The organism is Chloracidobacterium sp. (assembly GCA_025057975.1).
GTDB lineage: Bacteria > Acidobacteriota > Blastocatellia > Chloracidobacteriales > Chloracidobacteriaceae > Chloracidobacterium.
This window is the reverse complement of the sequence record JANWUV010000018.1, coordinates 1-57671: the sequence shown is the minus strand read 5'-3', so window position 1 is coordinate 57671 and position 57671 is coordinate 1. Positions and strand designations below refer to the sequence as shown.

Sequence of the window (57671 nt, the reverse complement as noted above, 5' to 3'; positions counted from 1 at the left end):
TGTACGACATGCATGGGAACGTGTGGGAGTGGTGCGAGGATTGGTACAAGTGGGACTACTATCGGATCAGTCCTGTGGAGGATCCGCGCGGACCCGGAAGCGGGAAGTGTCGTGTCCTGCGCGGCGGGGCGTGGGACGACGACGCCAACAGCTGCCGCGCCGCCTCCCGCGCCGTCAGCACGCCCGCGTACCGGAACTACTCCCTCGGTTTGCGCGTGGCGGTCGGCGCGCCGTAAACCCCCGTGTGATTACCCTTGAGACTTTTCCCTTGAGCCGCGCGCTTTAGCGCACGGCGAAATTTTTGCTCATTGTTTGCTGTGGGTTTTCGGGGGCGTCGTGGAGGCTAGGCGATGAATGGCGAGGCTGTGTTCAGGCGGGGCGATGCGCCGCTGATGACGCGGCAAGGATGAAGCAGGAATCGGTTGGGGGCGGCGTCAAGCGTTTGGCGTGCGGCGGCTGGACGCCGCTTTGTGGCGTGGCGGCTCGACGCCACGCGCCACGCCGGAAGGGGTGGCGATGCCCTTTGTCAGTGGTCACTCAGGCTTCCAGCGCGCGACGCGGCGCGATGACGCTTTTTCAAACAAGTTCACGTGTTAGGGCGACTTTCTCTTGGCGCTCACTCATTGGCGGCGCGCGCCGCCGGCGTTACGCTTCCGGCGGCGACCCCAACTGCGCGCGCAGGCGGGTCAGCTCTTCCAGCAGGGCTTCTTTCGCTTGCCGCTCCGCTTCCCGCGCCGCGCGTTCCGCCTCGGCGCGGGCTTCGGCTTCGAGCTTGGCTCGCCGCTCGGCTTCCGCCCGCGCCTCCGCTTCCTTCAACTGCGCCTCCGCCGCCTCCCTCGCCGCCCGCTCCGCCAACAGCCGCTCGATGTCTTCCTGCAACAAATCCTCCCCAAACGCCCCGCCCAACACCTCACTCACCGCCAACACGCACCCGTCCAACTCACCCAACACCACCGCCTCTCCCTCCCGATACGTCACCTCCTGCTGATACCGCCCCGTCGCCTCCTCCGGCTCCCGGCACACCACCAGACACCGCCGCCGCCAATCCACCACCACATACACCGGTACTCCGCGCCGCGCATACTCCGCCCGCTTCTTCCCGTAGTCGTCCTGCCAGTTCTCGCTCGCCACCTCCACCACCAACACCACCGGCACGCCCAGCCGCACCACCCCGGCTTCTTCCTCACCCTCCTTCACCACCGCGTCCTCCCGCCGACACACCACCAAGTCGGGAATCCGCGCCAGGTACTCGTCAATCTGCAACCCCAGCTGCGTCACCGCGTACGGCAGTCGCCGCTCGCTGATCCAGCGCATCAGGCGCACGGCCAGACTCAAAACAATCCACTGGTGGCGTTTGTTCGGTTGGGGCATCTCGACGGGGACACCATCCACGAGTTCATAGCGTACGCCGGGTTCGCCGTAGTCTAAGAACTCTTCGAAGGTCATCAAGCGGGGCGGCGTGGCGGTCAACGGTGTGGACATCGCTTGTGTACCTCCAAGGTCGGTGTTGGGTCTGCGCCACGGGCGGCGGCGCGCGCCTGCGGGACAAGAACATATCACAGGTAGGAGTACAGGCAGGTTGTGACGGGCGCTATGTGTCGTTCCGCTCCCGTGAGCGGTTTCCGCGCCATAGAGTGATGACACGGTTCAGCCGGGGGACGCTCCGCCGACGCAGCGACCGCTCTACTCGGCGCGATTCAGATCACGGAGTCTGGCTTTGAGGCGTTCGAGTTCCTGCAAGGCGGCTTCTTTGGCTCGCCGCTCGGCTTCCCGTACGGCGCGCTCAGATTCCACGCGCGCCTCCGCTTCCTTCAACCGTGCCTCCAACGCCAACTTCGCCGCCTGCTCCGCCAACAACCGCTCCAGCTCCTCACGCCGCAAATCCTCCGCAAACACCCCAGCCAACACCTCCCGCACCGGCAACCAACACCCGCCCAGCGCCTCCAACTCTACCACCTCGCCCTCTGGATAGGTTTTCTCCTTCACGTACCGCCCCGTCGCCGCCGGATTGCCGGCCCGCGCTGTGCGTTGACACAGTCAACAAGAAAACACCGACTAGAAAGCATTAAGAGAAACAAACCCTGTTGATGACAGACATAAGAAAGCAGGACGCGGATTCTGGCGGGTGTGGCCGGCAGTCTGATGTGTGTTGTCGTGTGTACGCTGCCTCTGTTGGCGAGCAGCAAAGACGTCCGGTGACGCCACGGCCGGGTAGTGAACGAGCGAAACCAGCGCCGCCCAAAGCACCCGCGCCAGGGACGGTGCGGAAGGTCGCCTACGGCATCGAGGTGGTCTATATCCCCGCCAGCGCGTTTTGCATGGGGGCGTCGGTGGAGGAGGTCGGTTGAGGTAATGACGTTTTGGCTGGAGAAGTACGAAGTGACACAGGCGCAGTGGGAGACGGTGATGAGGAACAATCCGAGCGTCGAAAGGATTGCCCAGCATGCCCTGTGGATTTAAGTTGAGAGGATTGTTAGGCTTTCTGACGCAGCTGAATGTGCAGGGCGGGCAGAGGAAGGCTTGGTGTGTCGGCTGCCGACGGAGGCGGAGTAGGAAGAGGTTGGGGGTTGGCGTGTGAGTCCACGCTATGAATAGCGTGGGTTCAGGCGGTGAATTGCGCCGCTGATGATGCAGCGCGTCAACAAGCAAGTCTTTTACGCGGCAGCGAGTGCGGCAAGCGACAGCCTGTAAGCCAGTAAAGCTGGTGCTATGGCGCTGCACTTCCTCGAAATCTCGAAAATTTTAGTTACTGCCCGGAAAAATCCGGTACGCTTTTCTCTTTTTACAGTAATGTAACATCACCGTGTCATACCCTCTCAGAAAAACAGCCTAACTGAAAAGTAAGCTAAAGCCGCATTTTCGTCGCGGTGTGTAACCGAAACTGGTGGTAAAGATGAGCATTATGAGGTTTTGGGGAAGCCTTGTGCGCCGTCGCTTGGCTTGGGTGGTGGTTTGTTTGGGTCTTCTGTCGCTGGCAGCGCTGGCCGTTCCTCGCCCGCCGCAGGACCGCATCATGACCGACAGCGAGATCGTCGCCGCGTTACGCGCCCTGCGCAGCGAGATGCTCGATTTGTTGTCTCAGGTCGCCGGCAAGGGGGCAGCGATGACTCGCCCCAGTCGGCGGACTATGGATTTTGAGCTGTACCGAAGCACGTATGAGTCTTACAGCGCCAAGATTGAGGACTGTTACCGGCGTCTGGCTGGTTGCTACGAGCAGATCAACCGCATCTACCGCACCAATCCAAACACGCCGCTCTACAAACAGATGGTGCAGACTTACCTTGACACTAAGGGCGTGTTTGACAATCTCAAATCCACCTTTAGCACGCTAGAGCCGCCGGAGCAGACCATCACCGAAGCTGTGGTCTCAAACGATCACCGGCTCAACGAGCGCGTTTCCACATCTGTCCGTACGGCGGCTATTCCGCCGGCGCCTGCTCAGGCGGCTAAGGAAATCATTGAGTCCGATGACTCGCGCTTTATCGGCACGTTTGACGCCGTTGAAATGTTTTTGCTCGTGCGCGGCGACAGCGCCTGTTATGTGCTGTTTGGTTGGAAGGAAGTAGTGGATGACGAAAACGGCAGATCAACTGAGGAGTACCACTTGTCCGTCGTGCGTTCCGAAATGTTTCCCTTCACCCCGACGGTGCGTGCCATGACGCCGGAGCAACACCTAGAAAACGCTCTCAAGCTCAAAATCGCCATGGTTGAGGCTCAAGGTGACACCCTGACCGACCTCAAGCAGTTCTTTGCCCGCGCCAAATCCTACTCACGAACAAACTAGGGTGTTTCTACATCAGTATGAGGTTGTGCTGTTTGCGCCAGCGCCCCGATGAAGCGTCCTTAGAGAGCGGCGTCAGGCGTTTTTGATATGCGGCGGAACGCCGCCGCAATGCCAAACAGTACACCACGCTGCTTACTTGGAAAGGCGCTTGCCATTCCTGGTGGGGCTTGCGCGCTCCCACCCGTGACGTTCGCTGAGCGTGCAGCGGCTCGGTATGGCTTTCCCAACCGGAAAAGATGACCGCCACCGCCAGTTTCGTACGTTGGAAAACATGCCTATCCAGCTTAATCCTGCTTAGCTGCCAAAAGATAAAGTGATGACTACGTAAACATCTAGGGTGTTGACGGGTTTTTACGGTTTTGTTTGACTGGGGCCAAACCTGCTGCAGTTGAGGGGCGGTTACCGGTTGCACGCAAGAACCCTCATGAAAGGAGCGAGACAATGCGTAACCAGTCGTTGGGGCGTTGGTTGACTAGGTGGGGGATAGCCTCCATGATGGTCATTGGGTGGGTGTCCGTTGTCGTTGGCCCAGTCTGGAGCGCCCCTGCCATGCAGGGACAGGTGATGAGCGACACTGAAATTGTCGCCGGCCTGAAATCGCTGCGCAGCGAGATGTTTGATTTGCTAGCCCAAGTCGCCGGCAAGGGGGCGGCGACGGGACGCCCCAACCGCCGGACAATGGACTACGAAAGCTATCGGCGGACGTTTGAGGCCTACAGTAGCAAAATTGAGGACTGCTATCGGCGACTGTCAGCGTACTACGCGCAGATTGACCGCGTCTATCGGACGAATCCAAACTCGCCGCTGTACAAAGCAATGACGCAGGCGTATCTTGACGCCAAGGTTGTCTTTGACAACCTCAAGTCCACCTTCAACACAATTGAAGCGCCCGATACGCTGCGTACGGAAGCCGTTGCTATCGCCGACCGGCGTCTCAACGAGCGGATTGCGACCTCAGCCCGTACGGCGACGCTCCCACCGGCCCCGGCGGAAGCCGCCAAAGACATTATCGAGTCCGACGACTCCCGGTTTATCGGCAACTTTGACTCAGTGGAGATGTTCCTACTCGTCAAGGGTGACATGGCGTGCTATGTGATGTTTGGTTGGAAGGAGGTCGTCACAGATGACAGCGGCAAGGCCAGTGAGCAGTTCCACCTGTCCGTTGTACGCTCGGAGCTGTTTCCCTACACGCCAGCGGTGCGCGCCCTGACGCCAAATGAGCATTTGGAAAACGCTCTCAAGCTCAAGATTGCGGCCGTTGAGGCCGAGGGGGAAATGCTCAGCAACCTCAGCGAGTTCTTTGCACGGGCGAAATCCTACAGCCGCGTGAATTGACGCACCGCGTTACAGGCGGGCGTCAACGTAGCACGGGGAAGCTTCCGAGTTGGAGGCTTCCCCGTCTCGTTTTTTGACGCGCTTCGCATGGTGCGTTAGTTTCTAGCGAAAAGCTATTTACAAAACGTTGCTTTCGTGTTTCACTGTCAGCCCGCGCTGAGATTACAGCTAGCGTAGCTGTTTTTCCAAGCTTCAGGGGTATGTTTTTCCAGCCCGTACGCCCTTGTGGCGCGTTATCGCTTGAGGTTGCCATCATGACGCACGACATCAAGCCCTTCGACGCCCAGCAACGGCTTAGTTTTGCGAGGCTCAGCTGGTGGTGGAAAGTAAGACCGTTTCTTGTCCTGTTGGTCGCGGTGGCGTGTGCTGGCTTCCCACCGGCCGTACAGGCGCAAGCCCCGGTCGTCATGGCGGAGGCAGACCTGTTGGCGGCTCTGCGCAGCTTTAGGGCGGAAGCTGAAGACCTACAAAAGCAGCTTGCCGCCTCGCCACTAGGCCAGCAGGTGAGTCGGCGAGTGGTGCGCTATGAAGAGTATAGTGCGCTGCACACAAGTTGGAGCAACCGCCTGCAAGAACGGTATGGCGTTCTCAACGGGTATTACGAACAGGTCAACCGCATTTACCGGGCGAACCCGAACTCCAAGCTATACCTCGACATACGGAAGGCGTACGTGGACGCCAAGGCCGCTTTTGACGCGCTTAGCGCCGCTTTCGCCCAGTGCGCTAAACCGGAAGACACCCGTACGCCGACCGTTGTCGTGTCTGACGGGCGGCTCAGTACGCATCTGACGAAAGCCATCACGACCGTCAAGACGGAGACAACCCCAACGGTGGATATTGGTCGGGCGGATGAACTGCGCTACATCGGTAAGTTCGACGCCGTTGAGCTGTACCTGTTGGTGCACGCGACGACCGCCTGCTATGTGATGTACGGCTTGCACGAGCGCAAAACCGATGACGCCGGGCAAGTCGTGGATGAAATTGACTCGCGGGTGATTTTCTCCCGTCCCTTCCACGTCAGCGTAGTGCAAAACTTCACACCGCAGGATCACCTCGATCACGTGCTCAAGCTTGACCTGACGCCGGTGCAGGCGCAGGTGGACACGTGGCGCTTTATCACCGAATCGCTGGCACGAGCGAAGAGTTACGCACGCGGCGATTGAGAGCGCCGGACACAAACAGCGACAGCCGCCGCACCGTCGCCTTCCGGCTCTTGTGAGGCTTTGTCCAGTCAAGTAGGCTTTTCGGCTTCCAGCCTAGGTTGAGCGGCTGCTGAGTCTATTCGTCCTCGGCGTTTGTTTCGTTGACAACCTCTCGTCCAAGTTTCATCGCCACAATCGGCGCATCTCCGATTGTGGAACGCCTCGCGTCGGCTCTGCGCGACGCTGGTTTCCAAGTAGAAGCCCTGACATTGACCCGGCCGGTTGACTGGTCGGCAGTGGATGCCGTGCTTGTAGATAGCCACACAGCGGCCGGCGACCCGTCCGCTGCTTGGTGGCGCATGGCATGCGAGCGTCGGATTCCGGTCATCGTTTGCGCGGAGCAGCTCTCAGAAACGCATGTGGCGGTTTGGCTGAGAGCCGGCGCGTGGGATTGTCTGGATGTCCGGACGCCCCCGACGCTGGTCGTTCGGCGGCTGCAACAGGCGATGTCGCTGAAGCGTCAGGCGTTTGAACAGGCTGTTCAGGCGGCGTTCGTTCGTGGGCTGGCTGTATCGTCGCCGGCGCGGCTGGCGGTGATGGAAAGCGTCGGTGAGCGCTTTGTCTTTCGAATGATCAACCAAACCTTTGCCGCCGATTTTGGGCGGCCGCCGGAGCAACTCGTCGGCGTCCCGCTGGATGCGTTGGGCTTGACGGAAGCGCAGGCGGCCGATTTATCGGTTTGGCAGCGCTGGTGCCGCGAGACGCTCCGCCTTGGGCGCGGAGTGTCGTTCGTCCACCAGTCGTTGCAGTCGTCCCGATGGTTTGCGGCGGCGTTTGAGCCGCTGCGTCGGCATGGCCTCGCGGCGGATGCCGTCTCGATGTACATCGAGGACATTAGCGATCAACAGACGGCAAAACTGCGTTCGGTGGAAAGCGAGGAGCGCTTCTACCGTGTTTTTCAGGTGATTCCCATCGCCACTTCGATTCAGAGGATACCGGATGGACGCTGTCTCGATGTCAATGCGGCGTTTACCAAAATGTTCGGCTATACGCGCGCGGAGGCCATCGGGCGTACGACGTTGGAACTGGGTTTATGGGCAAAACCAGAACAGTATGAGCAGTATTACCACGAACTGGAAGCGCAGGGGCAGGTGACTGACTTTCAAGCCAGCTACCGCACGCGCGATGGTCGCGTGGGTGAGGCGCTGCTGTCGGCTGTGACGCTGGTCATTGGCGATACGCCGTGTCAGTTGGCGCTGATTCAGGATGTTACTGAAGCGCGCCAACTAACGGAGCGCCTGCGTCAGCGTGAAGAGTGGTTTCACGCCATCCTCAATGCCGCCCTCGATGGGATTATTGTTGAGGACGACCAGCGGATTGTTTACGCCAACCAAGCTGTGGCGCGACTGTATGGTGTTGAAGCGCCGGAGTCGCTCATTGGGCGGGAATTCTACATTATGTGCGCGCCGCATGAAGAGGGGCGGTTGCGCGAGTACACACAACGCCGGATGCGCGGTGAGCCAGCTCCACCAACGTATGAGTTCACGGCGCGGCGTGCGGACGGGACCACGGTAGAGATTGAAAACGCGGTGTCGGAGTTTGTTTCTGGCGGCAAGAAGTACTTGATCGCCGTCATGCGGGATGTAGGCGAACGAAAGCGCCTCCAGGCAACGCTCCAACTGGCGCAAAAGATGGAAGCCGTTGGACGGCTTGCAGGCGGCGTCGCGCACGACTTCAACAACCTGCTCAACAGTATTCTGGGCTTTTCACGCCTGGTGCGGCGGAAAGTCGCGCCAAGCGGTGACAAGGCCTTGGAGGAGTACCTCAACGCCATCGAGTCGTCGGCCGAGCGCGCTGCGCAACTGGTGTCAAAGTTGCTCGCCTTTGGGCGGCGGAAGGAAGCCTCGCGGCAGATGATTGATTTGACGGCCGTGGTGGAAGAGAGCCTGGTTCTCGTGCGCGGGTTATTACCCCCAACCATTGAGCTCGCGACTGACTTGGCGTCCAACTTGCCGCCTTTTGAGGGTGACCGCGATCAAGTTCAGCAGATTATTGTCAACCTGTGCCTGAATGCGCGCGACGCAATGCCGCAAGGGGGGACAATCACGCTCGGCACACGCATGGAGGTGTTTCCTATTTGGCGCGACGGACGAACGCTGAGTGGGCAACTCGGTGGTCGCTGCGTCTGCCTGACGGTGGCTGACACTGGCGTCGGCATGGATGAAGAAACCCGCCGGCATGTGTTCGACCCATTTTTTACAACCAAGACCATGGGGGACGGCGCAGGTTTGGGCCTGTCGGTCGTGCACGGCATCGTGACGGCGCATGGCGGCACGATTAGCGTCGAAAGCGCGCCGGGCAAGGGAACGCGCTTTGAAGTGCGCTTCCCAGCCCTGCGCGCTGGAGCGACCGGTGAAGCGCCAGTCTCCGAGCCACGGCGCATGACGCCGGAAAGTGGGTTGCCTTTCATCAGTTCGGCGTCGGCAGGGCTGATCTTGGTGGTCGAAGACAATGAGATGATCGCCCAGCTTTTTGCGGAAATCTTACAGGAAGCTGGCTACGACATTGTAACGGCCACCGACGGCCAGCAGGGCGTGGCGCGCTTCGCCGAGCAGTCGGACGCCTTTAGCTTGGTGATTTTGGACGCCACGATCCCCAAGCTGAACGGCTTGGCGTGCTTGAAAGCCATGCGTGAACACCGTTCCGACATACCGATTATTGTCGCCAGCGGCTATGGTGAAGAGGTCATAACCGATGAGCTTTCGACGCGGGCGGTGATGTTTCTCCAAAAGCCTTTTACACCGGAAGTGTTGTTGGCGGCGGTTGCACGGGCGCTCGGTCGGGAAGCGCCAGCGGCGTGACCTGTTGACAGCGTCCAACCTTGTGCTAATCCATACAGCCTGATTAACGCTATACCGCTAACGTGGGCAGCCGCCGGAGAGAACGCCGGCGCGAACCACAAAGTGACGACCTGCGAGGTCCTATGCCCATCAACGACGATGTTCCCTGCCGCCTTTCTCCGTACCGGAGCTCATCGGATATTCCAGAGGGAAGAAAACTGTCACGGAACTTTTACGCTGGGCGGGTGACTTCGCCGCCGGTGATGAACACGACGCCGCCCGCTCCGGCCGGTGGTTTTGGACGTGAGATTCCGCGCGGCCGCAAGCTTCCGGCGGGCTTTTACGCAGCCCGCCGCACATCCGCCTTCCAGCCGGAACAGTACACCAAGCCGATTCCGCGCAAGACGCCCCGCCTTACAGGGCGTCCAACGACTGACTGGTACGATCCGCGCTAGTTTCCCTTAGTCTTCCCCAAGGCTTTCCAACCGCTGGCGGACGCGCTCGGCGTCCGCCGGTGTATCCACGCCAATAGAAGAATAGGCAGTTTCCACGACGCGAATGCGTACGCCGTGCGTGAGCGCCCGGAGTTGTTCAAGTCCTTCAGCCAACTCAAGCGGCGCCGGGGGAAGCCTGGTCAGCCACAGCAACGTCTCACGGCGATACACGTACAGCCCGGTATGCTTCCGCCAGAGCGTCTGCGCCTGCGCCGGCTGACGCGGGTAGGGAATCAGCGCGCGCGAGAAATACAGCGCATGGTGTTGAGCGTCGCACACGACTTTGACGACGTTGGGGTTGGCGGCGTCGGCGGGATTGAGTCGCTCGCAGGTGGTCGCCATCAGAAGCGCCGTGTCCGCCTGTAACGGCGCGACAGCGGCGGTGATGGTTTCCGGCGCGATGAGCGGCTCATCGCCTTGCACATTGATGATGATGTCGGCGTCAATCGCTGCGGCGACCTCGGCTACTCGATCCGTCCCGCTGGCGTGGTCGGCGCGCGTCATCCACGCTTCTCCGCCAAACCCCTCGACAACGGTGGCGATTTGCCGGTCGTCCGTAGCGACAATCACCCGCGCAATGCCCGGTGTTTGCCGAACGCGCGCGTAAACACGCTGAATCATCGGTTTTCCGCACAGGTCAATCAGCGGCTTACCCGGCAGGCGGACGGCGTTATAGCGGGCTGGAATGACGGCGACGACGGATGATGCAGCCGCGTTCAACGATGCTTTCTCCGTGACGTGAGGGAGAGACTCCCACGGTCTTTTTCGGGTCGGCGCAACGGCCTCCCCTACGCTGTTGCACGCGCCAAGCGTACCGAATTTTCCGGTCTCCGGCGTGGGACGCCGCCAGACAATGAACGGCGGCGGTCCCGACACCACGGCGATTCGGGCTATGGCGATTGGGGATGCGCCGGGTCGGCGACGCTGACGCACCAGCTTTCGGCCGCACGCGCGACGCGACCGCCCAACGCCTCGGCGTCAGCGACAGGGACATTACGGATGACAACCGGCGTCGGCCCCGCCGTATCCAGTATCAGCGTCGCCAGTCCCAACCGCCGATCAAACGGCGTTTGCGTGACGACCACCGTCTGAATGTTCCGTACCGGTACGGCGTAGATGACGCGATTAGCCCAGCCGCGACGGACAAACCAGTAGTCCGGCGCGGCAAGATACCCCCACGCGCGATAGTCCAGCCAACTGACAAGGACAAGCGCCGGAAAGGAGAGCAGCGGCAGCCAGCCGTATGACCACGACCACCACCAAAACGCTGCGGCGGTTGCCAAAAGCAGCCAGATTGAGCGCCGGACGACGCCCCGCCGAAAAGCCAGCGGCGACACCGACCGCCACGCGGAGGCGTCCAGTGCGCAGCCTTCCAGAAAACACGGCAGCAGGTTTTCTACAGCGTCGCGGCGAACCAGCGGCGCCAGCAGCCCCCGGCCTTGCCATTCTTCATCTCGTTCATAAGCGACGCCGGCCACATCCACCCGTAGCGCCGCCCAGCCGAACAGTCGCTGCAACAGCGTTTGCTCAACGGTGATGACCTGAATACGCGCCGGCGAGAGGTTGCTGACGTGGCGTGTGAACAACCCGTATGTGCGCCGGAGCGATGTTCCATGCCGCGTCAGTCGAAAGTCATAGAGCCGCGCCAAGCTGAGCAGGGCGGAAAGGGCTGCGCTGGACAGAAGTAAAACGCCAATCCAAAACGTCAGCGTCAGTGTCGTTGCCAATACGCTCCGTCCGCCAAGCGCCTGCGTCACCTCGATGACCGCCCGCCAGACCGCCCGACGACCCGCTTCCGGCAACCATTCCTCGGCAAAGCGAAACAGCGCTCCCAGTGCGACAAACAGCGTAAAAACACTGTTTGAAGTCAGTCCAGCGATGAGTAACTCGCGCGGACGCAGCGCAAGCAGGGGCGTTTCCGTAGCGGCATGGGGGGTGGCAGTTGGCGCGACGGAAGCCCGCGTTCCAAACACGCTCTGACGCAGTCGCGCAATATCGGCGGTCGCAAGCACGGCGAGCGAGGCTTCCACTCCGCCCCCGGTTGACGTTTCCACGTCAGCCCGCGCCACACCCAGCCAACGCTGAACAAGGTTCTGTTCGAGACGGATTTCCTGAATGTTGGCCAGCGGAATATGCCGTTCTCGGCGGCGCACGATACCCTGTTCGATGACCAGTTCATCAGCTTCCACGCGATAGCGAAAGCTCCAGTACCGAGCGATGACCAGCAGTAGGTTCGGCACACCAAAAACCAGCACCAGCAGCGCGCCGAATGACCCAAAGCCGGAAAACACCCAGTAGAGCAGCGGGATCAGCATTTGCCGCGCAACAGCGAACAATCCGAACGCTAATGTCCAAGGATGAAGTCTCCCGGACAGGCGCAGCGGCGCAGCGAGGTCGGCCTCGGCGTTCATACGGTCATCGCTCCGGTCGCCGCCGGTCGTTCGTGGAGTTGCGCCATGAGTTGGTCGCGCAGCGCCGCCGCCGTCCCCGCCGAAAGACCCGGTAAAACGGTACTCGACTCGTGCATCCCGGCGGTATGAAAGACCAGCGTCGCCAAGCCATACGACCGCTCAAACAGTCCCTGCCGCAAATCCACGTGCTGAATGCGCGACAGCGGAACGAGTCGGCTTTCCCGAAACCAGACGCCGCGCCGCACCTCGATGACGCGGTCGGCTACGCGGTAGGCAAAGTGCCGGTACGCCAACGGCGGATACCAAATCGTTTGAACAACCGCCAGCATCGCCACGAGCGCCCACGCCGCCAGCAACACCCAGAACCATACCCCCAATGCGAAAACGATGCCGCCGACGGTGATGGCGACGAAGGCCAGCGACAGCAAAATCGCCCACTCGATACCGCTGTTCAGTCGCCACAGGGAAACCACATCAGGTTCGAGCGCGCGGAAGTTTTCCACCGGCGGCGTCGCAGAGGCAGTCGCCGGTCCGGCCGGCGACTCAGCAGGGAGCGACGGCGTCGCCGTGGGCGGCGGCAAAGTTACGGCGTCCGGCGTGGCGTCAGAAGACACAGGCGTTTTCCTCACTTTGTTACTGGAGTCTTTCCGAGACGCTGAGGGTGATGTCTGTGGAGGAAACAGCGTTTCATTGCCTATTTTGGCATCAATTGCCGCCGCCGAGAACGACGGCCTTCTCCGGGAAGTTGCTGCGGGGGCTCAACTGGGTACGACGGAAGCCAGCGGATTGTACCGACGCCAAAAAGCGTGTGCACTCCGTAACGTTTGAAACCGGAATCGAGAGCGTCGGCGCACGACGGGAACCTTTTGCCGGGTGATACGTCCACGGTCGTGAACATCCAGACAGCCCATCCCGGAGGTTGGCTTTTTATGACGCGCCGTTTATCACTATGCATGGCCGGGTTGGTGCTCAGCACCGCCACCGTCGCCGGTTTCATCCGGCACACCACTTCCCCTTCCCCCATCGCCCCGCCTACGACAACCGATCCCCCGCCAAACGTGCCACCGCCGCCGGCGTCGCCGCCGCCGGCCGACTCCGGACGCAAACTATCACCCAAGGAAGCCGCCGAATACCAGCGCGCCATCGCCGAAACCGCCGCGATGGTGAGCAATCCAACGGCAAGGTCGCTGGCGGCGAAGTACGGCCTCGACATCCTCAACATCACGTGGGAAGACACCGGGCGTTACAAAGGCTCGGCCGTCGGCCCCAACATCAGCGATATGACGATTCAGGTCGGCTTCCGTGACCCGGCGACAAATCAGTTTCGCGTCACCTGTATGCCGGTCATTCGCTATCCCAACTTCAGCGACCTCACCTGCGACCTTGATCCGCGCGACTTCACGCTGTTGGTCGGGAATCAACACGGCCAACCGCTGCGGCGGGTTTCACTCTACGACTTCTTGGCGCATCCGCGCTCATACCTGACCAATCCGGCGTCTTGGCGCGGTGAGAAGCACAGTTTGCTTGCGCCGCGCGACACGAAGGTGCTGGTCAGCGCGCAGGCTTGTTTCCTGCCGATTCCAAAGAGCGGCAAGGCGACCTTCAACCCTGTTGTCTTCAACTACCAGTCCATCAAGGGTGACCCGGCGGTCTTAACCATCCTTGCGACGCGCGAAGGTACAAGCGTGACCGTGATTGACAATGCGCGCGACGCTTTTGAGACAGGCGCGGTTTGGGGACAGCGATTGTTCTTCAACGCCAACGGTCAACGCGCCAGCCTGACAGGTGAACGGGAAAGCGACTTTGTCGCTAAAGGCGGCGACAAGACCTCTCCGTCGCCGGGCGCGCCGGGTCAAGCACGGGATGAATCAGGCCTCAACATGGTGCTGCTCATTCAAGTGCCGCTCAAGCAAAAACCTCGTCCGCGCTCGCCAATGCCAATGTGCGCCGCCGAGTTCTACAAGAGCGACGCCCCTGTTGTGGCGCGCTCCCAGAGCGACATCGAGAACGCCGTCATTGGCCACGGCGATTTAGAAGGGCCGTTTACGGAGATTGACAATCTCGCCATCGAGCGGGATGAACGTTTCCCGGTGCGCGTCACCGTACAGTTTTACAAAGCCACCTCAAACGGCGTCGCCACCGAGGCCGACATTGCCGCCATCAAGGAGCAGATTGAGCGCGTTTACAAACAGAGTGAGTATGTCGGCAGTCTCGTAACAGGCGGCGAAACTGGGCGCGTCACTGAGTATGAGGGCGTCAAGGTGCAGCCGCCCGACTGGTGGGAAGACTTCTGGCGGCGGTATGAGGCCAACATGGGCATTTCGCGTTATGAAGCCATCCGTAGGCTGCGCGAATTGCTTGGAGCCGACTTCCAACGGCAGCCGGTCTGTGAACTCTACCTGCGTGACGTGTTGCGCCGAGGCGTGGCGCGACGCAAGTAGCAAGCGTCATCCAACGTCATGGCGCAACCCGCATAGAAAACGCCCCGACGTGGCGTATTCTCGCCAGCGTCGGGGTTTTAGTCATTGCACCAGCGCGAGCTACGACTCAATCAGGCCGAAGTTGCCGTCCGGCCGGCGGTACAACACGCCAACGCGGTCTGTTTCCACGTTACGAAACACAACGAACTGATCCTTAGGTGAGAGGCAGGCGACGGCGTCGTCGGGCGTCATCGGTTTGACAGTGTAGCGGCGCGTCGGAATGATACGCGGCTTCTTCGGAACATCCACTTCGCCTTCTGCTTCAGCGCGCGCCGCCTCAGCCGCCGCCGTGACGGTTTTGACGCTGGCGCGCGTTTTCCGTTTCGTTTCTGTCTTTTCCTTGAGCTTGCCGACCTGGCGGGCTAGCTTTTCCGTCGCCTGCGCAATGGACTGATACATGTCGTCCGTCGTCGCCTTGCCCGTCAGCACTTGTTCGCCGATTGTCAGCACCAGCTCCGCCAGATTACGGTGCTTCTCGATGGCCATCGTCAGGTGCAGGCGAATGTGGTCGCGGTCATCGAGGAGTTTGGCGACCTTCCTGGTTTGCTCGCGCGCAAACTTCTTGATGGCGGGCGTAAGGGTGAAGTTCCGTACAGTAAAGTCAAGATTCATCGTTGGTGAAGAAACTCCTACAACTCAGTGATGTGTCGTTCGGCGACGCTACCGCCGTGCCATGGGACGCGGCGGCGTCGCCAGTCCGTCCAAGAGAATGTCCACAATGTCGGCGATGAGCAGATGGCCTTCGGCCTCACTACAGTAATCCACCACTGGAATGTCTTCGATGGTAATCGCCATCGCCACGCGGCCGTGCTTCGTATAGACGATGCCGATGTCGCTGCGCAAATGGTCGAGCGCGCCGGGTTTGTTGGCGATCTCAACGCCGCGCAGCCGGCGCCCGATGCCGTCCCGAAACTGCTGCCGTTTCATCACCGCCAGCATTTCCCGCGAAGCTTCCGGGCTGACCACTAGGCCGCGTTCAAGGGCTTCCAGCAATCTGACCATCTCACGCGAAGTGGCAACGCCGATGCCGTACTTTTTGTTTTCTTCAGGGTTGCTTTCGCGAAAAGCGCTTTCGCCGCCGCCGCCAATCTTGCGGAGAGAACGGATGTGGGTAAAACCCATCTTTTCCAGCCGCGCGTTAACCGCATCCGTCGTGATGCGGTCCAGCAGGATGTTCGTGGCGATGTTGTCGCTGACGACAATCATTAGCCGCATGGCGTCGCGGACGGTGATTTGCGTTCCCGGCGTCAGCTCAAACAGAACACCGCCGTCCTCGTATTCATGCCGACGGACGACGGTAAGTTTCTCATCCCAACTCAGCTTGCCTTCGGCGACTTGCGCAAAGATTTCGACCATGATCGGAACCTTGATGGTGCTGGCCGTCCGCACCTTCGCGTCAGGAGCAAGACCGAAGGTTTCACCCGTATCGAGGTTTTTCGCAAAACAGAACACCTTGCCCTTGAAAGACGCCAACCGCCGTTGGATGCGCCGGTTCATCTCAGCCGTCCGTCGCGCCGGGCGCTCCTTCGCTGCTGCAACTGGTTCAGCGGACTGGGCGGCGACGCTTGGCTGGGCGTCGCCGCCAATGAACCACAGGCAGCAGAAAAGGACGCCGAGGCCAACCCGCCCAGAGTGACGGGAAAACAAACATCGCACCATCGTTGACCGTCTACGCCGATAGGTTGAAGCGAAACGGCGCGCATCGGATCGTCCGACGCGCGCCGTCAGGCCGCAGCCGCATCCGCTGCATCAAGGTAAAGGTACTTCCGCCACTCAGGCCGCGACGCGGCGGCATGATGCAACGCCGTCAGGTCAAGGTCGTGCCACAGAGCTGCCGGATTGGACAGCAACGGCATCCGGGCCTCGTCCGGCGTCCGGTCGCCTTTGCGTTGGTTGCACTCATGGCAGCAGGCGCAGAGGTTTTCGGGAACCGACTGCCCGCCGCGTGAGCGAGGTACAATGTGATCGAGCGTCAGGTCGGCTGCCGTCCCACGCTTGTTGCAGTATTGGCAGCGATACCGGTCGCGGATCAGAATCTTCGTTCGCAGACCGCCGGATGAGCGCCGCCGTTTACGGACGTTGATGTACTCGTGCAACCGCACTACTGAGGGACAGGCGAACGTGAAGCGTACGGTTCGCAACACCCGGTCGCCGTCTTTTTCGAGGACTTCGGCCGTTCGCTGCCAGACCATCCGCAAAGCGCGCGGCAACGAGACCAAGCCCAGCGGTTCATATGAGGCGTTGAGCAGGAGGACCTTCCGTTGCGCAATGATCAAGCTCGCACTCTCCTTCTTTCCAGCCCGTCGTGCATTACCTTTGGCGCGACCTCTAGCCGGAGATAAACACACGTGGGCGTAGGGGTTGCTCAATGATGCGCGAAACACCCGCACACTGACAACCCCCATTCGGGGAGCCGTCCCCTTGGTTGTGAGGCATTCCCCTGCCTTAGCGCTTGTCGGGCAGGCGGCGGCTAGGTCTAGCAGACAGGCGACGCGACTTCGCTAAGGAGCGTTCACAGTGCCAAAGCAGAAGCTCACCGGCTGGGCAACCGGCCGTACAGCCAGGCTAGTTCGCGCAGGCGCGTTGCGGCGGCGGTCGTGAAAGCTTCCGCTGGACAGCGCCACGACCAGTTGCCGCGCTCGCTGGCGGGCAGGTTCATGCGACCCTCGCTCCCCAAGCCCAGCACGTCCTGCATTGGGACAATCGCTGTGTGCGCTACGCTCGCGTAAGCCGCCCGAATGAAGGCCCAGTGGATTTCCGTACCGTCGCTGTTGAGGTATGCCTGGCAGAAAGCGCGTTCACGCTCAATGGTTTCCGCTTCGCGAGTCGAGCCGATGCCGGGACGACTGGCGTACCAGCCAACAGTCGTATCGTTGTCGTGCGTGCCAGTATAAACCACGGCGTTCGTAACATAGTTGTGCGGCAGATCGCGGTTGTGGGGGTCGCCGCCGAAGGCGAACTGCAGAACGCGCATGCCGGGAAAGCCGAAGTCGTCGCGCAGCGCCGTCACATCGGGCGTAATCACGCCCAAATCCTCAGCGATGATCGGCAATGCACCGAAGGTTTTTTTCATCGCTGCGAACAGTTTGCGGCCCGGCGTTTTGACCCACCGGCCGACGGCGGCGGTTGGCGCTGTAGCTGGAATTTCCCAACAGGCCGCGAAGCCGCGAAAGTGGTCGAGGCGGACGACATCCACCAGCCGGAACAGGTGACGCATGCGAGCCAGCCACCAAGTAAAGCCGTCCGCCGCCATTCGCCGCCAGTTGTAGAGCGGATTGCCCCAGCGTTGTCCGGTGGCGCTGAAGTAGTCCGGCGGGACGCCGGCGACGTGCGTCGGACGGCCTTCGGCGTCGAGTTTGAACAGTTTCCGATTGGCCCAGACATCCGCCGAGTCGTAGGCGACAAAGATCGGGGCGTCGCCGATGATGCGGACGCCGCGCTTCCGGCAAGCTGCGCGGACTCGCTCCCACTGTCTAAAAAAAAGCCACTGCTGAAACTGGTGGGCGGCGGCGGCTCTGCCGAGGTCACGCATGGCGACAGCGAGGGCAGTGGGGTCACGGTCGCGCAGTGCGGCAGGCCACTCATTCCAAGGACGACCGCCGTGGGCGTCTTTGAGGGCGCGAAACTGAGCGTAGTCGTTCAGCCAAGCGGCTTCAGCCCGACAGAAGCTCTCGAAATCCGTCCGCCAAACGGTCGGAGCGCCGGTAGTGAACCGTTCAAACGCTTCGGCAAGCAGCGCCTGCTTCCACGGGATGACCGCGCCATAGTCCACTCGGTCGGTAGGAAACGCAGAACGGGTGCGCAGCCGCTCGTGGGGGATGAGTCCCATCTCGACCAGTGTTTCGGCGGAAATCAGCAGTGGATTGCCGGCGAAGGCCGACAGCCCGGCGTACGGCGAGTCGCCGTAGCCGGTTGGAACCAACGGAAGAATCTGCCAGTAGGTTTGCCCTGCCGCTGTGAGGAAATCGAGGAAGCGTTCAACAGAGCCGTCAAGGACGCCCACGCCGTCGGGGCCGGGCAGGGAAGTCGGGTGAAGCAACAGGCCGCAAGCGCGCGGCCACACATAGGTCGTCACGAAAGCGTTGTTTTGGGGAGCAAAATGCTGCCGGAGTCGGAAAGCTCTTCGCGGAGGCGAATGGGTTCAGGGGTATCGGCCGCCAAGCGAATGATTGTTTGCTCAATGGCGGTTCGCAGCTTACCGAAGAGCAAGTTGACATCAAAGAGCAAAGGCTGGTCGAGGGCGCGGTAAAGTTCAAGGCGACCGCTGCGACCGTCTTCAAACTTGAGCGGCACGGTGAGTTGTCCAAGGGCGTCGCCGTCGGACGGATGCTTTACCGACCATGTGGCGATCATCAGGTTGCCGCGCCGGGCGAAACGGAACTTATCATGCTCTTGGACATGCCAGACGTATTCGAGCGGCAGATGAAGGTCTACGCGCGCAAAGTCCGTGGCGTCAAAGCAGTCGGCAAGGTGCGTGTAGAACGCTTCAAAGCTTTCCGAGCGCATTAGCGACTCGGCGAGGTCGTGGAGCCGGATGTTGTGGGCGATGATGCTGCGTTGGTTGAGTGACCGCTGAATGACGCGCCCAATTTCTCCAAACTCGTGATAGCCCAGATGTTGGACGGCGATCCAGACGACAATCCCCAGCGTCAGCAAGATCAACCCCAGTAGGCGATTTGGGGAGTTGTAGGCTAGGAGACTAACAAGCGCGAAAAAAGCGCACAGGCCATAAAGCAGAATGGTCGTCGTGCGATGGGAGTAGCCGCGCGCCAAGAGTTGGTGATGCATGTGCCGGCGGTCGGCTTCAAAGATCGGCTTGCCAGCAAGGAAGCGCCGTCCGATGGAGAGAGCGGTTTCCATGATTGGCAGCCCAAAGGCCAATAGGGGGATGGCGACGGTGACAATCGTCGCCGACTTTTGGGCGTGCAGGAGCGCCAGTCCGGCAAGCGTGAAGCCGATGAAGAGGCTGCCGCAGTCACCCATAAAAACCGTCGCCGGGTTGAAGTTGTATTTGAGAAAGCCGGCCGTCCCGCCGGCCAGCGCGCAGAGAAAGATAGCAAGCGGGATGTTGTCGTTGGCGGCGGCGACATAAGCGAGCGTCAGCGTCGAGAAGAGCGCCGCGCCGGCCGACAGCCCATCCACGCCGTCAATGAGGTTGAAGGCGTTGCTGATGCCGACCAACCAGAGGACAGTGATGGGTAGGCCCCACATCCCCAACTCGATAACGCCGCCTGTCAGAGGATTCGGCAGCGTCGTAATGCCTTGGACGGAGAAATGAAACCAGACGGCGACGGCAACTTCGACGACGAACTTCACCCCGGCTCGCAGCCGACGAATGTCGTCCACGAGACCGAGGGTGAACATGGCGACACAGGGCAGGAGAAACCTGAAGGAGAGTGAGGCAGCTTCTTCCAGTTGTTTTCCGCGCTCAAGGAAAAATGCGGACGCAACGCCAAGCAAGAAGGCGACGAAGATAGCGACGCCCCCAACACGCGGGATGGGGACGGTATGGATGTGCCGGGCGGCGGACGGGGTATCAATGAGTGGTTCCCAGCGCCGCGCTGCGTTCCGAATGAGCGGCGTCAGGATGAACGCCGCCGCCAGAGCCGTCAGAAACACTGCGGCGTAGGTTAGCATGCGCGCAAGCTCCTTCTTAGGACAACGAGCCCGTGCGGGAAACTCAAACCAACCTGGCTGGCAGGGGATTGTTCACGCCGCTGAATGAAATGTCCAGCGTGCGGGCGACAAAGTTGAGCCCCGTACTTCACGAAGAGCAGCTAATCTCAAGGCGCTTGCCCCACGCGGGCGGCGGCTCGGCGTACCGCGCCTGCGCAGGCTGGTCATCGTAGGGCCGACGCAACACATCCAGAAGACGCTCGATTTCCGTGAAATCCCCCTCCTGCGCCCGTTCAATTGCGATTTGCGCCAAATAGTTGCGCAAAACATACTTCGGGTTAACGCTCCGCATCCGCCGGTGACGCTCCGCCGTCGGAAGCCCGTCCTGCGCCACCCGCGCGCCGTACCGCGCCAACCACGCGGCGACCGCCTCCCGGTCTGTGAAAGCGTCCTGCAACCGTGCATTCGCCGGATGCGTCGGGTCTTCCGGTACAACCTCCGCCAACCGACGGAAGGCCACCGTGTAGTCAGCGCGGTCGCGCGCTAGAAGCTCCAGCCAGTCCGCCAACAACTCGGCGTCCTCCGGCCGTCGGTCGTTCAACCCAAGCTTGGCGAACATCAAACGCTCATACTCGTCAAAGAACAGGTCGCGGAAGCCGTCAAGAATCGCCGCCAATCGCTCGCGTGGGACAAGCGTCACAAACGCCTGCGCCAGACAGCGTAGGTTCCACAGCGCAATCCCCGGCTGCCGGTCAAAAGCGTACCGCCCCGTCACATCCGAGTGATTGCAAATGAACTGCGGGTCGTAGTCGTCCAGAAAGCCGAACGGGCCATAATCGAGCGTCAGCCCCAGAATGGACATGTTGTCGGTATTGAGCACCCCATGGGCAAACCCGACGGCTTGCCACTGCGCGACAAGCCGCGCTGTCCGCGCCGTCACTTCCTGCAAAAACGCGGCGAACCGCTCCGGCGCTTCCAGTTCGCGCAGCGCAGGGAAGAACTGTTCGATGACGTAATCCGCCAGCCGCGCCACATCCGCCGGACGCCGCCGGTAAAAAAACACCTCAAATGAACCGAACCGAACATGCGTCGGCGCTAGCCGCACCAACAACGCGCCGCGCTCAATGGTCTCCCGATAGACCGGCTCATCGCTCCCGATGATGCACAGCGCGCGCGTCGTCGGAATCCCAAGCGCATGCATGGCTTCGCTGCAGAGATACTCCCGAATCGTCGAACGCAGCACGGCGCGGCCGTCACCCATGCGCGAATAGGGCGTGCGGCCGCTCCCCTTGAGTTGTACGTCCCACTTTTCGCCGCGCGCGTTGCGCACCTCGCCTAACAAGATCGCACGTCCGTCGCCAAGCTGCGGGACATAGACGCCGAACTGATGACCGGCGTAAAGTGTGGCAATCGGGTCACTGTTTGGCAGCCGCTTCTCGCCGTTGAAGTAGGCGACGAAATCAGGCCGCGCCGCCTCGGCTGGGTCGAGGTCCAGCAACGCGCCGGCTTCGGCGTTGAAGGCGACCAGTCGCGCATTGCGCAGCGGCTCCGGCGCGACGCGGCTGTAGTAGTCTTCCGGCAGCGTGACGTAGGTGTTCTCAAAAGCCAGCGTCTCCAGCGTGCGTAACAAGCAGACAGCTCCTCTCAGCAAGTTCGAGACCGGCGTTTGCCGACCGCGCGCAGCGCGTATTGAAACCGTTCGCCACACTGAAACCAACCACCTTTGCCGTATGGAAACCTTGATCCAACAACTCATCAACGGACTGGCGCTGGGTGGCATCTACGCCCTGATTGCGCTGGGCTACACGATGGTCTACGGCGTGCTGCGCCTGATTAACTTCGCCCACGGTGACGTGTACATGCTGGGGACATTCGCCGGTTACTACACGGCGCTACGGTTCGGTTTTTCGGAAGCCGAGCCGTCGTTTGGACGGGCGGCGCTGCTCCTGCTGGTCGCCATGACGGTCTGCGCTGTCGCGGGTCTCGCCATCGAGCGGTTGGCGTACCGGCCGGTACGGCAGGCGTCGCGGCTGACGGCGCTGATTACCGCCATCGGCGTCTCGTTGTTTTTGGAAAACATGGGGCAAATCGTCTTCGGGGCGAATCCCAAGTTTTTTCCGCAAATCCTGCCGCCGAAGCAGTTTCCCATCTACGGCGCGGCGGTCGTCACTACCCCCGATCTGACCATTTTGGGCGCGTCGCTTCTGCTGACCGTGGGACTACACCAACTCGTTCACCGAACATCCTTCGGACGCGCCATGCGCGCCGTCGCCCACGATCTCGACACGGCCAAACTGATGGGTATTGATACGAACCGCATCATCGCGCTGACGTTTGCGCTAGGGTCGGCGCTGGCCGCCGCCGCCGGGGTGCTTGTCGCGTTGCGGTATCCCAAATTCGACCCGCTGATCGGCGTTACGACGGGTCTCAAGGCATTTGTCGCCGCCGTGCTGGGCGGCATCGGCAACGTCACCGGGGCGGTATTGGGCGGCGTCATCATCGGTTTGGCCGAAACGCTGGCGACCGGCTATTTGCCGGCGGCGCTCAACCCATACAAGGACGCTGTCGCCTTCGCCATTTTGGTGACAGTGCTGCTGGTTCGTCCAACGGGGCTTCTTGGAACAACTGCGCCGGAAAAGGTCTAGGGGGCTTCCAAGACGCTTTGCGAGACATGTAGCTGGGATGCCTGCTTTTGGTGCGTGGCGACGTTCCGCACTGAAAACCGCGCTGCGTCAACGCCGTCGGAAATGCGTCAATGAGCCGCTTGAGTCCGGCGGCGACTGGTCTTTCGGCGCTTGGTATACTGCGCTCCACCGCATGGTGGCGAGCCATGGGGCGGACGAAGTTTGGAACTGCTGGAGGTTGTATGGACTGGAAAGCGCGCTACGCTGAGAAACTGCGCAGCCCGGAAGAGGCGGCGAGAATGGTGCAGAGTGGCGACCGTGTCTGGGTAGGGATGTTCAACAGCACGCCTGAAACGATGGCGAAAGCCCTCTACGCCCGGCACACCGAGTTGCGTGATGTCGAACTGCACCACTACGTGGCGCCGTTTGTCTGGGCCACGCCGGAAACGCACGAGGCATTCCGTGTCGTCTCTGCCTTCACTACTCCGGCTGACCGTCAGCAGGCGAACGCCGGCTTGGTGGAGTACCTACCGCTGGCGAACTTTCGCCAGTCGTGGCTGAAGGCTGCCATCGGCGGCGAGCGCGGGCTGGATGTCTGCATCGTAAAAACTTCTCCACCTGACGAGAACGGCTTCATGAGCCTCGGCGGTGCCCTTTGGGCGAACCGGACGATGATGGACATCTCCCGGCGGATCATCTGCGAGGTTGATGAGCGGCTCATCCGCACCTACGGCGAAAACTGGGTGCATATTTCCGAAACGGCCGCGCTCGTTGAGCACAACCCAGCCGACGACCGCCCGTCGCCGATGCCGCCGCATAGTCCCGAAACCGAGGCGGCTGCCGAGGTCATCTGCACGCTCATCGCCGCCGAGTTGATTCGTGACGGTGATACGCTCCAGATCGGCATTGGCGACGTCACGGCTGCGATGGCGCGCTACTTGGGTGACAAGCGCGACTTGGGTATTCAGACGGAGCTGATCCCCGGCGGCGTCATTGACCTGATGGAGCAGGGTGTGGTGACGGGTCGCTTCAAGCAGATTGCGCCCGGCAAGGTCGTGGGCACGGCCTTGGCAGCCATGTCGTCTGAGGAAGCGCGGAAGGCTCACCTGAATCCCCGCGTGGAGCTTTGGGATTTCTGCCATACGGACGATCTACGGGTTCTCGTCCGCGAGGAAAACTTCGTCGCCATCAACAACGGGCTGCATGTGGATGTGACGGGTCAGGTGACCGCTGAGACGCTCGACGGAAAGCTTTTCTCTGGGCCGGGCGGGCAGACTGTCTTCGCTGTGGCGGCGGCCTACAGCGAAGGGGGGCGTTCCATCATTGCGCTGCCGTCGAGTTCGGTGGTGGGAGGCGAACGTCGGTCGCGGATTGTCGCACAGTTGCCGCCGGGCAGCATGGTGACGGTGACGCGCGGGTACGTTGATTACGTAGTGACTGAGCAGGGCATCGCCACCTTGTGCGGGAAAACTGTCCGCCAGCGCATCGAGGAGTTAGTAAACGTCGCCCATCCGGATTTCCGCGCCGAACTGCGGAAAGAAGCGCAGCGTCTGTACAGCGTCTAAGCAGGTCAAGTGAGTTTGATTGAAAGCAACCCCAGCCGGCGAGAGAGCGTTTTGCCTGCGCGTTGATTGTTTGCAAACCACTCAGAGGTGCTGTGCAGGCGGCCTGAGCGTCGCCGGTGGACGGCGTCCCGTGCGTAGTTTTGGCGCGCACCGCTGCCAATACATCGGCGCAGCGCCGTGTCCTTGCGAAAAACGCCCGAAGCGCAATGGAATACTCTGCGAGGCCGCTTCTTCGCATTCAGGAGCGTGCAGCAGCGACGGCCGTCGGCGGTATGGCCGGACGGGTTGGCTTGAGGAAGAGCTGCGGCGCAACGCCCATCACCAACATCAAAACCACCAGCGGCGCGACGGCCAGCGTCTCGCGCCAATCCACATCCGGCGCTTCAAACAGGGATTTCGCCGGGCCGAACAGCGTACGCCGCACGGCCGTCAACAGATACACCGCCGACAGGATCATCCCGCCGGCGGCCGCGACGGCGAACCAGCGCGCTGATGTAAACGCCCCCAGCAGGGTCAGAAACTCGCCAATAAAGCCGTTGGTGAACGGTACGCCGGCTGAGGCGAGGCTTGCCGTGACCATCAAGAAGGCAAAACGCGGCATTGCGCCCGCCAAACCACCAAAATCCGCCAACGCCGTCGTCTGACGGCGGGCTTCCAGCATGGCCGCAAGCAAAAAGAGCGCACCGGTCGTCACGCCATGCGCCGCCATGTGAAACAGGGCGCCTTCGACGCCATAGGCTGTGAACGAAAATACGCCCAGCGTCACAAATCCCAAGTGGCTCAGCGACGAATAGGCGAGCAACCGCTTCAAGTCGGTTTGAACCATCGCCGCCAACGCGCCGTGCAGGATGCTCACGACCGCCAACGCCAAAATGAGCGTCGCCCATTCGCGGGCGATGTCGGGAAAGAGGCCGACGCCGAACCGAACCAGCGCGTATGTCCCCATCTTCGACATTGCGCCCGATAGCAGCGCGGCGACCGGCGTCGGCGCTTCAGCGTAGGCGTCCGCCTGCCAGGTATGCAGCGGAAACAGCGGAATCTTGACGAAAAACGCCGCCGCGAAGCCCCAGAAACACCACCGGCGCGTGTCCACCGGAATCAGATTGCGCGCCGCGACAAGCGTTTCCAAATCAAAGGTGTAGCGTCCGGTCACCGCGCCATGTCCGACGTACAGCCCGATGATGGCGGCCAGCATCAGCAAGCTGCCCGCGACGGTGTAGAGGAAAAACTTCGTCACCGCCGCCAAGCGGTTTTCCCCGCCCCACATGCCGACCAAAAAGTAGGCCGGAATAAGAACGACTTCCCAGAAGACATAAAACGTCACCAAGTCGCGCGCCAGAAAGACGCCAATCAGTCCGCTTTCAAACAACAGGAGTAGTAGGAAATATACAGGGCGGCGCGTCACAATCGTCGCGCTCGTCAACATCGCCAACGGCGTGAGCAGCGTGACGAGCAACACGAGCCACAGGCTGAGGCCGTCCACCGCCAGATGAAAACTGACGCCTAGCGTCGGAATCCACGGCGCATTGAGGAACAGCTCGGAATTGGTATGTTGCGAAATCAAGCGCAACGACAGCCCAAACGTCAGCAGAGCGGTCACAAGCGCCGTCGTCAGGGCGTACCGGCGGCCGAGTTCAATCGAAGCCGCCGACAGGCCGACCAAAACCAGCGCGCCGATGAGCGGCAGCGCTGTCAGCCATACGAGTAGGGAGCCGGAATCAAACCACGTCACACGCCTATCCTTGGACCAAGAACGAAGTAACCCAGAATCAACAGCGCCGCGATGAACATCATCACGACGTAGCCACGGGCATAGCCGGATTGCATTTCGCGCAACGTCGCGCCAAGGCCGGAAAGACTCCGCCCGACGCCGCCAACCAAGCCATCCACGATGGAAACATCCAGTCCCCGCCACAGGCCGCGCCGCGCCGTCAGCGCCAGCGGGCGGACAATCGCCGCCTCGTAGGCCTCATCCACCCAGTACTTCGCCTGTAACGCGCGCGGGGCTTCCCATAGCGGTCGCCGCCTGAAGAACAACCATCCGGCGGCAATGCCGGACAGCGCAACGACGCTTGAGACGCCCATGAGAATGAGTTCTAGTGTATGTGAAGCGGTTTCGTGGGCGAGTTCGGCCGGAGCCACCACCAGCGGTGTCAGAAACTCGCGCATCCACGGGTGCATGCCAAACGCCTCCGGCAGGCCCAGCGCACCGCCAAAGACCGACAGCAGCGCCAGCGCGACGAGCGGCGCGGTCATGACCAACGGCGACTCATGCGGCTGACCGTGCGCGACGGCCTCGCGCGGCTCGCCGTGAAAGGTCAGCGTCATCAGGCGCGTCATGTAAAACGCCGTCAGGAACGAGGTCAGTAGTCCGACCGCCCAGAGCGCTTTCGCCAAACCGCCCGGCAGCGCGGTGGACGTGAACGTTTCAAACAGGAGTGCATCCTTGCTGAAAAAGCCGGAAAGCGGCGGAAAGCCGGCAATCGCTAGCCAGCCGGCGGTCATCGTCCAGTATGTGACCGGCATGAACTTCTTCAGCCCGCCCATCCGCCGCAGATTTTGCTCCTCGTGCAGCGCGTGAATGACGCTGCCCGCACCCAAGAACAGCAGCGCCTTGAAGAAGGCGTGTGTCGTAACGTGAAACAACCCGGCGGTGAACGCTCCCGCTCCGCACGCCATGACCATCAAGCCCAACTGCGAAACTGTCGAGTAGGCCAAGACCTTCTTGATGTCGTCCTGCCCTAAAGCAATCGTCGCTGCGAGAAGCGCCGTCACTGCGCCAACCACCGCCACGATCGCAAGCGCCGTCGGCGCATGGAGAAACACGACATTCAACCGAACGAGCAAATAGACGCCCGCCGTCACCATTGTCGCGGCGTGAATGAGCGCTGAAACGGGCGTCGGGCCGGCCATGGCGTCCGGCAGCCAGACAAAGAGCGGTATCTGCGCGCTTTTGCCCGTTGCGCCCAGCAGCAGCAACAGCCCAACCGTCGTCAGCCCGCCCGCGCCGACGGCCGCCCAGCCAAGCGTTTCCACCGGCTGTTGCGCCGCCCAGCGACTGATAGCCGCAAAGTTGACGCTCCCCGCCTGCGTAAAGAGCAACATGGTCGCCAACACGATGCCGGCGTCGCCGATGCGGTTATAGACAAACGCCTTGCGCGCGGCGTCCGCCGCTTCGTCACGGGTGAAATAGTGACCAATCAGCAGGTAGGAGCAGACGCCGACGCCTTCCCAGCCGACGAACATCAGCGGCAGGTTGTCGGCTAAGACGAGCGTCAGCATCGCGGCGACAAACAGGTTCAGGGCGGCGAAAAACCGCGCGTAGCCGTTGTCCCCGTGCATGTAGCCGACGGCGAAGATGTGAATGAGCAGTCCGACGCCCGTAATGAAAAGCGCCATCACGCCCGACAACGGATCAAGAACAAGACCGAAGTCGGCGCTGAAGTTTCCGACGCTGAACCATATGCCAAGCCGCTCGGTGACGCGCCGGACGCCCTCCGCATCCGGCGCAGTGGGCAGCAGTTTGAGGAAGAAAGCTGCGAACGCGCATCCAGCCGCGACAGCGACGGACAAACAAGCGATGACGCCCGTCAGACGCTCGCCGAGGCGACGGCCAGTGAAGGTCAACAGCAGCGCGCCGACCAGCGGCGCAGCGATCATGAGAACCAGCATGCCCGTGCTTAAACCCTGTCCGCCGACCAGCGCGGACAGGGCGCAGGTCAAAGTTTCAGAAGGCTTGATTCATCCACATCAAGCGTTTCCCGGTTACGGAACAGCGCAATGACAATGGCCAGCCCAACGCCTGCTTCCGCCGCCGCCACAGCCATTACGAGGACGACGAAGAGTTGTCCCTCGATTGTTCCTTGGAAGGCCGAAAACGCGACAAACGCTAGATTCGCCGCGTTGAGCATGAGTTCTAGACACAGCAGCGTTGAAATGATGTTGTTTTTGACAAACACCCCGACCGCGCCGATGGCGAAAAGCGCCGCGCTGAGGACGAGATACCACGATAACGGAACCATAGCCGCCTCGCTCTACTTGGCCGTAGTCAGCAGCCCGATGCCGACTTCACCCGTTGACCAAACCAGACGGTAGGTGTTTCCCTCCTTTGTGATGGTCACCATCCCTTCATAGGGCGCACCGTTCGGCAGCGTGCCTTTGGTCCGATGTGTCGCCGTGAGGCCGCCGCCGCCGAAAAACTGTTCGCGTCCAATGCCGCCAGCGGCGGCAACCGTGGTCCAGCCGCCGTCACCACCGCCGTCCTTCCTAAGCGCGTAAATCATGACGCCGGCTTGCTCTCCATACCCGACGACGAGGACTTGGCCGGCGAGAATCCCAATGCCGGTGTCGCCGTTCGTCCAAGCCAACGTATAAACCTTGTCGCCGATTTTGCGAACGCCGAGCTTGCCGCGATACGTCCGCCCGTCGGGATTCACGCCGGTCGTCTCGTATGTGCCCTCGATACCGTTGGTCAGCGACTCCGGCACAGCCGTTTCAGTCAAAATGCGCCCCCGCGCCTGACCGTTCGTCCACTTGCCGCGCAGCGTGCCGCCGTCATTCCGATAGACCACGACGCCGGGGATGCGTCCTTTAGGCGCGTAGCCCACCATCAAGTACTCAGTTCGCTCCCCCGTCTGTGCTTGCACGCCGGTCGGCGCGTGCAGCAGCGTCGGCGCTAGAAACAGCAAACACAGCCAAAGCCGGTGTGCATATTGCATACCCTCACTCCTTTTCCCGCTTCGCCAAGTGCAGCGCGCCGACGACCGCTAGCAGAATCAGGACGGAAGTCAGCTCGAACGGCAGCAGGTAGCGTGTCATGAGGTTTTTGCCCACCCGCTCAACTGTCCCAGCGTCGCCGGACGGCGTGCGGTCGCCTGTCACGCCAGTGACGGCAAGCCACACCGGTACAGTGAACAGCAGCGCAAGCGGCACAGCCAGCCACGCCAGAAAGCGGTGGCGCGGCGGGCGCTCTTCGTCGGCGCGGACGTTGAGCAGCATGATGACAAAAACAAACAGCATCATAATTGCGCCAGCGTAGACGACAATCTGCGCCGCGCCGATAAACTGCGCGCCCATCAGGACATAAAGCGCCGATAGCCCAACAAAGGACGTGATCAGCGCAAAGGCCCCATACAGCGGATTGCGCAGGACAACAACCGATATGGCCCCACCTAAAACCAGCGTCGCAAAACCAATGAATAGAAGTTTTTGAAAGGTCATAGCCGCCCGGCAGTGGTCGCACGTACGGCCGCGTGGCGGCCTGCACGGCACTGTGAGTTTTCACACGCCCCGATTGGAATGTTTTTCAAACCAAAAAATCAAGGCCGGAAAACCACGCAAAGGCCGCAGTAGCCCTAGACGCCGGTTTCTAGAAGGCGTTGCGCCTGCGACGAATTGAGTCTTGGGGGCGTTTTTCAATCCCAAGCGCAGCGGCGGCCGTGCCCGTCCGCCGGAAGGCACGGCCTACGGTGAGCTGAAAGCCAGCGCGCTGCCCGTTCACAGCACCATGCACTCCAACTGTGACGGCATGAGGTCTTCCTCCAGCGCCGGGTCGAGACCGCCAAGGTTGCGCGTTCGCATGATGTCGCTTGAAAAGGCTTCAAAGTCCACGGCTTTGGGGAGTTTCGGCGTTCCGTGCAGAATGGCCCACTCGATGTCTTCAAAGTAGCCGCGATGTTTCGGGTCGTCCGAAATCAACTGAAACGCCATGCTGCGGTTGCGGATTTCGTCAGACAGCGGAATGCGGGTGATGATGTCAATGCCGGCTTCCTGCGCATACCGCTCGCCCCAACCCGAGCCGTCGTCCCGATTGATGATCATCCCAAGGACGCGCGTCGTACCGCCCTGCTCGGCGAAGTAGCGGACGGCGCTGCAGAGGTTGTTGACGACATAGAGCGCCTGATGGTCGTTGCCGCCGACGAGAATGATGTCCCGCACCATGGATTTGGCAATCGGCGTCCCAAAGCCGCCGCAGACTACGTCGCCTAAGAAGTCATAGATGACGTAGTCAAACTCCCAGTCTTCAAACCCCATCTGCGCCAGCAGATCGAAACTGAGAGTGATGCCGCGTCCGCCACAGCCGCGCCCAACTTCCGGGCCGCCCAGTTCCATGGCAAAGACGCCGTGGCGCTTGAACACCACTTCACTGACAGATGGTACAGGGTTGGCGGCCTTGGCTTCCTGACGTAGCGCCCAAGCTTCCAGCAGCGTCGGTAGCGACTTGCCGCCGAACAACAGCGCTGTGGAGTCGTGTTTGGGATCGCAGCCGATTTGCAGAACGCGATGCGACTTGCTGGCCAGATAGTAACTGAGATTCGAGGTGATGAAAGACTTGCCGCTTCCACCTTTGCCGTAAATGGCGACAACGCGACGTGCCGACATGAAGCATCCTCCGCAAGGAAGGCTTTCCGTCTTCAGCGCCGTGGGGAAAACGCTTCGAAACGTTACAACGCAAGATGGGGCGTCCGCCGGACGCCTACCATCAACCTACATCCGGCTGGGTGTCCAACCAAACGTTTTTCCGTGTTCCCCAGCAAACATTGCCCAGAAAACGGTTGTTTGAAACCGCCATCCGGCGCATACTTTCAGCCGCCCCACAAACCTTTTTCTCTGTTGACAGCTTCTTTCCTATGTCGGCTCTCCTTGTGGATGAACTGACGGACGCTGAATCCGCAGCGGCGGACGTTCTGGAAGCAACGACGGTGGAGGTGACGGAGACATTTTGGCACTGGCGGCATGGTCGCATCCGAGTCTGGGAAACCGACCCGCATCCGTCCGGCCGGGCGATTGTCCTCCTGCATGGTTACGGTGCCATGGTCGAGCACTGGCGCAAAAACATTCCGGCGCTGGCGGCGGACGCGACGGTGTACGCCCTCGACCTTTTGGGCTTCGGTCAAAGCGACATGCCGGACGTACACTACAGCGCCCGTCTCTGGGGGGAACAGGTACGCGACTTTCTCGACGCCCGCCGGTTGAGGCAAGTGACGCTGTTCGGTCATTCAATGGGTGGTCTAATCGCTGCGCAATTTGCCCACGATTATCCCGACCGGACGGCTGGGCTGGTGCTTGTAGACCCCAGCGGCTACCCGCCGCGCACGCCGTCCGACTGGCTCTTTCGTGCGCTGCGGTTCGCCGCCGAAAACCAACTTCTGCGCGATCTTTCTTACTGGCTCTTTGCCACACCCGATATTGCGCGGCAGGGACTGGTTTCAGCCTACTTCAACCCCGAAGCCGTCACGCCCGATCTGATTGAAACCTTTGTCGCCCCGCTGCGCCGGCCCGGCGCAAAGTACTCGTACCTTGCCGTGGCGCGGCACCCTAACGACTTCTTTATTAACGCGCCGAATGGCATCTCCGCACCGACGTTGTTGGTCTGGGGCGGACGCGACCGCTTGCTGCCGCCGCGCCTGCTCCAACCGTTCCGCGAACTGATTCCACACGCGGAATCGGTTGTTATCCCAGACACCGGGCATTGCCCGCAGGATGAGACGCCCGGCGCGTTCAATGCGGCGGTACGGCGGTTTTTGCACCTCAACGTCTTTACTGACCTCGGCTTCGACTGAGGGACGACCGCTTCGGACAACTTATTTTTTGGAGGGACAGTATGGATGCCTTGGCTTCGGCGTTGCCGACGGCGTCAGCCGCCAGGCCCATTGCATATGATCCGGCTCCGCGCCGGATTGGGTACGGCATGTGGCTGAGTGTGACGTTGCTGTGGTCGTCGTTCTTCTTCCTAACAACGTTGGCGGCCGTGCGGCTCGCCGCCTTGCTGTCGGCGACGAACATCAATCTAACGCATCTGGTTCCGGCTTTCGGTCTGCACATCGGCCTTGCGACCGCGTTGGCCTTCGGCATTGGCTTTCTCAACCGGCGACTTGATCCGACCGGTGAAAAGCGCGCGCGGCGCAACGCCGCGATCCAAGCCAAATACGCCGGCAAAGTGCCGACGTTTGTATCGCTTCCGGGGAGTTTGGCTTCGGCGTGTTTGTTTTACGGGACGACTGTCACTGTGATGCAGATCGCGGGCGTCAGTCTTTCTTGGCCCGTGATAGGGCTTGGCCTTGTACTCCACCTGCCAGCGGCTTTCGTTGGTGCGTTTCTCACCGGCGTCGTGCTGCGCAACCTTCAGGCCCGACGTTTACGGCGGTCGCAACCATCCTCTTGACTCTGGGCGGCGGCGTATGCGCAGAGATAGCGTTTGGCTGGCGTTGTTGCTGTGTGGGCTTGTTGTCACGGGCGGCGACCGGCCTGCTGTCGGTCGCTGCTTGTGCTCCATTCTGAATTTTTCACCCTCCGCAGAGGGGTCATGCGCTATGCCGCCTTCCCATCCCGTGTCCGCATCCGTACTTGCTCGTGACGCGCGTTACCGGCGCGACATCGCCGACCTGACGCCTAAGCTCATTGCAATTCGCCGCGACTTGCACCAGCACCCGGAGCTTTCCAACCGCGAGGAGCGCACGGCGCGGCTGGTCGCCGAACAGCTACGGGCGCTGGGGCTTGAGGTCAAAACCGGTATCGCACATCACGGCGTCATCGGCGTCCTGCGCGGCGGCCGACCAGGCAAAGTCATCGCCGTCCGCGCCGACATGGATGCGCTCCCGATTGAGGAAGTGCGCGACACGCCTTACAAGTCGCGCTATCCCGGCGTGATGCACGCCTGCGGCCATGATGTGCATACGACGGTGGCGTTGGGGGTGGCGGAAGTGCTGTCCAAGTATCGCGCCGATCTGCCTGGCGTCGTGAAGTTCATCTTCCAACCGGCGGAAGAGGGTCCGCCGCGCGGCGAGCGGGGCGGCGCGAAAATGATGCTGGAAGAAGGGGCGTTCGACGCGCCGACGCCGGACGCCATCTTTGGTTTGCACTGCATGCCGATGCTGGAAGTCGGCTCCATTGGCTACTGCGAGACGGCGGCGATGGCGAGCGCTGACCGCTTCCTGATCACCATTCGCGGTAAGAAGGTTCACGGAGCGTATCCGCACGAGGGCGTGGACGCTATTGTGGCCGCTGCAGCCGTTATTGAGCAGCTCCAAACCATTCGGAGTCGCCGGATTGACACGCAAGCGCCCTTGGTGCTCTCCATCGGCAGCATCCACGGTGGCAACCGCTTCAACATTCTGGCGGATGAAGTGCGGATGGAGGGCACGGTGCGGACGCTCGACCCGGACGTTCACGCGCGTGTTGAACCACTGATGCGGCAGATTCTCAAGGGCGTGACGGAAAGCCACGGCGCGAGCTACGAGTTGGACTATGAGCGGATTGTGCCCGTCACCGTCAACAACCCGCAGCTTGTGAGGCAGATGCTCCCAACCATCCGGCGCATTGTGGGCGACACGCGCGTGCTCGCCATGCGTCCCCAGATGGGCGCGGAGGATTTCTCGTACTTTGCCAATCGCGTACCGGCTTTCTTTTACTTTCTTGGCGTGGGCAACAAGGCGAAGGGGTTGACGGCGATGCTGCATACGCCGGAGTTTGATGTGGACGAGCAGTGCCTGCCAGTCGGCGTTGAAGTCATGGCGGCGATGGTGACCGACTGGCTTGAAACGGCGGCGCAGCAACCATAGCTAAGGCTTGGACGGCGGCAAGGCAAAGTGTTCTCCTGACCGACCAACAGAAGGCTGGTTGTGACGCATCTTGCACGGCGACGCCCACCGCAAGTAGCCGGTGAGGTAAAACCTTGAGCGAGAGTTTGACGCCTATGAACACCTTCCTTCGTTCCCTTGTCGCCTTTTTGAGCCTGTTTTTGGCGCTGACGCTTTTGTCTTCTCCGCCGGCCGCCGGTCGGCAGCGTTTCAACAGCCGGCTTGAGAACCTAGCCTTTCAACTTGTTCAACAGGCGCGCAACGCCGCCGACCGCTTTGAACGCGACTACCGGCGCGGCTTCACCAACAGTCGGCGCGACATTCAACGCCTCTATCAGGCGCGGATGTTCGTTGCCGGAGCCGAACTGCTCGCCCAGATGACGCGCGAGGGCCGCCCGGAAGCGGAACTCTACGATGCGATTGACTTTCTCCGCAGCCAAGCCAACTTTGAAACCGGGTGGAGCGGCATCCGCAGTACGCTGGATGACCTCAACCGCGAGTTGCGGTTCAGCGGTGGTCCCGGACGCGATCCGAACGACGGACGCCAAGGCGGGCGCTGGAATCCGGGCGGATGGGATGATAGCCGCGTCACCGGCCGTATGCGGTGGTTCGGACGGGTGGACAATGAGATTTATGTGTACGTCCGGGACAATGAAGCCCGAACGGAACTCATCGCCGGGCAGCCGACGCTCAACGAACGCTTCACCTTCACCAGCCCCTTGCCCCGTCGCCCGGTGACGGTCAGCGTTACGCGCCTCCGCGGGCGCGGCCGGGTTGAAGTCTTTCAGCAGCCGTCGGAGAACAACGATTTTACGGCGGTTATTCGCATCGTTGACCGCGCCGGCGGCGCTACCGACATGGAGTTTGAGTTGGTTTGGTAGCCCCCTCCCCAAGCGCGACGACAGGGGAGCGGTTGTTTGACGTAGCGGGCTTGCTGTGATGGGCTTGACGCTGTGCGGCGATGCGCCGCGAGTGTCAGCACTTTCCGCCTCCCTGCGGTCTTCCAATCAACCTGACGCCGGAATCGCTACTCCGTGATGTCGAACGACTCAACCATTTACCAGCCCGATGTCGGCGCGGTGCGGCTCTTGTCGCGGACGTTTTTCCACCGGGGGCGCGTGTTTGATACCTCCCACGACGCAATCCAACTCGCTTCGGGCGCGCGGCTGGAGATGGATGTTATCCATCACCTCGGCGGCGCGGCCGTCCTGCCGCTGTTCGACAATGACGACGTACTGCTCATTCGCCAGTACCGCCATCCAGCAGGACAGGTTCTACTGGAAGCGCCGGCTGGTCGGCTCGAACTTGGCGAAGACCCGGAAGCCGCTGCACGCCGCGAACTGGTGGAAGAAACCGGCTACCAAGCTGCTCAGTTGACTTTCATCACCAAGTTTTACGCGCTGCCCGGATACAGTACCGAAGTGTTGTACTGCTTTCTCGCCGCCGGATTGACGCCGGGGCCGCAACGTTTGGACGCCGATGAGGACATCCGCATCGTCCGCTTGCCCTTCACCGAGGCGCTTCGGTTGGTTCATACCGGCGCTATCATGGACGCCAAAACGATGATTACCATCTTGCTCGTGGACGTGATGCGTCATAACGGCGCTTTGCCCGACGGTCGGTGACATTACCTGACAAATTGCGTTCAAGACGGCGGCGAAGTTTGCCGACGAAATGGGCGAACCGCTACCCTTGCGCATTAGTGACGCTCGTCAGTAAACGCTTGATTGTCGGCGCATTGCTCGAACTGGCGCTTACCAACGATGTACAGCCTGCAATTCGAAACGATTTACCCAATCGTTGAACTCAAGCCTAAGAAGGGTGTGACCGTCACTGAAGTTGACCCGGACGGCCTTGGCGCGGCCATCGGGTTGCGGCCGGGCGACCGCATCCTGGCGGTCAATGGCCGCAAGGTGCGTGATTATCTTGATTTCCAGTTTTACACTGGCTCTGAAGACCACGTTGAGCTGACCATTGTTCAGTCCGACGGTGTGACGCGGCAGGCTTCAGTCGATATCGGCGAGGGTGACATCTGGGGGCTGGATTTTGAGGCGTTCAAGCCTCGGCAGTGCGGCAATGAATGTCTGTTCTGCTTCTGTGAGCAAAATCCGCCGGACGCGCGGCCGTCGTTGTTCTTTCGGGACGAAGACATTCGCCTGTCGTTCCTGCACGGCAACTACACGACGATGACGACGCTGACGGAGGAGGAATTCAACCGGATTGTTGAGCAGCGTCTGTCGCCGCAGTATGTCTCGGTTCACGCCACTGATCCTGAGGTACGTCGGTATTTGCTTGGGCGCAAACAGGCGGATGACATTCTCGGCACGATGCGGCGGCTGCTGGCGCACGGCATCGAGCTTCACGCGCAGGTTGTGTTGTGTCCGACCATCAACGACGGCGAGGTGCTGCGCCGGACAATTTACGATCTGGCGGCGTTACACCCGGAAGGCGTCAGTTCAGTCGCCGTCGTCCCAGTCGGCCTTACGAAACACCACCGCAAGCGCCATTTGCTGGTCGCGCCGACGGATGAATGGGAAGCGTCGGTGATTGAAATGGTCACACCGATTCAGCGCGAGCTAAAGCGCCGTTATGGGACAAGCTTTGTCTTCCTAGGCGACGAGTTTTACATCCGCGCCGGCGTTCCAATCCCCTCAGCGCGGCACTACGGCGACTATCCACAGATTGAAGACGGCGTTGGGATGGTGCGGCGGTTTATGGACACCTTTCAGCGAGCCGTCCGGCGTGCGCAAAAGCGGCCGCCAACCGGGCGCTTCCCGGAAACAACGGTGGCGACCGGCGCGCTGTTTGCGCCGCAGCTAACCCGTATGGCGGAACAGCTCAACGAGCGGTTTGGAACACGGCTGCATGTCGTCGGTGTGCCGAACGAATACTTTGGTCACGAAGTCAATGTCGCCGGGTTGGTTGCTGGCGGCGATCTGATTGCGGCGCGCGACCGCTTCCGAGGCCAGCGTCTGTTGATTCCGAATGAAATGGTTATGGGCGAGCGGTGTCTGTTTATTGACAGCATGCCACTGGCGGAGGTTAGCAACCGATTGGGGATGGAGGTCCACTTAGCGGGTGTGACCGGCAAGGATTTTGTAGCCGCCGCCCTGCAAACCGCCGCCTAGTCTCCGCCGCCGACCGTCCAGACTACGGCCGACGCTTCCAGCCGGCTTGGGTGTTCACCGCCGCGAGTGAGACCGTTGCGGCCCGGCTGGACAATTGGTAAGAAGCCGTCGGTAGCGCCCCAGCATCGTATAGAGGAGCGACGCCGCTGACGATCCCCGGCTCGCCGAGGCTTCTCCAGGGGTGAGAGCCGTTCGTTCGATTGCGCAACATGCTACAGAACATCCGCGCCTATCTTGACTACCAGCCGATTGATCCGTTGGTGAATTTCGTTGACGCTAACGCCGAGCGCATCATTCGGTCGTACTATTTCACCTCCGAACTATCACGGCTGACGGCGCGGCTCATTGAGGGCATTGCTTCGCTCAAAACCCCGGAGGCGGCGCGACTGATTACCGGCGCGCGCGGGACAGGCAAAAGCCATACGCTGGCGGTGGTGCGCGCTCTAGCCTGTACGCCGAAAACCCGGCACATCGTGGCGCACAACCCGCCGCTCGCCAACGCTGTCAAGCGTTTGGAAGGGACGACCTTCTTGCCGGTGTACATCTCTGGCAAATCGCTGGTGGACGGCTCAACCGATTTCGCCACCCTGCTGCGTGACGCCTTGGCGCGTATTCCCGAATCGCCTATCGCCTTCGATGACGCTCAGTGGTTTCCGGCGATTGAAGGCCAGCAGATTTGTGAACTGTTAGCCAGCCGGTTGTTTCCAGGCATGGCCTTCCTGTTTGTCATTGACGATCTCTCCGACGCGCTACGCGCTCACCGCCGGGCGCTGGTTCAGGACACGCTTGATTGGCTAACAAAGCTGGCTGAGAAGTCACGCAGTCTCCCGTTTGCTCTTCTGGTGGCGTTGGACAGCGACGTGACGGCGCCGCATACAGGACCGGCGGCGCGGCTGACGGCCGACTACCAGACCGACACGCTCACTCTCGACAATCTACGCCGCATCACCGATCAGGCCGTTTTTCGCAAAACGCCGCAGCAGCGCGCCGAACTCACGGCGTTGTACCAAGAAACGCTCAAGTCACTCCCGCGCTTTCATTGGAGCGAGGAAGAGTTCTGCAGTCTCTATCCGGTTCATCCAGCCGTTTTGGAAGTCGCGCCGGGGCTGTCAACCTACTGTGAAAGCTTTTCACTGTTCAGCTTTATCAACGCCGTCATCGGTGGGGCGCTGCGGCGGCGGCCAATGCAGCTTATTTCGCTCGACGACCTCTTTGACAAGTATGATTTTGAGCTGAAACGCCATCCGACGTTATCCCGCGCCGTCGCCGTCTATGAGTACCTCTCAACCATGCGGCTGCCGTCCCTGAGCTTCGAGCAGCGTATTCCGGCTAAGCTCCTGCTCAAGGGCTTGTTTCTTTACTCGCTGGTTGGGCGTCCTGTCAGCGCTGATGAACTCACCAACGCGATGATGCTGGGTGAGATTGGCTACAACCAAGCGGCGCTACTGTTGGACGACCTTCAGGCGCACAGCGAAGGCCAAATCATCAAGGAAACTGCTGGCGGCGTCTGCCGTTACAGCCTGACCGTCGTTGAGCAGTTTGACCCGGAAGCGCGGCTGAAGACGGCGCTGGCGGAAACGCCGGACGACGATACATTTGACGCGCTTCTCGTCACACTTGGCGGCGGTGCCGCGTTTTATGACTTCCCCTTCACTTTAGACGCCCTGTTGCTGAGCGGCGCGAAGACCTACCGTGATGAAACCGTCGTCCTGTGGCGTAATACGGGACGGCGCGGTATTGTCAGTTTCGGCGCTCCGCCGGAAATTTTCACCAATCCGCCGGTCGGCATCGAACGTAGCGGCGATCCCTTTACGCCGGTCAACATCGTCATTCCCACTGACGACGAAGCGGGAGCCGACGCTAAACCCTCTATCGTTTATCACTGGGCGGATGAACTCTGCGAATATGATTGGCAGCTGTGCATTGAGAGCAGCCGGTCGCCGATGGACATCAGCGCCGGCGCGACCACGCCCAGTTTGTTGTACTGGCGTCCGTCGCCGCTGAGCGCAACGGATTTGGAAACCCTCAAGTCGCTCTGGATTGCCTACACACGCGGTGAAGAAGTGTTTGGCGATGAGCTTGCGGAGCGCGTCGCCGTGCTGGAAGCCCAGACGCGCGCCATGTTCCTGCGGCATTATGTCGAGGAAGGTGAACTGCTGGCGGCAAACGGCGAACGTTATGCGCTCCGCCAACTGTTTCCTGACGGCCTCCCGCGCACCTTTAGCGATTTTCTTGGTACGGTGATTCGCAAGCCGCTTGACATCCGCTTTCCGGCGCATCCGGTCTTTTCCGCGCCGTTGACGGAACGTGAGACCAAGCGCTTAGTGCTCGGCCTGCTTGGCGGACTTAATCCGACCGACCCCACGGTACAGGAGATGGCGCGTCATTTCGCCGCGCCGTTTCAGATTGTCGTGCAACGCGACGGTCTTTACCAGTTGGCGATGGATCGGGATGAGGCGCTGGGCGAACCGTGCATCAGTGAAGTGCTGCGTTTGGTGGAAGCCGCTGGTTCGGAGCCGGTGCCCGTCCAGGTCGTCTATCAGACCTTGCGGCGCGAACCCTACGGTTTGCTCGAACCAGCCCAACAAATTGTGATGATGGCGCTGGTCGCCGGCTGGCGCATCGAACTCGTGGATGTCTCAGGATTGCGTATCTTTACGGCGGCGGAACTGACGCAGGATGTCAGCTTCCGGCAGTACGGTTCAATCCGGCGTACGGCGGCAATTACCTACGCTTCAGAAACCCTCTCAGAATGGTGTCGGCTGTTGACGGAGCGGTTTGATCTCCCCGACTTGGCCGACGACCGTAAGCAGGTGCGGGAAAGTCTGGCGCAATGGTATCAAAAGTGGCTCAACTACCGGCTGGCGGAGCGGTTTGAAAACCTGCCGCCGGAGATGCTCACCACGCGCACGTGGCAGTTGATCATCACCTGCAAGCGCTATTTTGAAACTACGGCGGCGGCCGTCGAGGCGGTTTTGTTCGAGCGCATTTCACTTGAAATGGGACTGGCGCGGATTGTGGATATCTTCGCCGCCAACCCAACAATCTATCAACGCGCCGTCATTGACTTGCGTGTGCTCGTCGAGTTTCTCGATTGGCTGCCCTTCTACGTAACGGCTAAGGCCTACACCCTCAGCGCGTTGCCTGTGACGGACGCCGACGCGCGAAACGCGCGCCGCGAGCTGGGCGCGTTCTTTGAGCACCCGCACCGGCTGCTTGATGCGGACAAGCGGCTTCGTTTTGAGCAGGTTTTTGAGCGATTCAAGAAACACTACATTGAAGACTGCGTAGCGCATGATGAGCAGGCGACGAAAAACCTCGACCTGTCAGCGCTAACGGCGTTTTTAGCCAGCCCGACTTGGCGGCTCTTCGAGAACTTGTCCCGGCTGGTGATCGCCGATGGAACCTACGCCGCCCGCGCGCGACGCATTCTAGCCGACATTGAACTGCGGCGGCGTAGTATGCATCTCCGGACTTTTTTGGAGCACCAGCCATTGGTTAGCGGTCTGATCCAGCGGCGAAGAATGCCTCCCTTATCCCACCAAGTCGAGCGGCTGAGGGAGACGGTTCAGCAAGGTATTCAGCATTTCCGACAGTGCATCGCACAGAACCGCGCCGTAATCCAGCACCACTTACGCGCGCTTGGCTTGCCGGATGTGGAAGAGCGGATGGTGACGGCGGCGTTGGCGGCGTTGACTTCCACTGCCTCCCAGACGGACTTTTCAATTGCGCCGGAGGTCATTGATCACATCAATGCAGCGTTGACGGCTGCGCATCCGGCTTCTCCTGTTATCCGCCGCCTACCGCTGGCGCCGGGTGTCACCGTCACCAAGGCCGATTTGGCGGCGCGGTTGACGGCGTGGCTGGAAGAATTACCGGAAGACGCGCCGGTCACACTTGAGGTTGAGGAAGGGTTCCGATGATGACGTCGCCGCTCCGAGAGCGAGCAGAGGGTCTGCGCCCTCGATGGCTAGTGCGCGCCAGCTTGCGCACGGTGGTTTTATCGTGGCTGCTGCTCTTAGGCTGCCTTGGTGCAGGCCCTTGCGGCTACCGACGATTGGACGCGGGAGGCGCGCTGCCGCCCGACGTTAAGACGTTAGCCGTCCAACCTTTCACTAACCAGACCCTACGCTATCGGATTGAGCAACGATTTACCAACGCTGTGATTGAGGAGATTTTACGGCGGCGATTGCCGGTGACCTTGATCAACGACCCGGAAAAGGCTGATGCAGTACTTTCCGGTGACATCAAGGCTGTCACGACGGGACAGGCACTGGTGGACGATCGCGGCACGGTACGGCTCTTTCAGATCGCCGTCCGTTGCGGCGTGACGCTGCGCGACCAAACGCGCAATCACATCTTGTTTGACAATCCTAATCTTGAGTTTCGCGGCGAGTACGAGTTTTCGTCTGACCCGCGTTCATTCTTCAATGAAGAAGACCCGGCGGTGGAGCGTCTAGCCCGCGATTTCGCCCGCAGCGTGGTGACGACAATGCTGGAGCGGTTTTAGCCCGCCTGCTGTGAAAGTGGAGCGGAAACACTTGCCCTTGTGCGGGCGGGGTTCTCGCTAGCGGACGGCGCGGGCCATGTTCAAAAAGTCCCCCAGAAACTGCGCCACTTCCAGCTTCTCTGTCGGCGTCGCCTCAGCGGTAACCTCGACGTGACCAACAGCCCGGCTGATGAGAACACGACAACGTCCGCCAAGGCCGCGCGCCAGCCACTGCGTCTCAGACGGCGGGACAACGGCGTCGTTTGTGCCGTGAACAAGAAAAACCGGGCAACGAATGCGCCCCAGCACATAATGCGGAGAGACCTCGCGCATGGCCGCCGTCCGCCGTTCAATCTGACGCAGAAGCGGCGGGGTGACTTCGGTGTAATCGCCGTCAAAGAGTTTTTCAACTCGCTCTCGGCCAACAAGCGACATCCGCGCCGCCGCCAAGCGTGCTTGTTCGGGCTGTCCCCATAGCCAGAAGCGGAGCGCGGCGCGTCCGGTTTCCACGTCGGAAGGTGGAAGAATCGTCGTCGCATGCTCGTAGGCCAGCAGCAGCACGCCGTATGGATCGGCCCGCAACTTGATCGTTTCGCCGTTCGGCGCAAGGATTTCATTGGTCAGCAGAAAGCGCGTTACCCGCTGAAGGTCGTCATGCGCCCCGACAGCCAAGACGTACCCAATCTCTGGCGCAAACCGCCTGTCAGCCGCCGCCACCAGGCACAGACCGCCAGCAAACGACAGTCCCATGACGCCGACCCGGCGTCCCGTTTGACGACGCAGCGCCTTGGCCGACCAGCCGATGATTTCTACGGCGCTTTTTTCGATGCGGTAGTCGGCAAGGGACTGCACGTTCGGCGTCAGAACCACCATCCCGGTCGCCGCCAAGGTTTGAGCGAAGTTTTTCAAACGCACTTCATCGGCGCCGTCTCGGTGGACGCCGTGCACCATCACCAGGGCTGGAGCGTCAGACAAACCCTCCGGGCGATACAGCCAAGCGTGGGTGGGACCGCGCGGCGTCGGCACAGTTTGCGCCGCACAGGTCACGCGATGTTTGGCGAACAGGGATAAGCCTTGGTGGGCTGGTTTAGAAGCCGCCGCGCAAGCAGCCGGTGCACAAAAAGTCAGTACGCCGACGCCCCAAGGCAGGCTCAGCAAGCAGAGCCACGCCGCCCAACCAACTGACTTTCCAAACAGGCGGCTACTGCGTCCTTGGACGGTCATCGAAGATTAGTCGACGGGGCAAGGCTACCGATGAGGCCTGTTTCAAGCTTGTCAGGCGTGATGACAACCCGCTTGACCGTGATTCCGTCTCGTGACGGCAGCTGGAGCGGTCGCCCGTTCACGGTGACGGAAACAGCCGGAAGCGCGCCCAACGAGAGAATGATTTTTTCTTTTGCGCGGTAGATCCGTACGTCATCCGGCAGCAGGATGAACTCTTCCGGCTTGCCATCATCAACTTGGAGCCGCGTCCAACACTTACCGGTTGCACGCAGCTCTAATGTCAGCCCATCCGCCGCCGTGGACGGCGGTGGTGCGGCAGGGGGCGGCGCAGCCGGCGGCGACGGGGCGGATGGCGGCGCAGACGTAGCAGCGGTCGCCGAAGGCGGCGGTGCCGTTGGGGAGGGCGGCGGCGTCGCCGGCCTAGTCTTGAAGGCAGCGAATAGGTCGCCGAATACACGCCACCAACCAGGAAAGGCGTAGAGTGTGCCAGCAGTGACCACGGCGGCGACCGCTAGGCTCAGCGTCAGTAGGAGAGCGTTGCCGGTCTTCGGCGGCGACATCTCCGGCGCACGATTCACTTCTTCATCGGTTGGAATGCGTGAGCTACCCGACTGCCGTTCGTAAAGCTGAATCGCGCGGGTTTCATCGTAGTCAATAGCTCTCGCCAACTGTCGAATAAAAGAGCGGTTATACAACTCGCCCGGCAACTCACGGTAGTCGTCGCGTTCAATTGCGTGTAAGAAACGCACGGGAATGTTGGTCGCCTTGGATATCTCTTCAAGTGACTTGCCGCGAGTCTCACGCTGCTGCTTGAGTTCCTGCCCCAGCGTTGCCATGACGCCTCTCCCGCTTCGTTTTTTCGGCGCAAGGGCGCGACTTGCTTGCTCCTGTCATTCAGGCTGTGAAAGACTGCCGCCGAAATTCCCGCCGTTGTGATGGTAGTCATCCGCTTTGACGGCTGTCAAATCAGGGAGCGCCGCCAAAAGTCGGACTCCAAATGGCGACTCTTCAAGGATGTTATGGGATGACGCGCAAACCCCTCAGCGTTGGCGGCCGTCGCCGATTTTTGCAGAGTTTAACCGGGTTGATCGGTATTGTTTGTGTCGGCTGCCAAAGTAAACCGCCGTCCGCCGAACAAGCTTCAGGGCGACCGAAATCGCAAGCGTCACCGCCGGCGCCGCCGTCCTGTCCGATTTGTGGTATGCCGGTGTTGGTTGAAGAAAGTGAAAACCGTTTTGAGGCGACGGCGCCGAATCGGCCGCCTGTTCACTTGTGTTCCGCCGTTTGCGCGGTAGTGTATACCGACCGTCATCCTGAAGTGACTCGTCTGGATGTGTTTGACTACCAACGCCGCACGTTAGTCCCAGCAACGACAGCGTTTCACCTGTATGAGTCAAAGCTGGAGGTACGCGCCGCCATGCCTCCGGTGACGGCTTCGTTCGCTGTCCGCGCCGACGCTGAAGCGGCGCGCATGAAGTACGGCGGCCGTTTGTTGACGTGGGAAGAACTGAAACGCGCGATTCGCCGGACGAAGTACTACAAAACAGCGCCTTGAACCAGCGTCCGTTTATGAAACTCATTTTGGCTTCGGCCTCGCCGCGTCGAGCCGAGTTGCTGGCTGCGGCTGGCTACGCCTTTGAAATTTACCCAACCAACACGGATGAGACTCCCCAGCCGTCGGAGACGCCGGAAGCGTATGTCCAACGGCTTGCCCTAGCGAAAGCGAGGGCAGTGGTTTGTTCAGAACCGGCGGTGATTCTTGGCGCGGACACCACGGTTGTCCTTGATGGAGACCTGCTGGGCAAACCGGCGGACGCCGCCGACGCGGCGCGCATGCTGCGTCGGCTTAGCGGACGCCAGCATGAAGTGGTGACGGGCGTTGCGGTTCGTCGCGTGCCGGATGACGTATACCGGCTCACATACGAGCGCACCCTCGTGACTTTCGACGACCTGTCGGAAGACTGGATCGCCAACTATATCGCTTCCGGTGAGCCTTTCGGCAAGGCCGGCGCGTATGCGATTCAGGGCCGCGCTGGCGCACGAATCACCCGGATCGAAGGCAACTATCAGAACGTCGTCGGTTTGCCGGTCAGCACGGTGATCCGGTTGCTAAGCGAACTTGGCAGCACAGCGACGGGCAAGCGCGCCGATGATTGAGCGACGTAGCCTCAGTGTCGGCGTCTCGCTGCCGTGAAAGAGTGGTGAAGCGGCGCTTTCTATGGAGCGCTTGCCGTGAAGCGGACAATCACCAACGTCACGTCGTCTTCAGCCGCGCCGTCACCGAGAAACATCCGCAACTCGGCAAGAATGGCGTCCTGCAGGGCGACGGCCGAGCAGTTCCCAGATCGGGCAATCAACTTTTCCAGACGTTCAAACCCGAACGCCGCGCCGCTGGCGTTGCGCGCTTCGACCAGACCATCCGTGTAAAACACCAGCGCATCGCCTGCCTGGTAGGTCAACCGTTTGGTCGGGTATCGGCCGTCAAGACGGACGCCAAGGGGATAGGCGCTCTGCTCAATAGCTTCAACGACGCCGGTCGCCGCATGGTAGTGATAAGGAAAAGGATGACCGGCGTTCGCCATTTCAAACGTCTGCGCAGCGGCGTCAATGACCACGTACGTCATTGTCATCAAGTTCCGTTTGCCGCCGGAAACCGCGATGAGGCGGTTCATGGCGGCTATCACCGCCGACGGGTGTGGGTCATTGCCGACTTGGTTGTACAACCCGCCTTTGGCCAGCGCCATCAACAGACCGGAAGACACGCCATGGCCGGTGACATCGCCGATGGCGACGGCCAACCGCCGGCCGCCGAGAACGAAAAAGTCATAGTAGTCGCCGCCGACATCCCGTGCTGGCAGAGAAACACCAGCGACATCCAGTCCCGGTACGTCCGGCGACGCGCTGGGGAGCAGTCGCTGTTGGATGTCGCGCGCAATCTCCAACTCGCGGCGCAACGTCGCTTCCGCCGTCAGACGACGCACCAGTTGCGCGTTGTCCAAGCGCAGCGCCACTGATTCCGCAACGGTCATCAGGAGGGACTTGTCTTCGCCGGTGTACGGCTCGCCGGAAAGCTTCGGCCCTAGACTGAAAACACCCAGCAGGTTGTCGCCGGAAACCAGCGGTACGAGGAGATGCGAATCTAGTCGCCGCAGCGTCGGGTGTTTGGCGTAGGGGATGCCTTCGCTGGATTCCGGGTCCAGCTCAAACGGCTCCGGCTCACGGCGGAGTTTGGCGAGCAGCGGCGACGTGGTCGGAAACGACAGTTCGGACTCCACCACCCCCGATGTGTTTGGTCCAAAACGGCATGCGAAGCCGCGTAAAGCCTGCACGTCCCCGTTAGCGATGACGTTGGACGCCCCATTGAGCAGACTCGGATGGAGGAGAAAGCCAATCGTTTTGACGTGCAGCGCCGAATCCACCGTCGTCGCCACGCGACGCAGCATCTCTTCGATGTTGGTCGCCTCCCGAACCGAGGCGGCAAGGTCGCTGAGCACCCGCTGCACTTGGTAGGCTTCACGAAAGAACCGGCGGTCAATGGCGGATTGAAGGCGTGGGTTGATATAGACGGCGACGCCGAAAAACACGCCGCTCATCACCAACATCCAGGCCCCCAACACCGGCGGCGTCAGCCGGTTGCCGGCGGCGGCGTAGCCCCACAGCACGACCGGATACATCAAGTAACGCGCAATGAAGTAAAACACGAGGTACTCCAGAACCATCACGCCCCGCGAGACGAACAGATACCGGACGCTGCTGCGCAGGATTTGTTGAACGCCCAGCACCCGATGCTTGACGACGACGTACGCAAACGAGAGCGGGAAGAGTGGAAACAGCGCAATCGGCAGGACGTAGAGCCACGGATAATCTTCGGCGCTGAGTTTGAAGGTGTTGACCGCCAGCAGAAGCAGTAAAACCGGAATCACGCCGACCGCCGAGCCGAGCGTGAAGACTTTCAACCGGCGCACTTGTTCGGGCGTCTGCGTTCGGTTTCGCTCAAGGTAGCCAAGGAACGGCGACGCTAGCCCAAGCCACAGCAGGACAAAGCGCACGGACGGGACGACGCCGACCAGCGGCAGTTCGGAAAACCGGCGGGCGACTTCAAAGGACAACATCCGCGCCGTGAACTGGGCGATCCCAACCAGTCCCAACACAAGCGCGGCCGAGCCGTAGAGGGACTGCGCCAGCCGGACTGGTTTGGTGAAGCGGCTTGGGCTGGGAAACGCCAGAAAGAACCGTAGGCAAAGGTAGCCGACGGCGTTGACGCCGACCGTCTGAAGCAATCCGGCGGGTATCGTCAGCCACGAAGCCAGCAGGACATGCTGGGCACCGCCGAACAGTGTCGCCAAGGAGATGAAAAAGAGTCCGCCTGTCCGCGCCGTAGCGTCCTCCCACCGCAGCCAACAGATCGCCAGTCCGACGCCGGCGCACAGTACGACAATCAGGGCTGTTTCGACGACGAAGAAAAACTCGAAGGAAAGCCAGCCGGTCGCAGGCGGCGTGAGGGTGATGGTGACCGGAGATGCGCGTCCGTCGGCCTTTCTAACGAGCAGCGGGAGCGTTTTAGTTCGTTCCGCCTGCCGCCGGAGACGGGCGTAGTCGCCGAAGCTGTAAAACGGCCGTCCGTCCGGTCGCAGGAGTTCGTCGCCGGGTTCAATGCCGGCCGCCTGCGCCGCACCGCCATGCTCAACCGTGCGGACGATGGGCTGCATTTCCTCCAGCGTGAGGCCGACCGACCAACTCCGCAGCTCAACGACGCCGGCGGCGAGCCGGACGACGACGTAGAAAACCGTCAGAACCGTCAGCAGCCGGAGAAAAAACAGCGAAGGTGCGCGCTCAGTCATGGAAAGCGCCGTCCGAAAGGCTGGGTAGGTTATCTTTCTTGCACGTCGTTCCGTATAACCCTACAATGATAGCCCTTGCTGTGGGCTGGGGCTACGGCTTCGGTTTGGCCGTTGGTCGTCCTTCAACACTTGTTTACATAAGAGGTTGAGGCGCTTATGCGAAACCGGTGGTTGACGGTCGCTTGGGCGGCGGCGTTGTGTATCCTGTCATTCGGCATGTTCAATGCGCTGGCGCAGCAGCCGTCTTCCACATCGCGCCCGGATGAAACGCCCGTCGTCAAAACAACGACCAACCTCGTCACGCTCAATGTGAGCGTCACTGACCCGCAAGGGCGTTTTGTGACCGGCCTCGACGCCGAACATTTCGAAGTTTACGAGGACAACGTCAAGCAAAACATCGAGTTCTTCAGCGACGAGGATGCACCAGTCTCCATCGGCATCATCTTTGACATGTCGGGCAGCATGCGCGGGCGGCTCAACAAGTCGAATGTTGCGCTGCGGAAATTTCTAGACGCCTGCCATGACGAGGACGAATACTTCCTTGTCGGTTTCAACAACCAAGCAAAGCTGTTGGTGGATTACACGCCGAATCCCGAAAAGATTACTGGCGCGGTCATGCTAGCTGAGGCGCGCGGTCAGACGGCGCTCTACGACGCTGTATATATCGGCGTTGAAAAGCTCAAGGAAGGTCGCCATGGTCGCCGGGCGCTGATTATCATCAGCGACGGACAAGACAACAGCAGCCGCTACACCTTTCGGGAACTGCGGCAACTGGTGCGCGAGGCTGATGTCCAGATTTATGCTATTGGCATTGCCACGGCGTTCAATGATACCTCGCTCGACCTCCAAGGGCGCGCTATTCTGGATGAAATCACACGGCTGACGGGCGGACGGGCGTTTTTCCCGAACAGCCAAGCCGAGTTGCAGGAAATCATTACACGGATTGCCGTTGAACTGCGTCACCAGTACGGCATTGGCTACACACCGACCAACTTGGCGTCTGTGCCCGCCGGCGGCAAATCAAATGAAAAGCAGCGGTGGCGCAAACTCAAAGTCAAGCTCAATCCGCCGAAAGGTCTTCCCAATTTGACGGTCAACGCCCGCGAGGGCTACTACGCCACATTCGCCACGGAATGAGCTGCGTGACAAGCCGCCGCGCAGCCTAAACCCCCACCGAATCTTCAACTGAGTCAGGTTCTATGTCGTTCAAAGCCAAGTTTGTTCTGGTCGCGCTCTCAACGGCGCTCGCCGTCTATGCCGTCGTCGGCGGTTTACTAGCTCGGCGCACCAGCGTTGTAGCCAAGGGCAACCCCTATATCCAACTCAAGATTTTCAACGAAGTCGTCAAGCATATCGCCAACGACTATGTAGACGAGCCGGACCTCGACAAAGTGCGCGTCGGCGCATTACGCGGGCTAGCGGAAGGGTTGGACCCGTACTGCGCCTACCTTTCGCCGGAACAGGTAAAGCGATTCAAGCCGGAAACGCTGACGGCTGTGCCGTTCGGTATGGTGGTCTCGAAGTATGCAGGTTTTGCCTACGTGGTAGCCGTGGCACCGGGGTCGCCGGCGGCTCAGGCGGGCATCAAGACCGGCGACTTCCTAGAATACGTGAACACGACAGCCACCCGTGACGTCAGCCTTTACGAAGTCATGGAAATGCTGACTAGCGTTCCCGACGGCGGCGCAATCGAGGTGACGGTTTTGCGTCCGGGCCTTTCAAAGGGTGAGAAGCACACGCTCCGTCCCGGCCCGTTTCAATCGCCGGTGGTTTCACGGATGGAAACGCCCGACACCGGCTACCTCAAGGTTGGTTTGCTTGTCAAAGGCAAAACCGAGCAAGTCATCGCGGCGATACGCCAGTTGCAACAGCGCGGCGCCCAAAAGCTGGTGCTTGACTTGCGGGAGTCCGCCCACGGCGAGTTGTCCGAAGGCGTGGCGCTGGCGAGCGTTTTTGTCCCCTCCGGCGTCCTAGCGCGAACGCTTGGCGCAAACAACACCGTCACGACACTGACGGCGCAGCCGGGGAGTCTGACCTTTGAAGGGAAACTTGTCGTTTTGGCGGATCGCTCGACCGCTGGTCCGGCGGAGCTAGTGGCCGCCGCGATTCGCGACAACCAGCGTGGGGAAGTCGTTGGCGAGAAGACGTTCGGCGTCGGCTCGGAACAAAGGTTGTTCCCGCTGCGGGACGGCTCGGCGCTGCTGCTGACGACAGTTCGCTACGCTCCGGCTGTTGGGAAGTCGCTGATGGAGGAATCGGTCAAGCCGTCGGTGGAAGTTAAAGTCGCCGCCGCTGAGCCGGTTGTGCCAGACTTGGACGCCGACGCTCCGCCGCCGACGGAAGCGCCGGAGGAACCAAAGAAAGTCGCCCCACCGATGGAAGACGTGATCCTCAAACGCGCCCTGGAGGTGCTCAAAGGCGAGACCAAGCAAGCACACCGCGCCGCGCCGAAAGCTGTACTCCCCAAAGCGGCCTGAGTTTTTCCCAAAACGTCACCTCGTGTCGTTGGAAGCCGCCGCATGAAGTTGGATGCGACACGCCGCCCCCGCGCCGACATGCAGGCGTATCTGGCCGCGGCCTTGGCCGGCTGCTATGAAGGCGAACCGACCATCTCGCCTATCGAGGGCGGCCGGACGGCCGCCGAGCGCCAACTCAATCGTTTTGACGCACGTCGGTATGGTTCGCGCAACCACGTCACACGCGGCCATGTTTCGCGATTATCACCTTACATCCGGCACGGCGTCCTAACGTTGCGCGAAGTGCGCGACACTGTTTTCGCCCGTTTTGGGCGGGCTGGTGAAAGCATCTACAAGTTCGTTTTTGAGCTTGCTTGGCATCAGTTCTGGCAGGAGGTGTACGCCGAACTGGGCGACGGAATTTACACCGACATTGAAGACTACAAGTTTTCACCCCCGGTCTGGCGGGAGACGCTGCCGGAGGACATTGCGCGCGCCGAAACCGGCTTGGTGTGCATGGATGAATCGCTCCGTGAGCTTTACACCACGGGCTACATGCACAACCATGCCCGCATGTGGTTCGCCGCTTACCTCATTCACCACCGGAAAGTTCACTGGACGGTCGGCGAGCGATTGTTTTTCGCGCATCTGCTGGATGGCAATCCCCCACCGAATGCGCTTTCTTGGCAGTGGGTGGCGTCAACCTTCTCCAGCAAACCGTACTACTTCAATCGGCAAAATGTTGAGAAATACACCGACGGTGAGTGGTGTCGCCGGTGTACAGCGCAGTGTCCGTTTGATCGAACCTACGATGAGTTGGCAGCTGAGTTATTTGGGGAGACGTAGCGGGCTTTGACGCCGAATCAGCTACGCGCGTTAATAACCAAGGATGCCGAGTGAAGGTTTTGGTGGATGTTTTTCAAACAGGGTGCGACGCACGCGGTTGGCCGGCGTGCTGCTGATTGCCTTAGCGTGGATCGTTGTGCCGGGATGCGGCCATACGCCTCGTGACGAGGCTGGCAAGCTCAAGGTCGGTTTGGTGTTCGACATCGGCGGCAAGGATGACAAATCGTTCAACGCCGCCGCATGGGAAGGAGCGAAACGCGCCAAACAGGAACTGCCGATTGTCCTGCGGTACGCCGAGCCAGGCGAGCCGAACAACCTTGAACCCTGTATGCGGGCGTTTGCCGAACGTGGCTACGACCTCATCATCGGCGTCGGTTTTGCCCAAGGGCCGGTTCTGGCGGCGGTGGCCAAGGAGTACCCCAACCTGCGCTTTGCCATTGTGGATGCGGTAGTGGATTTACCGAACGTCGCCTCGCTGGTCTTCAAGGAACACGAGGGCAGTTTCTTAGTCGGTATGATGGCGGCGCGGGCGAGTAAAACCGGCAAAATCGGCTTTGTCGGCGGTATGGACATCCCGCTCATTCGCAAGTTTGCGACCGGCTATGAAGAAGGCGCGCGTTACGTCAACCCGAACATCGTTGTTTTGAAGAACTTTGTCGGCATCACGGACGCTGCTTGGAACAATCCGGGCAAGGGCAAGGAACTGGCCAAGGCCCAGTATGAAGCCGGGGCCGATGTCGTCTTTCAGGCGGCTGGCAACTCCGGCATTGGTGTTTTTGACGCGGCGGAAGAAAACCGGAAGCTGGCGATTGGCGTGGACGCCAACCAGAACTGGGTCAAACCGGGTTTTGTGCTGACCAGTATGGTCAAGCGCGTGGATGTCGCGGTGTACACCATCATCAAGCAGGCGCTGGAACGGCGATTTCGCGCCGGGCTGCATGCTTACGGGTTGGAAAACGACGGCATCGGATACGCGCTTGACGAGTACAATCGTCCGCTTGTTTCTGAAGCCATGCTGCGCGAAGTTGAGGCGGCGCGGGAAAAAATCATCCGGGGTGAACTGCGCGTCACCGACTACATGGCGAACCTGAAATGACGCCGACCAGCGATGTACTCATCATCGGCGGCGGCGTCATCGGGCTGGCCATTGCGCGTGCGCTGGCGCGCGATGGTCTGCGTGTGACGGTGTTTGAACGCAACGCCCAGCCGGGCGGTGAAGCGTCGTGGGCGGCGGCCGGAATGCTGGCACCGCAGGCCGAAGCGGATGCGCCGGGGCCGCTCTTTGACCTCTGCCTCAGAAGTCGGGCGCTATATCCCGCTTTCGTCGCGGCGCTGTGGGAAGAAACTCGCATTGACGCCGAACTCTGTCCCGCCGGGACGCTCCTGTTAGCCGAGGAGGAGCACGAGGTCGCCGCCTTGCAAGCCAAGCTCGCTTGGCAAACGGCTGCAGGTTGTCATGCCGAATGGTTGTCTCCTGAGGATGTACAAGCGCTCGAACCCCTGCTGAAGAGCGTCGGGGCGCTTTATCTGCCGGATGACTGGCAGGTTGAAAACCGCCGTTTGACGCAGGCGTTGATCGCCTCGGCGACGGCCGCGCAGGTACGGATTGTGTGTCAGTGCGAGGGAATCGCACTGCTGGTTGAGCATGGGCGCGTTGCGGGAGTGGAGATGCGCGATGAACGCTGGTCGGCGCCGGTGGTCGTCAACGCCGCCGGGAGTTGGGCGGCGCGGATGTCGCCGGCGTTGCTGCGTCTGCCGGCGCGCGTGGTGCGCCCGATTCGCGGGCAAATGCTGGCCTTGCAGATGCCGTTGTTGACGCGGCTTCGGCATGTTGTGCGGACGCCGCGCGTCTATCTTGTGCCGCGTCGGGACGGCCGGCTCATCGTCGGCGCGACGGTTGAGGATGTCGGTTATGAAAAGCAGGTGACGGCTGGCGGTGTTTTGGCGCTGTTGGCGGGCGCGACGGCGGCGGCGCCGTCTCTGGCACAGGCGGCGCTGGTTGAAACCTGGGCTGGCTTGCGCCCTTTGGCGGCGGACGACTTGCCGCTGATTGGCGGAACAGACATTGAAGGGCTGTTGTGCGCCACTGGCCACTATCGGAACGGCATTCTGCTAACGCCGATTACGGCGGAAATCGTCCGCTGTCTGGTGCGAGGGTTGCCGCCGCCCTGCGACATCGCTCCGTTTTCGCCCAAACGGTTTTACGCGCCGGACGTGCTATGCTCGTCCAACTAAACGCAATCGAGAAACAGTCTGCATGAAAGACATCTATGAAAAGGCTCTGGAAGCCGCCCATTTTCTTCGTTCGAAGCTGCCGGAGATACCTGAAATTCTGGTGGTGCTCGGCTCCGGCTTAGGTGCGTTTGCGGATGTGCTGGAGCGCCCCGTCACCGTGGATTACCGGCTCATCCCGCACCTACCGACCTCAACAGTGGTCGGCCACTACGGGCGGCAGGTGTGCGGCTACCTCGGCGACCGGTGTATTGCGGCAATGCAGGGGCGGTTTCACTTCTACGAAGGCTACACTTTGCAACAGGCAACGTTTTATCTGCGTATCGCCAAGTTGCTCGGCATCGAGAAGCTGATTCTGACCAACGCCGCCGGCGGGATTGACCCATCGCTGAAGCCGGGTGACCTGATGCTGATCGAAGATCACATCAACTTGATGGCGGCCAACCCGCTGCAGGGCCTCAACGACGAACGGTTCGGCCCACGTTTTCCCGATATGACCAACGCCTATGACCCAGCCTATCGCGCAATTGCGCAGGAGGAAGCCGCACGGTTAGGTATTCCGCTCAAGTCCGGCGTCTATGCCGCGTTGCTGGGCCCAAGCTACGAGACGCCGGCGGAAATTCGCATGATTCGGAGCTTTGGCGCGCATGCCGTGGGGATGTCCACCGTCCCCGAAACCATTGTGGCGCGACACATGGGCATGCGCGTTTTGGGTATTTCCTGCATCACCAACTCGGCGGCCGGCATACTGAATCAGCCCATCAACCACGATGAGGTTCTCGAAATTGGCCGACAGGTGACGGCGCACTTCGTACCGCTGTTAAAGGCTATCATCGCGCGGATGTAAGCCGTATCTGGCGTGCAAACCTCTGTGAAGAAAAGCAGCTTCCATGGCGGAACTGACAATTCACTTCGGCGATAATCTGCCGGTTTTGCAGGGGCTTCCATCCAACTCGATTGATTTGATCTACATTGATCCGCCGTTCAACACCGGCAAGGTTCAGCAACGGACGCAACTGGCGACCGTCCGTGACGAAAATGGCGACCGGACGGGTTTCCAAGGCCGGCGATACAGAACCATCAAGCTTGGCACAAAGGCTTACCCCGACATCTTTGACGATTATTTGGCGTTTCTTGAGCCGCGCCTGCAGGAAGCGCGGCGCGTTCTCAAAGCCGACGGCAGTCTTTTTGTTCACCTTGACTACCGCGAAGTTCACTACGTCAAGGTGCTGTTGGATGTTATTTTCGGGCGCGCGTCGTTTATGAATGAAATTATCTGGGCGTACGATTATGGCGCGCGCTCAAAAACCAAGTGGCCGGCCAAGCACGACAACATTCTGTGGTATGCCAAGGACCCGGAGCATTACCAGTTTCATCTTGAGGTCTGCGATCGAATTCCCTACATGGCTCCGGGACTTGTCGGGCCGGAAAAAGCCGCCAGAGGGAAAACGCCGACGGATGTTTGGTGGCATACGATTGTCAGTCCGAATGGGCGTGAGAAGACCGGCTATCCAACCCAGAAGCCGCGGGGCATTCTGGACCGGATTGTGAAGGTTCACTCCCGTCCGGGCGACCTGCTGTTGGATTTTTTCGCCGGCAGTGGGTCATTCGGCGAATCGGCCGTGAGACTCGGACGCCGGTGCATCCTTGTGGATCATCATGAGGAGGCCCTGCGAGTGATGGAGAAGCGCTTCGCCGAGTTTCAAGTTGCGTGGGTTAACTGGACGCCAAGCCGTTCTTGTCTATCGCGCGCCGAAGATGGCCGTTCCGACGCGGATGAGCGTCGCGCCTTCCTCGATGGCGACCTCAAAATCGTGGCTCATCCCCATGGACAACTCCGATAACGCATCGTCCGGGAAGCGGTCGCGCAACTCGTCGCGTAATGCGCGCAGTTGACGGAAATACGGACGTACATCCTCCGGGTTTGGGCGGAAGGGTGGAATCGTCATCAAGCCCCGGATGCGCAGGTTCGGCAGTTCGCGGACGGTGGCGTACACCATCGGCAAGTCGGCGGGGGCAAGGCCGGATTTGGTCGGTTCGTCGCCCAGTTTGACCTGAAGCAAGACAGGCTGAATCCGCCCACGTTCACGCGCTAGTCGGTCGAGCCGCTGCGCCAACGGGATTGAGTCCACCGTGTGAATTAGGTGGAAGTGTTCAACCGCCGGCTTGGCCTTGTTGCTTTGCAGATGACCGATTAAGTGCCACCGCAGCGTCGGCGGACTGTAGGGAATTTTTGTGAGGGCCTCTTGGACGCGATTTTCGCCAATGTCTAGGATGCCGCAATCCGCCGCCGCCTGAATCGCTGTCACCGGTTGGGTTTTTGAGACGGCGATGAGCGTAATCTGCTCCGGCGCGCGGCCGGCGCGCGCGCTCGCCGCCGCGATGCGCTCCCGAACCGCCGCTACGTTGTCGGCAATGGACGGCATGGTGACACGCCTATTCGCTGGCAAGGCCGCGCTCAATTTTTTCCTGATAGGCGGCCGTGTAACGCGCCCACGGTATTGCTTCCAGCCGCTTGCGCGGGATTTCCTCGCCGGAGCCTTGGCAGATGCCATACGTGCCGTCGGCGATGCGTTCAAGGGCGTCTTCAACGTCTTGAAGCAGTTGTCGGTATTGATCGGATTGGCGCGCAACCAATTCCCGATTGGCGTAGGCTACGGCGGCGTCCAGCGGGTCCTTGACTTCTTCACCGGCGTCCTCCTCGTGGGTTGTCAGGTTGAGCGCCGCGCGCAACTCACGGCGCTTGGCCAAAAGTTTTTCTTTTTGTTGGGCTAAGAAATCAGCATCCATCAGCGCGTTTTCTCCGGGTGTCAACACTGGGTCAAGCTTTCCAGCAAAGCTTTTTGGACGCGCAAGCGTAGTGAGGTCGTCCGAAAGTGTCAATTTATGTCAGAATCATTGTCTACACCGCCTCTTGCCGCAGGTCACCGCCGTGTCATCTGAAACTGAATCCTCTCTGTTCACTGGCCTGTCTGAGAACGATGAGAAGGCCCTTGCCCCGCCGCCGTCACAACGGACACTGGCGGTTGACTGGGGCAGGAAACGTACTGGCTTGGCCGTTTGTGATGAGTTGGGATTGACCGTACGCCCACTGGCGGTATGGCCGACCGGCTCGCGCAAGTCCCTTGTGGCGCGGACGGCGGCGCTCATCGCCGAAGAGCGGATTGTGCGCTGTGTGGTTGGGTTGTCCTACCGGTTAGACGGCTCGCCCAATCAGGCGACGCCGCACATTTTGGCCTTTGTTGAGGCGTTGCGCCGTGCGACGCCGGTGGAAGTCGTCACTTGGAACGAGCGATTAACTTCGGTGGCCGCTGAAGATTGGCTGCGCGAGCAAGGCATTCCGCGCCGGCGGTGGGTGGAACGGCAGGATGCGGTTGCAGCGGCCATTTTGCTTCAGGATTTTCTGGCAAGTCGGACAGCTGCGCCGCTGTTCGCCCATGAGCGTTGAGCGCGGATTGTTGCTTTAAACGGCGCAGCGAGTACCGCCGTCGCCGCCGTTCAAGACTGAACTCCGAGGAGCCTTACCTTGGCGGGCGTATTTCCCGTTAGTGACGCTGCAACCGTATCCATCTCAAAGCGGGACGGTGAAAATGGTAAAACATATCGCCTTTATCTGTGTTGAGAACTCGTGTCGCAGTCAGTTGGCGGAAGCCTTGGCGCGAATACACAATCCGGGCGGCTTTGAAGTTCACAGCGCCGGATCGCATCCGTCCGGCAAGGTGAATGAGAAGGCCGTCGCAGCCATGGCTGAACTTGGGTATGACCTGACCCGACATACCTCAAAGTCGCTTGAAGAACTGCCGGATGTTGCATTCGCCGCCGTCATTACCATGGGATGCGGCGACGCCTGCCCTCACCTGCGTGGCGACATTCAGGAAGATTGGGGCATTCCTGACCCGAAGCACCTGCCGCAAGACGAATTCAACCGTGTTCGGGATGAGATTGAGGAGAAGGTAAAGTCTCTTTTCAACCGACTTATATCTTGAAAAGCTGTCCCCTGTGCTTTCGTATTGTCTATTGTTCCGAATTCGGTTTTCATCCTTCACGTCCATGTTCCGTAAGGTGAGGCATGCGTTATTTCAACACCGCCGGGCCGTGCAACCCGCAAGACCACTATATGTTGCCGCCGGTGGAGCGTCTGCCGGGGCTGCGCCGGTTGATTGACCAGAAGGCATACTTTGTCCTGCACGCGCCGCATCAGGTGGGCAAAACGATGCTGGTGCTGACGCTGGCGCAGCAGCTGACGGCGGAAGGGCGGTACGCGGCGGTGCTGCTGTCGCTCGAAGTCGGCGCGCCGTTCAAAGACGACCCCGGCGCAGCCGAGAACGCCGTCCTTGGCGCGTGGCAAGTCGGCTGTCGGGCTTGGCTGCCGGCGGAACTGCGGATGCCGGCACCGGACCTGACCATTCCGGCGGGGCAACGGATTTTGGCGGCGCTGACGGCGTGGGCGCAGCAGTGTCCGCGCCCGCTGGTAGTGTTTTTGGACGGGATTGACGCCCTGCAGATGACGCTTTGGTGTCGGTGTTGCGGCAGTTGCGAGCTGGGTATCCGAGTCGTCCGCAGAGTTTTCCGTGGTCGTTGGCGTT

At 60.8% G+C, this 57671-nt stretch carries 51 protein-coding genes and 1 pseudogene (1 of these 52 running past the window's edge); 30 read left to right on the top strand and 22 right to left on the bottom strand.

Annotation, left to right across the window (positions count from 1 at the left end):
• A protein-coding gene (locus tag NZ585_13945) for an SUMF1/EgtB/PvdO family nonheme iron enzyme (GenBank protein ID MCS7081136.1) crosses the window boundary here: on the top strand, positions 1 to 236 show its final stretch. The gene continues 928 nt to the left of window position 1, outside the view; the window shows 236 of its 1164 coding nt (coding positions 929–1164); its start codon lies beyond the left edge, outside the window; it ends in the stop codon at positions 234 to 236.
• Between the two features lie 409 nt (positions 237 to 645).
• Here NZ585_13945 and NZ585_13940 read toward each other — a convergent pair whose 3' ends face one another.
• Both NZ585_13940 and NZ585_13935 read right to left on the bottom strand, forming a co-directional pair.
• Entirely contained in the window at positions 646 to 1482 is an 837-nt protein-coding gene (locus NZ585_13940; protein MCS7081135.1) for a Uma2 family endonuclease, read from the bottom strand.
• A 201-nt stretch (positions 1483 to 1683) separates the two neighbouring features.
• Positions 1684 to 1986 carry a hypothetical protein gene (locus NZ585_13935; GenBank protein MCS7081134.1) on the bottom strand — a complete coding sequence of 101 codons (303 nt, stop codon included), beginning with the start codon at positions 1984 to 1986 and terminating at the stop codon, positions 1684 to 1686.
• Positions 1987 to 2195: 209 nt separating this feature from the next.
• Here NZ585_13935 and NZ585_13930 point away from each other — a divergent pair, with 209 nt between their 5' ends.
• The 6 genes from NZ585_13930 to NZ585_13905 all read left to right on the top strand — a co-directional run bounded on the left by NZ585_13930 (position 2196) and on the right by NZ585_13905 (position 9556).
• On the top strand, positions 2196 to 2348 hold the full coding sequence (locus tag NZ585_13930) for a hypothetical protein (GenBank protein MCS7081133.1): 153 nt from the start codon (positions 2196 to 2198) through the stop codon (positions 2346 to 2348).
• Positions 2349 to 2902: 554 nt separating this feature from the next.
• A complete protein-coding gene (locus tag NZ585_13925) occupies positions 2903 to 3784 on the top strand; it encodes a hypothetical protein (protein MCS7081132.1) in 882 nt (293 codons plus the stop codon).
• A gap of 441 nt (positions 3785 to 4225) precedes the next feature.
• Positions 4226 to 5119, top strand: coding sequence for a hypothetical protein (locus NZ585_13920; GenBank protein MCS7081131.1), 894 nt, complete (start codon positions 4226 to 4228; stop codon positions 5117 to 5119).
• A gap of 254 nt (positions 5120 to 5373) precedes the next feature.
• Positions 5374 to 6282: a hypothetical protein gene (locus NZ585_13915; GenBank protein MCS7081130.1), complete on the top strand. Its 909-nt coding sequence runs from the start codon at positions 5374 to 5376 to the stop codon at positions 6280 to 6282.
• A 140-nt stretch (positions 6283 to 6422) separates the two neighbouring features.
• Positions 6423 to 9122: a PAS domain S-box protein gene (locus NZ585_13910; protein ID MCS7081129.1), complete on the top strand. Its 2700-nt coding sequence runs from the start codon at positions 6423 to 6425 to the stop codon at positions 9120 to 9122.
• A gap of 122 nt (positions 9123 to 9244) precedes the next feature.
• Positions 9245 to 9556 carry a hypothetical protein gene (locus tag NZ585_13905; protein ID MCS7081128.1) on the top strand — a complete coding sequence of 104 codons (312 nt, stop codon included), beginning with the start codon at positions 9245 to 9247 and terminating at the stop codon, positions 9554 to 9556.
• Positions 9557 to 9562: 6 nt separating this feature from the next.
• Here the strand turns inward: NZ585_13905 and kdsB are convergent, their stop codons facing one another.
• The 3 genes from kdsB to NZ585_13890 form a co-directional block, all read right to left on the bottom strand.
• Complete coding sequence (gene kdsB, locus NZ585_13900; protein MCS7081127.1) at positions 9563 to 10315, bottom strand: 3-deoxy-manno-octulosonate cytidylyltransferase; 753 nt, start codon at positions 10313 to 10315, stop codon at positions 9563 to 9565.
• Between the two features lie 170 nt (positions 10316 to 10485).
• Positions 10486 to 12006, bottom strand: coding sequence for a PH domain-containing protein (locus NZ585_13895; protein ID MCS7081126.1), 1521 nt, complete (start codon positions 12004 to 12006; stop codon positions 10486 to 10488).
• The gene (locus NZ585_13890; GenBank protein MCS7081125.1) at positions 12003 to 12620 is read right to left on the bottom strand and encodes a PH domain-containing protein; all 618 of its coding nucleotides are present in this window, start codon (positions 12618 to 12620) and stop codon (positions 12003 to 12005) included. Before NZ585_13890 ends, NZ585_13895 begins: the two co-directional genes overlap by 4 nt.
• A 315-nt stretch (positions 12621 to 12935) precedes the next feature.
• Between NZ585_13890 and NZ585_13885 the strand changes: the two genes are divergently transcribed.
• Complete coding sequence (locus NZ585_13885) at positions 12936 to 14447, top strand: hypothetical protein (protein ID MCS7081124.1); 1512 nt, start codon at positions 12936 to 12938, stop codon at positions 14445 to 14447.
• Between the two features lie 99 nt (positions 14448 to 14546).
• On the opposite strand, the gene raiA is transcribed toward NZ585_13885, so the two are convergent.
• The 6 genes from raiA to NZ585_13855 form a co-directional block, all read right to left on the bottom strand.
• Positions 14547 to 15098 (bottom strand): ribosome-associated translation inhibitor RaiA, encoded by a 552-nt coding sequence (raiA, locus tag NZ585_13880; GenBank protein MCS7081123.1) that lies wholly within the window; start codon positions 15096 to 15098, stop codon positions 14547 to 14549.
• Positions 15099 to 15146: 48 nt separating this feature from the next.
• Positions 15147 to 16145 (bottom strand): class A beta-lactamase-related serine hydrolase, encoded by a 999-nt coding sequence (locus NZ585_13875; GenBank protein MCS7081122.1) that lies wholly within the window; start codon positions 16143 to 16145, stop codon positions 15147 to 15149.
• Between the two features lie 65 nt (positions 16146 to 16210).
• On the bottom strand, positions 16211 to 16891 hold the full coding sequence (locus NZ585_13870) for an HNH endonuclease (protein ID MCS7081121.1): 681 nt from the start codon (positions 16889 to 16891) through the stop codon (positions 16211 to 16213).
• A 128-nt stretch (positions 16892 to 17019) separates the two neighbouring features.
• Positions 17020 to 18561, bottom strand: a complete 1542-nt coding sequence (malQ, locus tag NZ585_13865) for a 4-alpha-glucanotransferase (GenBank protein MCS7081120.1) — start codon at positions 18559 to 18561, stop codon at positions 17020 to 17022.
• Positions 18558 to 20123: an undecaprenyl/decaprenyl-phosphate alpha-N-acetylglucosaminyl 1-phosphate transferase gene (locus NZ585_13860; GenBank protein MCS7081119.1), complete on the bottom strand. Its 1566-nt coding sequence runs from the start codon at positions 20121 to 20123 to the stop codon at positions 18558 to 18560. The genes malQ and NZ585_13860 overlap by 4 nt, the downstream gene beginning before the upstream one ends.
• Positions 20124 to 20250: 127 nt before the next feature.
• On the bottom strand, positions 20251 to 21732 hold the full coding sequence (locus NZ585_13855) for a YdiU family protein (GenBank protein ID MCS7081118.1): 1482 nt from the start codon (positions 21730 to 21732) through the stop codon (positions 20251 to 20253).
• A gap of 100 nt (positions 21733 to 21832) precedes the next feature.
• On the opposite strand from NZ585_13855, the gene NZ585_13850 reads away from it, so the two are divergent.
• Positions 21833 to 22747 carry a branched-chain amino acid ABC transporter permease gene (locus tag NZ585_13850; GenBank protein ID MCS7081117.1) on the top strand — a complete coding sequence of 305 codons (915 nt, stop codon included), beginning with the start codon at positions 21833 to 21835 and terminating at the stop codon, positions 22745 to 22747.
• A gap of 221 nt (positions 22748 to 22968) precedes the next feature.
• Positions 22969 to 24291: a 4-hydroxybutyrate CoA-transferase gene (locus tag NZ585_13845; GenBank protein ID MCS7081116.1), complete on the top strand. Its 1323-nt coding sequence runs from the start codon at positions 22969 to 22971 to the stop codon at positions 24289 to 24291.
• 238 nt (positions 24292 to 24529) lie between these two features.
• Here NZ585_13845 and NZ585_13840 read toward each other — a convergent pair whose 3' ends face one another.
• The 6 genes from NZ585_13840 to NZ585_13815 form a co-directional block, all read right to left on the bottom strand.
• Entirely contained in the window at positions 24530 to 26023 is a 1494-nt protein-coding gene (locus NZ585_13840) for an NADH-quinone oxidoreductase subunit M (GenBank protein ID MCS7081115.1), read from the bottom strand.
• The gene (gene nuoL / locus NZ585_13835) at positions 26020 to 27963 is read right to left on the bottom strand and encodes an NADH-quinone oxidoreductase subunit L (GenBank protein MCS7081114.1); all 1944 of its coding nucleotides are present in this window, start codon (positions 27961 to 27963) and stop codon (positions 26020 to 26022) included. Before nuoL ends, NZ585_13840 begins: the two co-directional genes overlap by 4 nt.
• Before the next feature lie 47 nt (positions 27964 to 28010).
• A complete protein-coding gene (gene nuoK, locus NZ585_13830; GenBank protein ID MCS7081113.1) occupies positions 28011 to 28313 on the bottom strand; it encodes an NADH-quinone oxidoreductase subunit NuoK in 303 nt (100 codons plus the stop codon).
• Positions 28314 to 28325: 12 nt separating this feature from the next.
• Complete coding sequence (locus NZ585_13825; GenBank protein ID MCS7081112.1) at positions 28326 to 29009, bottom strand: hypothetical protein; 684 nt, start codon at positions 29007 to 29009, stop codon at positions 28326 to 28328.
• A 4-nt stretch (positions 29010 to 29013) separates the two neighbouring features.
• A complete protein-coding gene (locus NZ585_13820; GenBank protein ID MCS7081111.1) occupies positions 29014 to 29511 on the bottom strand; it encodes an NADH-quinone oxidoreductase subunit J in 498 nt (165 codons plus the stop codon).
• Between the two features lie 276 nt (positions 29512 to 29787).
• Entirely contained in the window at positions 29788 to 30672 is an 885-nt protein-coding gene (locus tag NZ585_13815; GenBank protein MCS7081110.1) for a chlorophyllide a reductase iron protein subunit X, read from the bottom strand.
• Positions 30673 to 30920: 248 nt separating this feature from the next.
• Here NZ585_13815 and NZ585_13810 point away from each other — a divergent pair, with 248 nt between their 5' ends.
• The 8 genes from NZ585_13810 (at position 30921) to lptE (ending at position 41507) form a co-directional block, all read left to right on the top strand.
• Complete coding sequence (locus tag NZ585_13810) at positions 30921 to 31853, top strand: alpha/beta fold hydrolase (GenBank protein MCS7081109.1); 933 nt, start codon at positions 30921 to 30923, stop codon at positions 31851 to 31853.
• A 41-nt stretch (positions 31854 to 31894) separates the two neighbouring features.
• Positions 31895 to 32455 carry a hypothetical protein gene (locus tag NZ585_13805; protein ID MCS7081108.1) on the top strand — a complete coding sequence of 187 codons (561 nt, stop codon included), beginning with the start codon at positions 31895 to 31897 and terminating at the stop codon, positions 32453 to 32455.
• Positions 32456 to 32603: 148 nt separating this feature from the next.
• Complete coding sequence (locus tag NZ585_13800; protein MCS7081107.1) at positions 32604 to 33851, top strand: M20 family metallopeptidase; 1248 nt, start codon at positions 32604 to 32606, stop codon at positions 33849 to 33851.
• Between the two features lie 134 nt (positions 33852 to 33985).
• Entirely contained in the window at positions 33986 to 34750 is a 765-nt protein-coding gene (locus NZ585_13795) for a hypothetical protein (GenBank protein MCS7081106.1), read from the top strand.
• A 156-nt stretch (positions 34751 to 34906) separates the two neighbouring features.
• Positions 34907 to 35494 (top strand): NUDIX hydrolase, encoded by a 588-nt coding sequence (locus NZ585_13790; protein ID MCS7081105.1) that lies wholly within the window; start codon positions 34907 to 34909, stop codon positions 35492 to 35494.
• A gap of 138 nt (positions 35495 to 35632) precedes the next feature.
• Positions 35633 to 36997, top strand: coding sequence for a DUF512 domain-containing protein (locus NZ585_13785; GenBank protein ID MCS7081104.1), 1365 nt, complete (start codon positions 35633 to 35635; stop codon positions 36995 to 36997).
• Between the two features lie 209 nt (positions 36998 to 37206).
• Positions 37207 to 40920, top strand: a complete 3714-nt coding sequence (locus tag NZ585_13780; protein MCS7081103.1) for a DUF6079 family protein — start codon at positions 37207 to 37209, stop codon at positions 40918 to 40920.
• Entirely contained in the window at positions 40920 to 41507 is a 588-nt protein-coding gene (gene lptE, locus NZ585_13775; protein ID MCS7081102.1) for an LPS assembly lipoprotein LptE, read from the top strand. The genes NZ585_13780 and lptE overlap by 1 nt, the downstream gene beginning before the upstream one ends.
• Positions 41508 to 41564: 57 nt before the next feature.
• On the opposite strand, the gene NZ585_13770 is transcribed toward lptE, so the two are convergent.
• Together NZ585_13770 and NZ585_13765 are read right to left on the bottom strand one after the other, a co-directional pair.
• Positions 41565 to 42710: a hypothetical protein gene (locus NZ585_13770; GenBank protein ID MCS7081101.1), complete on the bottom strand. Its 1146-nt coding sequence runs from the start codon at positions 42708 to 42710 to the stop codon at positions 41565 to 41567.
• On the bottom strand, positions 42707 to 43546 hold the full coding sequence (locus tag NZ585_13765) for a DUF4115 domain-containing protein (GenBank protein MCS7081100.1): 840 nt from the start codon (positions 43544 to 43546) through the stop codon (positions 42707 to 42709). The genes NZ585_13770 and NZ585_13765 overlap by 4 nt, the downstream gene beginning before the upstream one ends.
• A 188-nt stretch (positions 43547 to 43734) precedes the next feature.
• On the opposite strand from NZ585_13765, the gene NZ585_13760 reads away from it, so the two are divergent.
• Positions 43735 to 44265, top strand: coding sequence for a nitrous oxide reductase accessory protein NosL (locus NZ585_13760; protein ID MCS7081099.1), 531 nt, complete (start codon positions 43735 to 43737; stop codon positions 44263 to 44265).
• Positions 44266 to 44279: 14 nt separating this feature from the next.
• The gene (locus tag NZ585_13755) at positions 44280 to 44867 is read left to right on the top strand and encodes a Maf family protein (protein ID MCS7081098.1); all 588 of its coding nucleotides are present in this window, start codon (positions 44280 to 44282) and stop codon (positions 44865 to 44867) included.
• Between the two features lie 59 nt (positions 44868 to 44926).
• On the opposite strand, the gene NZ585_13750 is transcribed toward NZ585_13755, so the two are convergent.
• Positions 44927 to 47551 carry a SpoIIE family protein phosphatase gene (locus NZ585_13750; GenBank protein MCS7081097.1) on the bottom strand — a complete coding sequence of 875 codons (2625 nt, stop codon included), beginning with the start codon at positions 47549 to 47551 and terminating at the stop codon, positions 44927 to 44929.
• Positions 47552 to 47707: 156 nt separating this feature from the next.
• Between NZ585_13750 and NZ585_13745 the strand changes: the two genes are divergently transcribed.
• The 7 genes from NZ585_13745 to NZ585_13715 all read left to right on the top strand — a co-directional run bounded on the left by NZ585_13745 (position 47708) and on the right by NZ585_13715 (position 54929).
• Positions 47708 to 48688, top strand: a complete 981-nt coding sequence (locus NZ585_13745; protein ID MCS7081096.1) for a VWA domain-containing protein — start codon at positions 47708 to 47710, stop codon at positions 48686 to 48688.
• Positions 48689 to 48750: 62 nt separating this feature from the next.
• Entirely contained in the window at positions 48751 to 50028 is a 1278-nt protein-coding gene (locus NZ585_13740) for a S41 family peptidase (protein ID MCS7081095.1), read from the top strand.
• 42 nt (positions 50029 to 50070) lie between these two features.
• A complete protein-coding gene (locus NZ585_13735; protein MCS7081094.1) occupies positions 50071 to 50853 on the top strand; it encodes a DNA photolyase in 783 nt (260 codons plus the stop codon).
• 82 nt (positions 50854 to 50935) lie between these two features.
• Positions 50936 to 51949 carry a BMP family ABC transporter substrate-binding protein gene (locus NZ585_13730; protein ID MCS7081093.1) on the top strand — a complete coding sequence of 338 codons (1014 nt, stop codon included), beginning with the start codon at positions 50936 to 50938 and terminating at the stop codon, positions 51947 to 51949.
• Positions 51946 to 53088: a glycine oxidase ThiO gene (gene thiO, locus NZ585_13725; GenBank protein ID MCS7081092.1), complete on the top strand. Its 1143-nt coding sequence runs from the start codon at positions 51946 to 51948 to the stop codon at positions 53086 to 53088. Before NZ585_13730 ends, thiO begins: the two co-directional genes overlap by 4 nt.
• 22 nt (positions 53089 to 53110) lie before the next feature.
• Positions 53111 to 53932 carry a purine-nucleoside phosphorylase gene (locus NZ585_13720; protein ID MCS7081091.1) on the top strand — a complete coding sequence of 274 codons (822 nt, stop codon included), beginning with the start codon at positions 53111 to 53113 and terminating at the stop codon, positions 53930 to 53932.
• A gap of 43 nt (positions 53933 to 53975) precedes the next feature.
• Positions 53976 to 54929 (top strand): site-specific DNA-methyltransferase, encoded by a 954-nt coding sequence (locus NZ585_13715; GenBank protein MCS7081090.1) that lies wholly within the window; start codon positions 53976 to 53978, stop codon positions 54927 to 54929.
• Here the strand turns inward: NZ585_13715 and NZ585_13710 are convergent.
• Positions 54828 to 55511: a YggS family pyridoxal phosphate-dependent enzyme gene (locus tag NZ585_13710; GenBank protein ID MCS7081089.1), complete on the bottom strand. Its 684-nt coding sequence runs from the start codon at positions 55509 to 55511 to the stop codon at positions 54828 to 54830. The two genes, NZ585_13715 and NZ585_13710, sit on opposite strands and share 102 nt — an antisense overlap.
• Before the next feature lie 10 nt (positions 55512 to 55521).
• A complete protein-coding gene (locus tag NZ585_13705) occupies positions 55522 to 55875 on the bottom strand; it encodes a TraR/DksA family transcriptional regulator (GenBank protein ID MCS7081088.1) in 354 nt (117 codons plus the stop codon).
• A 142-nt stretch (positions 55876 to 56017) separates the two neighbouring features.
• On the opposite strand from NZ585_13705, the gene ruvX reads away from it, so the two are divergent.
• From ruvX to NZ585_13690, 3 genes and pseudogenes are all read left to right on the top strand, one after another.
• The gene (gene ruvX / locus NZ585_13700; GenBank protein MCS7081087.1) at positions 56018 to 56533 is read left to right on the top strand and encodes a Holliday junction resolvase RuvX; all 516 of its coding nucleotides are present in this window, start codon (positions 56018 to 56020) and stop codon (positions 56531 to 56533) included.
• Positions 56534 to 56675: 142 nt separating this feature from the next.
• Entirely contained in the window at positions 56676 to 57071 is a 396-nt protein-coding gene (locus NZ585_13695; protein ID MCS7081086.1) for an arsenate reductase ArsC, read from the top strand.
• 83 nt (positions 57072 to 57154) lie between these two features.
• Positions 57155 to 57671: pseudogene (locus NZ585_13690) on the top strand (ATP-binding protein).

Coding starts and splice junctions, on each gene's coding strand:
- NZ585_13940 (MCS7081135.1), bottom strand. CDS start 1,482: ATGTCCACACCGTTGACCGCCACGCCGCCCCGCTTGATGACCTTCGAA.
- NZ585_13925 (MCS7081132.1), top strand. CDS start 2,903: ATGAGGTTTTGGGGAAGCCTTGTGCGCCGTCGCTTGGCTTGGGTGGTG.
- NZ585_13920 (MCS7081131.1), top strand. CDS start 4,226: ATGCGTAACCAGTCGTTGGGGCGTTGGTTGACTAGGTGGGGGATAGCC.
- NZ585_13915 (MCS7081130.1), top strand. CDS start 5,374: ATGACGCACGACATCAAGCCCTTCGACGCCCAGCAACGGCTTAGTTTT.
- NZ585_13905 (MCS7081128.1), top strand. CDS start 9,245: ATGCCCATCAACGACGATGTTCCCTGCCGCCTTTCTCCGTACCGGAGC.
- NZ585_13895 (MCS7081126.1), bottom strand. CDS start 12,006: ATGAACGCCGAGGCCGACCTCGCTGCGCCGCTGCGCCTGTCCGGGAGA.
- NZ585_13885 (MCS7081124.1), top strand. CDS start 12,936: ATGACGCGCCGTTTATCACTATGCATGGCCGGGTTGGTGCTCAGCACC.
- raiA (MCS7081123.1), bottom strand. CDS start 15,098: ATGAATCTTGACTTTACTGTACGGAACTTCACCCTTACGCCCGCCATC.
- NZ585_13875 (MCS7081122.1), bottom strand. CDS start 16,145: ATGGTGCGATGTTTGTTTTCCCGTCACTCTGGGCGGGTTGGCCTCGGC.
- NZ585_13870 (MCS7081121.1), bottom strand. CDS start 16,891: ATGGGGGTTGTCAGTGTGCGGGTGTTTCGCGCATCATTGAGCAACCCC.
- NZ585_13860 (MCS7081119.1), bottom strand. CDS start 20,123: ATGCTAACCTACGCCGCAGTGTTTCTGACGGCTCTGGCGGCGGCGTTC.
- NZ585_13850 (MCS7081117.1), top strand. CDS start 21,833: ATGGAAACCTTGATCCAACAACTCATCAACGGACTGGCGCTGGGTGGC.
- NZ585_13845 (MCS7081116.1), top strand. CDS start 22,969: ATGGACTGGAAAGCGCGCTACGCTGAGAAACTGCGCAGCCCGGAAGAG.
- nuoL (MCS7081114.1), bottom strand. CDS start 27,963: ATGCTGGTTCTCATGATCGCTGCGCCGCTGGTCGGCGCGCTGCTGTTG.
- nuoK (MCS7081113.1), bottom strand. CDS start 28,313: ATGGTTCCGTTATCGTGGTATCTCGTCCTCAGCGCGGCGCTTTTCGCC.
- NZ585_13825 (MCS7081112.1), bottom strand. CDS start 29,009: ATGCAATATGCACACCGGCTTTGGCTGTGTTTGCTGTTTCTAGCGCCG.
- NZ585_13820 (MCS7081111.1), bottom strand. CDS start 29,511: ATGACCTTTCAAAAACTTCTATTCATTGGTTTTGCGACGCTGGTTTTA.
- NZ585_13815 (MCS7081110.1), bottom strand. CDS start 30,672: ATGTCGGCACGTCGCGTTGTCGCCATTTACGGCAAAGGTGGAAGCGGC.
- NZ585_13810 (MCS7081109.1), top strand. CDS start 30,921: ATGTCGGCTCTCCTTGTGGATGAACTGACGGACGCTGAATCCGCAGCG.
- NZ585_13805 (MCS7081108.1), top strand. CDS start 31,895: ATGGATGCCTTGGCTTCGGCGTTGCCGACGGCGTCAGCCGCCAGGCCC.
- NZ585_13800 (MCS7081107.1), top strand. CDS start 32,604: ATGCCGCCTTCCCATCCCGTGTCCGCATCCGTACTTGCTCGTGACGCG.
- NZ585_13795 (MCS7081106.1), top strand. CDS start 33,986: ATGAACACCTTCCTTCGTTCCCTTGTCGCCTTTTTGAGCCTGTTTTTG.
- NZ585_13790 (MCS7081105.1), top strand. CDS start 34,907: ATGTCGAACGACTCAACCATTTACCAGCCCGATGTCGGCGCGGTGCGG.
- NZ585_13785 (MCS7081104.1), top strand. CDS start 35,633: ATGTACAGCCTGCAATTCGAAACGATTTACCCAATCGTTGAACTCAAG.
- NZ585_13780 (MCS7081103.1), top strand. CDS start 37,207: ATGCTACAGAACATCCGCGCCTATCTTGACTACCAGCCGATTGATCCG.
- lptE (MCS7081102.1), top strand. CDS start 40,920: ATGACGTCGCCGCTCCGAGAGCGAGCAGAGGGTCTGCGCCCTCGATGG.
- NZ585_13770 (MCS7081101.1), bottom strand. CDS start 42,710: ATGACCGTCCAAGGACGCAGTAGCCGCCTGTTTGGAAAGTCAGTTGGT.
- NZ585_13765 (MCS7081100.1), bottom strand. CDS start 43,546: ATGGCAACGCTGGGGCAGGAACTCAAGCAGCAGCGTGAGACTCGCGGC.
- NZ585_13760 (MCS7081099.1), top strand. CDS start 43,735: ATGACGCGCAAACCCCTCAGCGTTGGCGGCCGTCGCCGATTTTTGCAG.
- NZ585_13755 (MCS7081098.1), top strand. CDS start 44,280: ATGAAACTCATTTTGGCTTCGGCCTCGCCGCGTCGAGCCGAGTTGCTG.
- NZ585_13750 (MCS7081097.1), bottom strand. CDS start 47,551: ATGACTGAGCGCGCACCTTCGCTGTTTTTTCTCCGGCTGCTGACGGTT.
- NZ585_13745 (MCS7081096.1), top strand. CDS start 47,708: ATGCGAAACCGGTGGTTGACGGTCGCTTGGGCGGCGGCGTTGTGTATC.
- NZ585_13740 (MCS7081095.1), top strand. CDS start 48,751: ATGTCGTTCAAAGCCAAGTTTGTTCTGGTCGCGCTCTCAACGGCGCTC.
- NZ585_13735 (MCS7081094.1), top strand. CDS start 50,071: ATGAAGTTGGATGCGACACGCCGCCCCCGCGCCGACATGCAGGCGTAT.
- thiO (MCS7081092.1), top strand. CDS start 51,946: ATGACGCCGACCAGCGATGTACTCATCATCGGCGGCGGCGTCATCGGG.
- NZ585_13720 (MCS7081091.1), top strand. CDS start 53,111: ATGAAAGACATCTATGAAAAGGCTCTGGAAGCCGCCCATTTTCTTCGT.
- NZ585_13715 (MCS7081090.1), top strand. CDS start 53,976: ATGGCGGAACTGACAATTCACTTCGGCGATAATCTGCCGGTTTTGCAG.
- NZ585_13710 (MCS7081089.1), bottom strand. CDS start 55,511: ATGCCGTCCATTGCCGACAACGTAGCGGCGGTTCGGGAGCGCATCGCG.
- NZ585_13705 (MCS7081088.1), bottom strand. CDS start 55,875: ATGGATGCTGATTTCTTAGCCCAACAAAAAGAAAAACTTTTGGCCAAG.
- NZ585_13695 (MCS7081086.1), top strand. CDS start 56,676: ATGGTAAAACATATCGCCTTTATCTGTGTTGAGAACTCGTGTCGCAGT.